At 72.9% G+C, this 56548-nt stretch carries 51 protein-coding genes and 1 riboswitch (1 of these 52 only partly in view); of the genes, 32 read left to right on the top strand and 19 right to left on the bottom strand.

Annotated features, from left to right (window positions below; all coding sequences use genetic code 11):
* Together AMK19_RS35985 and AMK19_RS14780 are read right to left on the bottom strand one after the other, a co-directional pair.
* A protein-coding gene (locus AMK19_RS35985) for a CU044_2847 family protein (RefSeq protein ID WP_073811838.1) crosses the window boundary here: on the bottom strand, positions 1–61 show its beginning. 290 nt of this gene lie to the left of the window's left edge; the window shows 61 of its 351 coding nt (coding positions 1–61); it begins with the start codon at positions 59–61; its stop codon lies beyond the left edge, outside the window.
* Positions 62–160: 99 nt separating this feature from the next.
* Positions 161–2098 (bottom strand): anthranilate synthase family protein, encoded by a 1938-nt coding sequence (locus AMK19_RS14780; protein WP_241844416.1) that lies wholly within the window; start codon positions 2096–2098, stop codon positions 161–163.
* A gap of 300 nt (positions 2099–2398) precedes the next feature.
* Between AMK19_RS14780 and AMK19_RS14775 the strand changes: the two genes are divergently transcribed.
* Both AMK19_RS14775 and AMK19_RS14770 read left to right on the top strand, forming a co-directional pair.
* Positions 2399–3730: a class II 3-deoxy-7-phosphoheptulonate synthase gene (locus tag AMK19_RS14775; protein ID WP_073811835.1), complete on the top strand. Its 1332-nt coding sequence runs from the start codon at positions 2399–2401 to the stop codon at positions 3728–3730.
* Between the two features lie 129 nt (positions 3731–3859).
* Entirely contained in the window at positions 3860–4093 is a 234-nt protein-coding gene (locus AMK19_RS14770; RefSeq protein ID WP_073811834.1) for a (2Fe-2S)-binding protein, read from the top strand.
* 28 nt (positions 4094–4121) lie between these two features.
* Here the strand turns inward: AMK19_RS14770 and bfr are convergent, their stop codons facing one another.
* Complete coding sequence (gene bfr, locus AMK19_RS14765; protein ID WP_073811833.1) at positions 4122–4601, bottom strand: bacterioferritin; 480 nt, start codon at positions 4599–4601, stop codon at positions 4122–4124.
* 287 nt (positions 4602–4888) lie between these two features.
* Here bfr and AMK19_RS14760 point away from each other — a divergent pair, with 287 nt between their 5' ends.
* Positions 4889–5515, top strand: a complete 627-nt coding sequence (locus tag AMK19_RS14760) for a sulfite oxidase-like oxidoreductase (RefSeq protein ID WP_073811832.1) — start codon at positions 4889–4891, stop codon at positions 5513–5515.
* A 34-nt stretch (positions 5516–5549) separates the two neighbouring features.
* Here AMK19_RS14760 and pknB read toward each other — a convergent pair whose 3' ends face one another.
* The 4 genes from pknB to thiO all read right to left on the bottom strand — a co-directional run bounded on the left by pknB (position 5550) and on the right by thiO (position 9511).
* A complete protein-coding gene (gene pknB / locus AMK19_RS14755; RefSeq protein WP_073811830.1) occupies positions 5550–7286 on the bottom strand; it encodes a Stk1 family PASTA domain-containing Ser/Thr kinase in 1737 nt (578 codons plus the stop codon).
* An 80-nt stretch (positions 7287–7366) separates the two neighbouring features.
* Complete coding sequence (locus AMK19_RS14750; RefSeq protein ID WP_073811829.1) at positions 7367–8158, bottom strand: thiazole synthase; 792 nt, start codon at positions 8156–8158, stop codon at positions 7367–7369.
* A 1-nt stretch (position 8159) separates the two neighbouring features.
* Entirely contained in the window at positions 8160–8369 is a 210-nt protein-coding gene (thiS, locus tag AMK19_RS14745; protein WP_073811827.1) for a sulfur carrier protein ThiS, read from the bottom strand.
* Positions 8366–9511: a glycine oxidase ThiO gene (gene thiO / locus AMK19_RS14740; RefSeq protein ID WP_073811826.1), complete on the bottom strand. Its 1146-nt coding sequence runs from the start codon at positions 9509–9511 to the stop codon at positions 8366–8368. The genes thiS and thiO overlap by 4 nt, the downstream gene beginning before the upstream one ends.
* A riboswitch (TPP riboswitch) is annotated at positions 9505–9618 on the bottom strand. Its footprint overlaps the gene before it by 7 nt.
* 112 nt (positions 9619–9730) lie before the next feature.
* Between thiO and AMK19_RS14735 the strand changes: the two genes are divergently transcribed.
* The 4 genes from AMK19_RS14735 (at position 9731) to AMK19_RS14720 (ending at position 12795) form a co-directional block, all read left to right on the top strand.
* A complete protein-coding gene (locus AMK19_RS14735) occupies positions 9731–10879 on the top strand; it encodes an NAD(P)/FAD-dependent oxidoreductase (RefSeq protein ID WP_083646909.1) in 1149 nt (382 codons plus the stop codon).
* Between the two features lie 20 nt (positions 10880–10899).
* Complete coding sequence (locus tag AMK19_RS14730) at positions 10900–11265, top strand: Rv2175c family DNA-binding protein (protein WP_073811823.1); 366 nt, start codon at positions 10900–10902, stop codon at positions 11263–11265.
* Entirely contained in the window at positions 11262–11897 is a 636-nt protein-coding gene (gene thiE / locus AMK19_RS14725) for a thiamine phosphate synthase (protein WP_073811821.1), read from the top strand. Before AMK19_RS14730 ends, thiE begins: the two co-directional genes overlap by 4 nt.
* A gap of 199 nt (positions 11898–12096) precedes the next feature.
* Complete coding sequence (locus AMK19_RS14720) at positions 12097–12795, top strand: VanZ family protein (RefSeq protein ID WP_241844415.1); 699 nt, start codon at positions 12097–12099, stop codon at positions 12793–12795.
* Here the strand turns inward: AMK19_RS14720 and AMK19_RS14715 are convergent.
* Complete coding sequence (locus AMK19_RS14715) at positions 12728–13834, bottom strand: polyprenyl synthetase family protein (protein ID WP_073811820.1); 1107 nt, start codon at positions 13832–13834, stop codon at positions 12728–12730. The two genes, AMK19_RS14720 and AMK19_RS14715, sit on opposite strands and share 68 nt — an antisense overlap.
* Positions 13835–14004: 170 nt before the next feature.
* Between AMK19_RS14715 and metF the strand changes: the two genes are divergently transcribed.
* Positions 14005–14919, top strand: a complete 915-nt coding sequence (gene metF, locus AMK19_RS14710) for a methylenetetrahydrofolate reductase [NAD(P)H] (protein ID WP_073811818.1) — start codon at positions 14005–14007, stop codon at positions 14917–14919.
* A gap of 1046 nt (positions 14920–15965) precedes the next feature.
* Positions 15966–16706, top strand: a complete 741-nt coding sequence (locus AMK19_RS35215; protein WP_073811817.1) for a hypothetical protein — start codon at positions 15966–15968, stop codon at positions 16704–16706.
* 10 nt (positions 16707–16716) lie between these two features.
* Here AMK19_RS35215 and AMK19_RS14700 read toward each other — a convergent pair whose 3' ends face one another.
* Both AMK19_RS14700 and AMK19_RS14695 read right to left on the bottom strand, forming a co-directional pair.
* Entirely contained in the window at positions 16717–18108 is a 1392-nt protein-coding gene (locus AMK19_RS14700) for a phytoene desaturase family protein (RefSeq protein ID WP_073811815.1), read from the bottom strand.
* A gap of 22 nt (positions 18109–18130) precedes the next feature.
* The gene (locus AMK19_RS14695; RefSeq protein ID WP_073811814.1) at positions 18131–18730 is read right to left on the bottom strand and encodes a DUF4126 domain-containing protein; all 600 of its coding nucleotides are present in this window, start codon (positions 18728–18730) and stop codon (positions 18131–18133) included.
* Between the two features lie 444 nt (positions 18731–19174).
* On the opposite strand from AMK19_RS14695, the gene AMK19_RS14690 reads away from it, so the two are divergent.
* From AMK19_RS14690 to AMK19_RS14680, 3 genes are all read left to right on the top strand, one after another.
* On the top strand, positions 19175–19660 hold the full coding sequence (locus tag AMK19_RS14690) for an SAV_6107 family HEPN domain-containing protein (protein ID WP_073811812.1): 486 nt from the start codon (positions 19175–19177) through the stop codon (positions 19658–19660).
* A 92-nt stretch (positions 19661–19752) separates the two neighbouring features.
* Positions 19753–20505 (top strand): methyltransferase domain-containing protein, encoded by a 753-nt coding sequence (locus AMK19_RS14685; protein WP_073811811.1) that lies wholly within the window; start codon positions 19753–19755, stop codon positions 20503–20505.
* Between the two features lie 239 nt (positions 20506–20744).
* Positions 20745–21128 carry a DUF3040 domain-containing protein gene (locus AMK19_RS14680; RefSeq protein WP_073811809.1) on the top strand — a complete coding sequence of 128 codons (384 nt, stop codon included), beginning with the start codon at positions 20745–20747 and terminating at the stop codon, positions 21126–21128.
* A gap of 127 nt (positions 21129–21255) precedes the next feature.
* Here the strand turns inward: AMK19_RS14680 and AMK19_RS14675 are convergent, their stop codons facing one another.
* From AMK19_RS14675 to AMK19_RS14660, 4 genes are all read right to left on the bottom strand, one after another.
* On the bottom strand, positions 21256–23673 hold the full coding sequence (locus AMK19_RS14675; RefSeq protein ID WP_073811807.1) for a DUF3488 and transglutaminase-like domain-containing protein: 2418 nt from the start codon (positions 23671–23673) through the stop codon (positions 21256–21258).
* Positions 23670–24989: a DUF58 domain-containing protein gene (locus tag AMK19_RS14670; protein ID WP_073811806.1), complete on the bottom strand. Its 1320-nt coding sequence runs from the start codon at positions 24987–24989 to the stop codon at positions 23670–23672. Before AMK19_RS14670 ends, AMK19_RS14675 begins: the two co-directional genes overlap by 4 nt.
* A 1-nt stretch (position 24990) precedes the next feature.
* Positions 24991–26010: an AAA family ATPase gene (locus AMK19_RS14665; protein ID WP_073811804.1), complete on the bottom strand. Its 1020-nt coding sequence runs from the start codon at positions 26008–26010 to the stop codon at positions 24991–24993.
* 161 nt (positions 26011–26171) lie between these two features.
* On the bottom strand, positions 26172–26687 hold the full coding sequence (locus tag AMK19_RS14660) for a beta-class carbonic anhydrase (protein WP_073811803.1): 516 nt from the start codon (positions 26685–26687) through the stop codon (positions 26172–26174).
* Between the two features lie 492 nt (positions 26688–27179).
* Here AMK19_RS14660 and rsmH point away from each other — a divergent pair, with 492 nt between their 5' ends.
* The 16 genes from rsmH to AMK19_RS14580 all read left to right on the top strand — a co-directional run bounded on the left by rsmH (position 27180) and on the right by AMK19_RS14580 (position 45561).
* Complete coding sequence (rsmH, locus tag AMK19_RS14655; protein ID WP_073811801.1) at positions 27180–28148, top strand: 16S rRNA (cytosine(1402)-N(4))-methyltransferase RsmH; 969 nt, start codon at positions 27180–27182, stop codon at positions 28146–28148.
* Between the two features lie 124 nt (positions 28149–28272).
* A complete protein-coding gene (locus tag AMK19_RS14650) occupies positions 28273–28725 on the top strand; it encodes an FtsB family cell division protein (RefSeq protein WP_338015788.1) in 453 nt (150 codons plus the stop codon).
* On the top strand, positions 28722–30848 hold the full coding sequence (locus AMK19_RS14645) for a peptidoglycan D,D-transpeptidase FtsI family protein (protein WP_073811798.1): 2127 nt from the start codon (positions 28722–28724) through the stop codon (positions 30846–30848). The genes AMK19_RS14650 and AMK19_RS14645 overlap by 4 nt, the downstream gene beginning before the upstream one ends.
* Positions 30849–30969: 121 nt before the next feature.
* A complete protein-coding gene (locus tag AMK19_RS14640; protein ID WP_143200219.1) occupies positions 30970–32661 on the top strand; it encodes a UDP-N-acetylmuramoyl-L-alanyl-D-glutamate--2,6-diaminopimelate ligase in 1692 nt (563 codons plus the stop codon).
* Positions 32658–34061 (top strand): UDP-N-acetylmuramoyl-tripeptide--D-alanyl-D-alanine ligase, encoded by a 1404-nt coding sequence (locus AMK19_RS14635; protein ID WP_073811797.1) that lies wholly within the window; start codon positions 32658–32660, stop codon positions 34059–34061. Before AMK19_RS14640 ends, AMK19_RS14635 begins: the two co-directional genes overlap by 4 nt.
* Positions 34058–35119 (top strand): phospho-N-acetylmuramoyl-pentapeptide-transferase, encoded by a 1062-nt coding sequence (gene mraY, locus AMK19_RS14630; protein ID WP_073811795.1) that lies wholly within the window; start codon positions 34058–34060, stop codon positions 35117–35119. Before AMK19_RS14635 ends, mraY begins: the two co-directional genes overlap by 4 nt.
* Positions 35104–36540, top strand: coding sequence for a UDP-N-acetylmuramoyl-L-alanine--D-glutamate ligase (murD, locus tag AMK19_RS14625; RefSeq protein WP_198953326.1), 1437 nt, complete (start codon positions 35104–35106; stop codon positions 36538–36540). Before mraY ends, murD begins: the two co-directional genes overlap by 16 nt.
* Positions 36541–36694: 154 nt before the next feature.
* Positions 36695–38050, top strand: coding sequence for a putative lipid II flippase FtsW (ftsW, locus tag AMK19_RS14620; RefSeq protein ID WP_073811792.1), 1356 nt, complete (start codon positions 36695–36697; stop codon positions 38048–38050).
* A gap of 6 nt (positions 38051–38056) precedes the next feature.
* Complete coding sequence (murG, locus tag AMK19_RS14615; RefSeq protein WP_073811790.1) at positions 38057–39163, top strand: undecaprenyldiphospho-muramoylpentapeptide beta-N-acetylglucosaminyltransferase; 1107 nt, start codon at positions 38057–38059, stop codon at positions 39161–39163.
* Positions 39156–39929 carry a cell division protein FtsQ/DivIB gene (locus tag AMK19_RS14610; protein ID WP_073811789.1) on the top strand — a complete coding sequence of 258 codons (774 nt, stop codon included), beginning with the start codon at positions 39156–39158 and terminating at the stop codon, positions 39927–39929. The genes murG and AMK19_RS14610 overlap by 8 nt, the downstream gene beginning before the upstream one ends.
* A 333-nt stretch (positions 39930–40262) precedes the next feature.
* Positions 40263–41477 (top strand): cell division protein FtsZ, encoded by a 1215-nt coding sequence (gene ftsZ, locus AMK19_RS14605; RefSeq protein ID WP_073811787.1) that lies wholly within the window; start codon positions 40263–40265, stop codon positions 41475–41477.
* Positions 41474–42208 (top strand): peptidoglycan editing factor PgeF, encoded by a 735-nt coding sequence (gene pgeF, locus AMK19_RS14600; protein ID WP_073811785.1) that lies wholly within the window; start codon positions 41474–41476, stop codon positions 42206–42208. The genes ftsZ and pgeF overlap by 4 nt, the downstream gene beginning before the upstream one ends.
* The gene (locus AMK19_RS14595; protein ID WP_241844414.1) at positions 42205–42993 is read left to right on the top strand and encodes a YggS family pyridoxal phosphate-dependent enzyme; all 789 of its coding nucleotides are present in this window, start codon (positions 42205–42207) and stop codon (positions 42991–42993) included. Before pgeF ends, AMK19_RS14595 begins: the two co-directional genes overlap by 4 nt.
* Positions 42994–43185: 192 nt before the next feature.
* The gene (locus AMK19_RS14590; protein WP_073811784.1) at positions 43186–43803 is read left to right on the top strand and encodes a cell division protein SepF; all 618 of its coding nucleotides are present in this window, start codon (positions 43186–43188) and stop codon (positions 43801–43803) included.
* 77 nt (positions 43804–43880) lie between these two features.
* Positions 43881–44171 (top strand): YggT family protein, encoded by a 291-nt coding sequence (locus AMK19_RS14585; protein ID WP_033216891.1) that lies wholly within the window; start codon positions 43881–43883, stop codon positions 44169–44171.
* Between the two features lie 46 nt (positions 44172–44217).
* Positions 44218–45561 carry a DivIVA domain-containing protein gene (locus tag AMK19_RS14580; RefSeq protein ID WP_073811782.1) on the top strand — a complete coding sequence of 448 codons (1344 nt, stop codon included), beginning with the start codon at positions 44218–44220 and terminating at the stop codon, positions 45559–45561.
* A 329-nt stretch (positions 45562–45890) separates the two neighbouring features.
* Here AMK19_RS14580 and ileS read toward each other — a convergent pair whose 3' ends face one another.
* The gene (ileS, locus tag AMK19_RS14575) at positions 45891–49022 is read right to left on the bottom strand and encodes an isoleucine--tRNA ligase (RefSeq protein ID WP_073811780.1); all 3132 of its coding nucleotides are present in this window, start codon (positions 49020–49022) and stop codon (positions 45891–45893) included.
* 580 nt (positions 49023–49602) lie between these two features.
* Between ileS and AMK19_RS14570 the strand changes: the two genes are divergently transcribed.
* The 4 genes from AMK19_RS14570 (at position 49603) to AMK19_RS14555 (ending at position 52368) form a co-directional block, all read left to right on the top strand.
* The gene (locus tag AMK19_RS14570; protein ID WP_241844413.1) at positions 49603–50106 is read left to right on the top strand and encodes a TraR/DksA family transcriptional regulator; all 504 of its coding nucleotides are present in this window, start codon (positions 49603–49605) and stop codon (positions 50104–50106) included.
* A 199-nt stretch (positions 50107–50305) separates the two neighbouring features.
* The gene (lspA, locus tag AMK19_RS14565; RefSeq protein ID WP_083646815.1) at positions 50306–50914 is read left to right on the top strand and encodes a signal peptidase II; all 609 of its coding nucleotides are present in this window, start codon (positions 50306–50308) and stop codon (positions 50912–50914) included.
* A gap of 51 nt (positions 50915–50965) precedes the next feature.
* Positions 50966–51904, top strand: coding sequence for an RluA family pseudouridine synthase (locus AMK19_RS14560; protein ID WP_073811777.1), 939 nt, complete (start codon positions 50966–50968; stop codon positions 51902–51904).
* The gene (locus tag AMK19_RS14555; RefSeq protein ID WP_073811775.1) at positions 51904–52368 is read left to right on the top strand and encodes a GNAT family N-acetyltransferase; all 465 of its coding nucleotides are present in this window, start codon (positions 51904–51906) and stop codon (positions 52366–52368) included. The genes AMK19_RS14560 and AMK19_RS14555 overlap by 1 nt, the downstream gene beginning before the upstream one ends.
* Positions 52369–52430: 62 nt before the next feature.
* On the opposite strand, the gene AMK19_RS14550 is transcribed toward AMK19_RS14555, so the two are convergent.
* From AMK19_RS14550 to AMK19_RS14535, 4 genes are all read right to left on the bottom strand, one after another.
* A complete protein-coding gene (locus AMK19_RS14550; RefSeq protein ID WP_073811773.1) occupies positions 52431–53261 on the bottom strand; it encodes a hypothetical protein in 831 nt (276 codons plus the stop codon).
* 6 nt (positions 53262–53267) lie between these two features.
* Positions 53268–54743 (bottom strand): hypothetical protein, encoded by a 1476-nt coding sequence (locus AMK19_RS14545; protein WP_143200218.1) that lies wholly within the window; start codon positions 54741–54743, stop codon positions 53268–53270.
* Positions 54743–55063, bottom strand: coding sequence for a hypothetical protein (locus AMK19_RS14540; protein WP_073811770.1), 321 nt, complete (start codon positions 55061–55063; stop codon positions 54743–54745). The genes AMK19_RS14545 and AMK19_RS14540 overlap by 1 nt, the downstream gene beginning before the upstream one ends.
* Positions 55064–55193: 130 nt before the next feature.
* Positions 55194–56204 (bottom strand): mechanosensitive ion channel family protein, encoded by a 1011-nt coding sequence (locus tag AMK19_RS14535; RefSeq protein ID WP_073811767.1) that lies wholly within the window; start codon positions 56202–56204, stop codon positions 55194–55196.
* Between the last annotated feature and the right edge of the window lie 344 nt (positions 56205–56548).

Raw genomic sequence — 56548 nt, 5'->3', positions numbered from 1 at the left:
GCAGGACGGTGCCGTCGTCGAGGACGATCTCCACCGTGTCGTGTTCCGTCGAATGCGCCATGTCCCCCTCCATTCCCGCTCGCGAAGCAGGATATGAATATCAGTCAACTCTGCTCCTTACTACGCGTTTTCGGGGTTCGTGACGGGTGTGACGGATGGGTCAGCCGTGCACGGCCGGGACTGCGCGCAGCAACTCCGCGACGATCTCCACGCCGTCCCGGGTGAGCACCGACTCGGGGTGGAACTGCAGCCCGGCGAAGCCCGGGCCGCGCAGGGCGTGGACGTCGTCGGTGCGGGGGTCGCGGGCCACCTCGACGGTGTCGGCGGCGAGGCGGCGGGCCGCGGTGTCGTCGCAGCGGGCGGTGAAGGTGTTGTAGAAGCCGACGGTGCGGCGGGTGCCGAACAGGTCGATGCGCTCCTGCGCGCCCTGGAACGGGACGGCCTTGCGGGTCAGCGGCAGGCCGAGCTCGGCGGCGAGCAGCTGGTGGCTGAGGCAGACCGCCAGCAGCGGCGCGGTGCGGGAGCCGTCCCGGGCCGCGGCGAGGGCGTCGGCGACGATCGGGCGCAGCAGCGCCATCTTCGGGTCGGAGAGGTCGGCGGGGTCGCCGGGGCCGGGGCCGAGGATCAGCGGGCCGGGGTGGGCGGCGGCCCGCTCGCGCAGGCCGGGCGTGTCGTGGCGCAGCACGGTGACGGAGTGGCCGAGCGAGCGCAGCAGGTGGGCGAGCATCGCGGTGAAGGTGTCCTCGGCGTCCACCACCAGCGCGTGCGCGCCCGGGCGGGGCTCGGCGGGCTGCTGCATCCGCAGCCAGAACGGGGCGAGTCCGGCCCGGCGGGCGCCGAGCGCGGCCTGCACCCGGTGGTCCTCGCCGAGCCGGGGCCGGGCGGCGGCGGCCTTCGCAGGCCGGGCCGGGCGGGCGCCGAGCGCGGAGAGCACGCCGGCGGCCTTGGCGTGGGTCTCGGCGACCTCCGAGTGCGGGTCGGAGTGCCGGACCAGGGTGGCGCCGACCCGGACGACCAGCGAGCCGTCGGCGGGGTCGATGTCGGCGGCCCGGATGCAGATCGGCGAGTCCAACTGCTGGCCGCCGCCGGCCGAGCGCCCGATCAGCGCCAGCGCGCCCGAGTAGTAGCCGCGCCCGCCGCGTTCGTACCGGTCGATGACCCGGGTGGCGTTCTGCACCGGGCTGCCGGTGACGGTGGCCGCGAACATGGTCTCCCGCAGCACGTCCCGGACGTCCAGCGAGGTGCGGCCGCGCAGCTCGTACTCGGTGTGCGCGAGGTGCGCCATCTCCTTCAGCCGCGGCCCGAGCACCTGCCCGCCGAGGTCGCCGACCGCGCACATCATCTTCAGCTCCTCGTCGACCACCATGGTGAGCTCCTCCAACTCCTTGGGGTCGCGCAGGAATTCGAGGAGTGACTCGGCGGTCGGCCCGGTGGACGGATAGCGGTAGGTGCCGGAGATCGGGTTCATCACCACGGTGCCGCCGGACTGCCGGACGTGGACCTCGGGGGACGCGCCGACCAGCACCCGGTCGCCGGTGTGCACCAGGAACGTCCAGTACGCGCCGCGCTCGTGCTCCAGCAGGCGGCGGAACAGGGTCAGCGCGGTGGCGGTGGAGAAGCCGTCCAGCTCGGCCCGGAAGTCGCGCCGGATGACGAAGTTGGCGCCCTCGCCGCGCCCGATCTCGTCCTCGATCACCCGCCGGACGATCTCCGCGTACTCCTCGTCGGCGATGTCGAACTCCCCGCCGCGCAGCTCCACCGGCGTGTCCGGCAGCGCGGCCAGCAGCGCGGCCAGCGGCAGCGCGTGCTGCTCCTCGACGGCCAGGGCGCGCAGCGGAGTGCCGTCCTGGCGGGCGGCGAAGCCGCGTTCGCGCAGCTGGGCGTAGGGGACGAGGGCCAGCAGGTCGTGCCGGGGGCCGTCGGCGGGGACGCCGTGCCGCACCGGGAGGTCGGCCAGCGTGTCGTGCTCGGAGACGGTGCCGAGCAGCAGCTCGACGGTGTCGGGGGCGAGCCGGGGCGCGCGGCGGTGCAGCAGGGCGAAAGCGGGTGCGCCGGGCGCGGTGAGCCGGGCGAGCAGGTCGGCTGCGGTGGTGGTCACGGCTGCGGTGATCCTTCCGGGAGGTGGCTGGTGCGGGCTCTGCCGCCGCCCTCCGGGAAGGTCGTGACGCTGGACACAGACGCCGACGGCCGCCCCGAAGGGCGGCCGTCGTTCGTCTACAGGGGACGCGCGATCCGTGGGCCGCCCAACGGGCAGGCCCACCACCAGGAAGAGGTGTGCGTCGCGGTCATGCAGCAGACCATAGCCCACCGCGGAGGGCGCCGGGAGGATGTCCACGAGCTGTCTCACCCACCGGGCGGCGTCACCGAGCTGCGCCGAGCACCCCGTAGCCTTGCCCTTGTGACCGTGACTAACCACTCCTGGCAGTCCCTGCCCGCGGCGCAGCAGCCTGAATGGCCGGACCAAGAGGCTCTGCGCAATACCCTTGCGGAGCTCGCCTCCTATCCGCCGCTCGTCTTCGCCGGCGAGTGCGACCAGCTGCGCGCCCGGCTCGGCGCCGTCGCGCGTGGTGAGGCGTTCCTGCTGCAGGGCGGTGACTGCGCCGAGGCCTTCGACGGCGTGTCGGCCGACCACATCCGCAACAAGCTCAAGACCCTGCTCCAGATGGCGGCGGTGCTCACCTACGCGGCCTCGGTGCCGGTGGTGAAGGTCGGCCGGATCGCCGGCCAGTACTCCAAGCCGCGCTCGAAGAACACCGAGACCCGCGACGGCGTGACCCTGCCGGTCTACCGCGGCGACTCGGTGAACGGCTTCGAGTTCACCCCCGAGTCCCGGATCCCGGACCCGGAGCGCCTGAAGCGGATGTACAACGCGTCCGCCTCGACGCTGAACCTGGTGCGCGCCTTCACCACCGGCGGCTACGCCGACCTGCGCCAGGTGCACGCCTGGAACCAGGACTTCGTGCGCAACTCCCCGGCCGGTCAGCGCTACGAGCAGCTGGCCCGGGAGATCGACCAGGCGCTGGCCTTCATGAACGCCTGCGGGGTGGCCCCGGAGGAGTTCAAGACGGTCGAGTTCTTCTCCTCGCACGAGGCGCTGATCCTGGACTACGAGACGGCGCTGACCCGCACCGACTCGCGCACCGGCGAGCTGTACGACGTCTCCGGCCACATGGTCTGGATCGGTGAGCGCACCCGTCAACTCGACCACGCGCACATCGAGTTCGCGTCGAAGATCCGCAACCCGATCGGTGTGAAGCTCGGCCCGACCACCTCGGTCGACGAGGCGCTCACGCTGATCGACAAGCTGGACCCGGACCGCGAGCCCGGCCGGCTCACCTTCATCACCCGGATGGGCGCGGGCAAGATCCGCGACCACCTGCCCACCCTGGTGGAGAAGGTCACCGCGTCCGGCGCCCAGGTGGTGTGGATCAGCGACCCGATGCACGGCAACACCTACGAGGCGTCCAGCGGCCACAAGACCCGCAAGTTCGACGACGTGCTCGACGAGGTCAAGGGCTTCTTCGAGGTGCACCGCGCGCTCGGCACCCACCCGGGCGGCATCCACGTGGAGCTGACCGGCGACGACGTCACCGAGTGCGTCGGCGGCGGCGACGAGGTGCTGGTCGACGACCTGCACCAGCGCTACGAGACCGCCTGCGACCCGCGGCTCAACCGCAGCCAGTCGCTGGACCTGGCGTTCCTGGTCGCCGAGATGTACCGCGGCCAGTAGGGCCGACCGGCCGGTGTGACGAAGGCCCCTCCGTTTTCGGTGTTCCGAAGGCGGAGGGGCCTTCTTCGTACCCGCACCACCAGGTAAGGTAAGGCTCAGTAAAGGAAGCCGAGCTGGAAGGGGCCGTGCATGTACGTGTGCATGTGCCACGCGGTCACCGAGGCCCGGGTCAAGCAGGAGATCGACGAGGGCGCCACCACCCCGCGCCAGATAGCCCGGGGCTGCAAGGCCGGCACCGACTGCGGCTCCTGCGTCCGGCGGATCCAGGCGCTGCTCGGCGAGCACGGCGCCCGCCCCTGCCCCACCGCCCGGCTGGCCCGGCGGCTGGGCCTGGCCGAACCGGCCTCTCCGCAGGCCGCCTAGGCTCCCGGCGGCTCAGGTCTCCGGCGGCTCAGGTCTCCGGCTGCTCGATCACCTGCGCGAGATAGAGCGCCTCGCCGAGCTTGTCGATCAGCTCCAGCTGGGTGTCCAGGTAGTCGATGTGGTGTTCCTCGTCGGCGAGGATGTCCTCGAAGATGTTCGCCGAGGTGACGTCGTTCTTGGCGCGCATCACCACGATCCCGCGCTTGAGGCGGTCGATCGCCTCCACCTCGATCTGCCGGTCGGCCTGGAACATCTCGGTGACGGTCTGCCCGATCCGGACGTGGAACAGCCGCTGGTAGTTCGGCAGGCCCTCCAGGAACAGGATCCGGTCGGTGAGCGTCTCGGCGTGCTTCATCTCGTCGAAGGACTCGTGCCGGGTGTATTTCGCGAGCTTGGTCCAGCCGTTGTTCTCCTGCATTTTCGCGTGCAGGAAGTACTGATTGATCGCGGTGAGCTCGGCCGTCAGCTGCTCGTTGAGGAACTCGATGACTTCGGGGTCGCCCTGCATGGCCTGCCTTCCTGGCTCGTCATTCCGGCCGGTGCCGGGTTGCCCGCATCGTGGCAGTCGGGCGGGGTCACTTCCAGTAAGTTCACGCTTACCGAACGGTCGGTGGTCGACGTTTCTCCAGGCCAGAGAATTTTCTGACCTGCACGGATGCCGGACGGATTGGACTGTTCGGGGGTATCTGGCCGGAGCGCCCGGCGGGTAATTCCCTCGTGTTGCCCCCCTCCGTCGGAATGCGTTCCGGAAGGGGCGCTCACGGTTCGCGGAACGCCGTCTGTCACCATGGAGCCATGGGTCAGCACCAATCGGAACAGCCGCCGCCTGACCCGAGGCTCCCGCCGGGCCAGCGCCGACAGCGCGGCTGGCCGGTGCTGCACTACGGGCCGGTGCCCCGGTTCAAGCCGCACAGCTGGGACTTCCAGGTGTTCGGGGCGACCGCCGACGCGGAGAGGACCAGCTGGGACTTCGCGGCCTTCCACGCACTGCCCAGGACGACCGTCCGCGGCGACTTCCACTGCGTCACCAAGTTCTCCATGCTCGACAACGAGTGGAGCGGCGTCGCCGCCCGGACGGTGCTCGACCTGGTGCCGCCCGACCCGACCGTCACCCACGTCATGGTGTGGGCCGAGTACGGCTACAGCGCCAACCTGCGGCTCGCCGACTTCGCCGACCCGTCGACGGTGTTCGCCACCCACCACGACGGGCAGCCGCTCACCGCCGAACACGGCTTCCCGGTCCGCCTGGTGGTGCCCCACCTGTACGCCTGGAAGGGCCCCAAGTGGGTGCGCGCCGTCGAGTACATGCGGGCCGACCGGCGCGGCTTCTGGGAGGAACGCGGCTACCACAACCGGGCCGACCCCTGGCAGCAGCAGCGCTACTCCTACCAGGAGCAGGAGGGCGACGGCCCGCCGCGGTAGTCGCTCGGGCCTGTCCGGTCGATCCTGCCGGGTGCTAGAACAGGCTGATGGTGACGGTCACCGTCGACCCCTGCGGGCGCGGCGTGCCCGCCGCCGGGGACTGCCCGGTGGCCTTGCCGAGCGGCAGCAGGCCGGCGATCTGCGGGGTGAACCCGGCGTCCTGCAGGGCCTTCACCGCGTCGTCCTTGGACATCCCGACGACGTCCGGCACCAGGTGCATGCCCTTGGAGACCGTCAGCGCCACCGGCGAGTTCGGGGACAGCGCCGTGCCGGGCGCCGGGTCGGCGGAGATCACCGCGCCCTTCGGCACCGTGTCGCTGAACTGCTCGGTGGTGGTGCCCGCCGTCAGCCGGGCATCGGCCAGCGCCTTGCCGGCCTCGGCCAGCGGGCGGTTCGTCAACTCCGGTACCGGCACCCGCTCCGGGCCGCGCGAGACCACCACCTTCACCGCGTCGCTCTTGCGGACCTTGGCGCCGACCCCCGGGTCGGTGGAGATCACCTGGCCGGCCTGCACCGACTCGCTGAACTGCTGGGTGTACGTGCCGTGCAGGCCCTGCTTGTCCAGGATCGTGACGGCCTGCTGCCGGCTCTGCCCCAGCACGCTCGGCACCGTCGCGTACACCGCGCTGGACAGCGTGTACGTCACGCCGCCGACCAGCAGCACCACCGCGAGCACCACCGCCGACCAGATCAGCGGCTTGGTGTTGCCGCTGCGCCGACGGGCGGTGCGGCGGCGGCGCGCGGGGAGGTCCTCGTTCACCGGGCGCACCGGCGGCAGCAGGTCCGGCGGGACGTCCAGCACGCTGGTGCGCTCCAGGCCCGGCGGGGCGCTGATCACCGCGGTCTCCTCGCCCGGATTGAACTGCGGGGTGGGCCGGCCGGACGCCGGCGGCTCCGCGTCCAACTGCCCGTCCGGCAGCGTCCGGCGCACCCGCTGCACCGCGGCCAGCAGCTCCACCGCGTCCCACGGGCGGGCCTGCGGGTCGCGGGCGGTCGCGGCGGCGACCAGCGCGTCCAGCTCCGGGCCCACCGCGGGGGCGGTCCGCGACGGCGCGGGGACGTCCTCGTGCAGGTGGCGGTACATCACCTGGGCGGCGTTCTCGCCGGTGTGCGGCTTGGCGCCGGTCAGCATCTCGTACAGCAGGATGCCCGCCGCGTAGACGTCCACCCGCTGGTCCGTGGGCGCGTCCTGGCTGATCTGCTCCGGTGCCAAGTACGAGACGGTGCCCAGCAGTTGGCCCGCCTCGGTGGTGGCGGTGGCGTTCTGGTCGGCGGCGCCCATGATCCGGACCAGGCCGAAGTCCGCGACCTTCACCAGGCCGTTGTCGGTGATCAGCACGTTCTCCGGCTTCACGTCCCGGTGCACCAGCCCCGCGCGGTGCGCCGCGCCGAGCGCCGCCAGCACCGGCTCCAGGACGTCCAGCGCGGCCCGCACCGAGAGTGCGCCGCGGTCGCGCAGCAGGTCGCGCAGGGTGCGGCCGGGGACGTACTCCATCGCCATGAACACCGCGCGCGGATCCGCGCCCTGGTCCAGCACGTTGACCACGTTGGGGTGCGCGAGCCGGGCCACCGCCTTCGCCTCGCGGATGAACCGCGCCGTGAAGTCGGCGTCGCCCGCCAGCGAAGGGTGCATCACCTTCAGCGCGACGGTCCGGTCGAGGCGGGTGTCGGTGCCGCGGTAGACCGTCGCCATACCGCCGACGGCGATCCGCTGCTCGACCCGGTAGCGCCCGTCGAGCAGCGCGCCGATCAGGGGGTCGTTCAGCGTCATGTCCACCCGAGGAGTCTAGTCAGCGCCCGGCAGGGCTGGACCACCTGCCGGGCGCGTGCCGTCGGAACGGGCGCGTGCTGTCAGAACGCCGGGCGCTCGCGGGTGTCGGCGAGGCCGGTGGTCGGGGAGGACGCCTCGGCGTAGTAGCGGCGCGGGATGCGGCCGGCCCGGTGGGCGAGGCGACCGGCCTCGACGGCGCGGCGCATCGCGTCGGCCATCAGCACCGGGTCCTGGGCGCGGGTCACGGCCGAGGCCAGCATGACGGCGGAGCAGCCGAGTTCCATCGCCAGGGCGACGTCGCTGGCGGTGCCGGCGCCCGCGTCGAGCACCACCGGGACGTTCGCGGACTCCACGATCAGCTGGAAGTTGTGCGGGTTGCGGATGCCCAGGCCGGAGCCGATCGGCGAGCCCAGCGGCATGATCGCCGCGCAGCCGACGTCCTCCAGCTTGCGGGCCAGCACCGGGTCGTCGTTGGTGTACGGCAGCACCGTGAAGCCGTCGTCGACCAGGGTCTCGGCGGCGTCCAGGAGTTCGATCGGGTCGGGCAGCAGGGTGCGCTCGTCGGCGATCACCTCCAGCTTCACCCAGTTCGTGCCGAGCGCCTCGCGGGCCAGCCGGGCGGTCAGCACGGCCTCGCCGGCGGTGTAGCAGCCGGCCGTGTTCGGCAGGATCCGGATGCCGTTGCGGGCCAGCACCTCCAGCACCGAGCCCTGGGTTGCGGTGTTGACCCGGCGCATCGCGACCGTGGTCAGCTCGGTGCCGGAGACGCGCAGCGCCTGCTCCAGCACCTCCAGGCTGGGCGCGCCGCCGGTGCCCATGATCAGGCGGGAGGTGAAGGTCGTGCCGCCGATGGTGAGCAGGTCGTCGGCCATCTCAGCCTCCCTGCACGGCGGTGAGGATCTCCACCCGGTCGCCCGCCCGCAGCGCCGTGTCGGCCCATGAACTGCGCGGCACCACGGCCTCGTTGACGGCGGCGGCGACGCCGGTGTTGGCGGCGGAGACCTCGGCGACCACCGCGTCCAGGGTGGTGGCCTCGGGCAGTGTGCGGGGTTCGCCGTTGACGGTCAGGGCGACGGTGTTCATGCGGGCACCTCGGTGCGGAAGCGGTCGGGGGTGAAGTCGGCGGCCAGCGTGGGGAGTTCGCCGGTGGCCAGGTAGTCGGCGAGCAGGTCGGCGGTGACCGGGGTGAGCAGCACGCCGTTGCGGTAGTGCCCGGTGGCGGCGGCCAGGCCGTCCAGCGAGGTCGGGCCGAGCAGCGGCGCGTTGTCGGGGGAGCCGGGCCGCAGGCCCGCGTTGGTCTCCACCAGCGGCAACTCGGTGATGCCGGGGACGAGTTCGTGCGCGTCGCGGAGCAGCTCGTAGACGCCGCCCGCGGTGACCGTGGTGTCGTGCCCCATCTCCTCGGTGGTCGCGCCGATCACCAACTCGCCGTCGGCGCGCGGCACCAGGTACAGGTGCCGGCCGCGCACCACGGCGCGCACGTTGCGGGACAGGAACGGCGCGTACAGCTCGGGGATGCGCAGCCGCAGCACCTGCCCCTTGACCGGGCGGATCGCCGGCAGCACCCCGTCCGGCAGGCCCGGCAGCAGGTGGCTGCGGGAGCCCGCCGCCAGCACCGTCCGGCCGGCCGTCAGGTGCTCGCCGGTCAACAGCCGTACGCCGGTGGCGCGTTCGCCGTCGGTCAGCAGCGCGGCGGCCTGGGTGCGGTGGAAGGCGACGCCCAGCAGCTTGCACGCCGCGACCAGCGCGGTGGCCAGTCGGCGGCCGTCCACCTGGTGGTCCTCGGCGACGTGCAGGCCGCCGCGCACCCCGGGCGCCAGCATCGGCTCCAGCCGGCGGCACTCCCGGCCGGTCAGCCACTCCGAGGCCAGGCCCAACCGGCCGTGGAAGGCGTGCAGTTCGCGCAGTTCCTCGCGGTCGTCGGAGTCCAGCGCGACGGCCAGCGTGCCGGTGCGGCGGTAGCCGGTGTCCAGGCCGGTGAGTTCGGTCAGCTCGGCGGCGAACGCGCCGTACCGCTCGTTGGACGCCATGCCCAGGCGCAGCAACGGCTCCTCGCCGTACTGGAGTTCGGTGACCGGGGCGAGCATCCCCGCGGCCACCCGGGCCGCGCCGCCGCCCGGCGACGGGTCCACCACCGCGACGCGCAGCCCGCGTTGCGCGGTGCGCCAGGCGACGCCGAGGCCGATGATGCCCCCGCCGATCACCAGCACGTCGGAATGAGCCACAACGCCTCTTCTCCCTTCGCCGGCATGACCCGGATCAGGTTCGGACGGTCGCGGGCCGCCACAGCCCGCCTCTCAGCCCGGTGCGCCGGGCTCCCGTGATAGTCAGTCCCTCCACTTTAACGCCGGGCCGACCCCCGCCCATAGGCGCATGCGGGCGGTTAGGGTGGGGCCGTGGCTGAGCTGAGGGCAACGGACCGGGTCGTCGTGGTCGGGGCGGGCATGGCGGGCGCACAGGCCGCCCTGAACCTGCGACAGGGAGGCTGGCAGGGCGCGATCACCCTGGTCGGCGAGGAACTCCACCTGCCGTACGACCGGCCGCCGCTGTCCAAGGACGTCCTGCTCGGCAAGGCCGACGCCACCGCCTTCGAACTCGACTGGACCGACCTCGGCGTCGAACTGCTCACCGGCCGCCGCGCCACCGGCCTGACCGCCGGCGTGCTGCACACCGACGGCGGCGAACTCCCGTACAGCGCCCTGGTGATCGCCACCGGCGCCGACCCGCGCACCCTCCCCGGCCTGCCCGGCGCCCGCACCCTGCGCACCGTCGACGACGCGCACGCGCTGCGCGCCGCACTCACCCCCGGCCGGCGGATCGTGCTGGTCGGCGCGGGCTGGATCGGCGCCGAGACCGCCACCGTCGCCCGCGCCCTCGGCTGCCACGTCACCGTGGTGGAGGCCGCCGCCACCCCGCTCGCCGGGGCGCTGCCCGCCGAACTCGGCGCGCTGATGGCCGAGTGGTACGCCGCCGCGGGCGTCGAACTGCGCTGCGGCGTCGGCGTCGCCGGGGCCGCCGACGGCGGGGTGCTGCTCGCCGACGGCACCCACCTGCCCGCGGACGAGGTGGTGGTCGGCATCGGCGCCCGCCCCGCCACCGGCTGGCTCGCCGACAGCCCGCTCGCCCTCGACCCCGACGGCACCGTCCCGGTCGACGACCGGCTGCGCACCGCACTGCCCGGCGTCTGGGCGGCCGGCGACTGCGTCTCCTACCCGTCCGCCCGGTTCGGCACCCGGCTGGCCGTCCAGCACTGGGACCACGCGCTGCACTCCGGCGGCACGGTCGCCGCGTCCGTGCTCGGCGCCCTGGACGCGCCCTACGACCCCGTCCCGTACTTCTGGTCCGAGCAGTTCGACCGCATGGTGCAGTACGCGGGCCGGCATGCCGGGGCCGACCACCTGCTGTGGCGCGGCTCCCCGTCCGGGCGCGACTGGTCGGTGCTGTGGCTGCGCGACGGCGTCCTCGTCGCGCTGCTCGCCGTGGACCGGCCGCGCGACCTGGCGCAGGGCCGCCGCCTGATCGAACGCGGCGCCGTGCTCGATCCCGCGCTCGCCGCCGACCCCGCCGTCCAGCTGAAGGCGGCGACCGCGTAGCGCGTGGGTAGGCTGGGGGCGTGAGCACTATTGATCCCAAGATCGACGCCCTGGTCCCTGCGTGGCTGTACCTGCCCGACATCTCCGAGCGGTGGGGCGTGGTGATCACCGAGGTCCGGGACATGGTGAAGAACCGCACCCTGCTGGCCGTCCGCCGCGGCCAGAACAACTCCCTCCAGGTGCCCGCCGACTTCATCGAGGACGACGGTCCGGTCAAGCACCTGATCGGCACCCTCACGGTGCTGCGCGACTGCGGCTTCTCCGACCAGGAGATCCTCGAGTGGATGTTCACCGAGGACCCGTCGCTGCCCGGCAGCCCGATCCAGGCGCTGCGCGAGAACCGCGGCACCGAGGTCAAGCGCCGCGCCCAGGCCCTCGCACTGTGACGGCCCGCCGGCAACTCGCCGACGCGAAGCTCTACCTCTGCACCGACGCCCGGCGCGAACAGGGCGACCTGGCCGACTTCCTGGACGCCGTGCTGGCCGGCGGCGTCGACATCGTCCAGCTCCGCGACAAGAACCTGGAGGCCCGCCAGGAACTCGAATTCCTGGAGGTCTTCGCAGACGCGGCGAAGCGGCACGGCAAGCTGCTGGCCGTCAACGACCGCGCCGACGTCGCGTACGGCGCCCGCCCCGACGTGCTGCACCTCGGGCAGGACGACCTGCCGGTGCGGGTGGCCCGGGCGATCCTCGGCGAGGACGTGCTGATCGGACGCTCCTGCCACGCCGAGAGCGAGGTGGACGCGGCGATCGCCGAACCCGGCGTCGACTACTTCTGCACCGGCCCGGTCTGGCCCACCCCCACCAAGCCCGGCCGCCACGCCCCCGGCCTCGACCTGGTCCGCCACGCGGCCGACCGGAACCCGGACCGGCCGTGGTTCGCCATCGGCGGCATCGACCGGGGCAACCTCGACCAGGTGCTGGACGCCGGCGCCACCCGCATCGTGGTCGTCCGGGCGCTCACCGCGGCCGAGGACCCGGGCGCGGCCGCAGCCGAACTGGCGGCGCGCCTGCGCTAGCCCTGGCGGGCAGCCCGCGCGCGGCCCGGTCGGTGGCGCGGTGTTCGGAACCGGTGGGGGCCTCGGGGCCGGTGGCCCGGGCACGGCTGTGGCGCGCGGGCAGGCCGTCCGCGGCGGCTCTGCCCGGTCGGCTGTGGGGAAGGCCGGCCGCGCGTGGTGTCCGGGAACCGTGGAGGGCCTTGCCGTCCTCCGTGGAGTCGTGAACCCCGTACCCCGTGCCCGCCGGATCGCGCTGTTCGGTCCGGCGCTGCTTCTCGCGGCGGCCGTCGCGTTCGTCGCGCAGCGGCCGCTGCACCACCGTGCCGGGTGGCAGCCCTGGCTGGTCACCATCAACGCGGCGGTGTTCTGGTCGCTGGCCGCGCTGCCGCTGTCCGCGGCGGTGGTGTGGGCGCTGGCGCGGCGCCGGGGCGGCACGGCCGACGGATGGCGGCGTTCGGTCGCCGAGGTCGCGATGGTGCACGGGACCTTGCCCTGGGTGTGGATGATCATGCTGCCCGGGCCCGGGGCGGGCGTCGCGCCCCGGCGGGTGAGCCTGCTGCCGCTGCGGGACATCCACGCGATCCTCACCCACGGCACACCGGTCACCGCGACGGTGCAGATCGTCGGCAACCTGCTGGTGTTCGCCGCGCTCGGCCGCTTCGCGCCGATACGGTTCCGCGCACTCGCCTCGGTGCCGCGGATGCTGGCACTCGGCGCGGCCTGCTCGGTGCTGGTGGAGACCGCCCAGTACGTGCTGTGGCTGGACCGGGTCTCCTCGGTGGACGACGTCCTGCTGAACGCCGCCGGCGCCGGGCTGGCCGCGTGGTCCTCCCGACGCCGTTGGTCTGCTTCTAGTACTTCCGCACGGTCGCCGCGTCCGCCAGCGCCAGCAGCACCTCGCGGGCCGGGCCGTCGCTGATCGGGGCGGTGCGCAGGGCAGCCAGCGCCTCGTCGAGCAGCTGGTCGATGCGGGCCTCGACGAGCGCCGGGGCGCCGCTGGCGGAGATCAGCTCGCGCAGCTCGACCACCTCGTCGGCGGTGAGGTCCGGCGCGCCGAGCCGGGCGTCCAGCTGCTTGGCGTCGATCTCCGACAGGCCGCGCATCGCGTGCGCGACCAGCAGGGTGCGCTTGCCCTCGCGCAGGTCGTCGCCGGCCGGCTTTCCGGTGACCGCCGGGTCGCCGAAGACGCCGAGCAGGTCGTCCCGGAGCTGGAACGCCTCGCCCAGCGGCAGGCCGAAGTTGCCGAGCGCCTCGACCAGGTCCGGGCCCGCGCCGGCCAGCAGCGCGCCGACCTGGAGGGGGCGCTCGATGGTGTACTTCGCCGACTTGTAGTGCAGGACGGTGCGCGCGCGGTCGAGTGCGCCGGCGTCGGTGGAGTCGCCCGAGACCGGCTCCAGGACGTCCAGGTACTGGCCGAGCATGACCTCGGTGCGCATCAGGTCGAAGGCGGGCTTGCCGGCGGACACCGCGGCGGCGGGCAGCCCCGAGCGCTGGAACAGCTCGTCGCACCAGATCAGCAGCAGGTCGCCGAGCAGCACCGCCGCGGACGCGCCGTACTGCTCGCGGTCGCCGCGCCAGCCGTTGGCCCGGTGCATGCCCTCGAAGCGGCGGTGCACGGACGGCACGCCGCGGCGGGTGTCGCTGCGGTCCATCAGGTCGTCGTGCACCAGGGCGCTGGCCTGCAGCAGCTCCAGGGCGGCCGCGGCCCGCTCGATGCCGGGTTCGTCGGCGTCGCCGCCGGCCGCGCGCCAGCCCCAGTAGCAGAACGCCGGACGCAGCCGCTTGCCGCCGTCGAGCAGGAATTCGCGCAGCGCGTCGGCGACCGGGCCGAGCTGGTCGGAGATCCCGGAGAGCAGGGCGGTCTGTTCGGCCATGAACGCACTCAGCGCGGCATTGACGCGGTCGCGCACGTCTTCCGCGTCGATGGGGTTGCGGGGAAGACGGGTGGAGGAGGGCACCTGGAACTCCGGTTAGATGGGCTGACAGTCAGATTAACGCCCCGGCTCGGGTGCGCCCGCCCACCGCCGCCGGGCCGGACTGCGAACGGCATGGCCGGAAATCTCGACAACTGTCTCAGCCCCTGGACTCGGTTTGTCCGGGCCGCGCCGCCGAAGGCTAACCTGCCTGCATGGCACTCGGCATTCCCTCCACCAGAAGCGACCGCGCCCAGACCGTGCGCGACCTGCTGGCGGCAGGCGACCGCTCCTTCTCCTTCGAGTTCATGCCGCCCCGCAACGAGGAGGGCGAACGCAAACTCTGGGACGCGATCCGCCGCGTCGAGGCGCTCGACCCCAACTTCGTCTGCATGACCTACGGCGCCGGCGGCTCCTCCCGCGGCCGCACCGTCAACCTGGTCGGCCGGATCGCGACCGAGACCACCCTCACCCCCGTCGCGCACCTCACCGCGGTGGACCACTCGGTGGCCGAACTGCGCAACATCATCGGCCAGTACGCCGACGAGGGCGTCCGCAACGTGCTCGCCGTCCGCGGCGACCCGCCCGGCGACCCGATGGGCGAGTGGGTCCGCCACCCGGAAGGCGTCAGCTACGCCTCCGAGCTGGTCGAACTCATCAAGGGCATCGGCGACTTCTGCGTCGGCGTGGCCGCGTTCCCGCAGATGCACCCGCGCTCCGCCGACTGGGACGAGGACATCAAGCACTTCGTCGCCAAGTGCCGGGCCGGCGCGGACTACGCGATCACCCAGATGTTCTTCGAGGTCGAGGACTACCTGCGGCTGCGCGACCGGGTCGCGGCGGCCGGCTGCGAGACGCCGATCATCCCGGAGATCATGCCGGTCACCAACATCCGGCAGCTGGTGCGCTTCCCGCAGCTCTCGGGCTCCGACTTCCCGCCGGAGTTCCGGCGCCGCCTGGAGGCCGCCGCCGAGAACCCGGCCGAGGTCCGCGCCGTCGGCCTGGAGCACGCCACCGCCATGGCCGAGAGGCTCCTCGCGGAGGGCGCGCCGGGCCTGCACTTCATCACGCTCAACCACAGCACCTCGACGCTGGAGATCTACCAGAACCTGGGCCTGCACACCCGCTGACCGCCCTCCGGGCGGGGGCCGGGCGGGAGGCAAGGGCTGCTGGTGTCCGCCGGGCCTGTGTGTCGCCCTGCGGGCGGGGCTTCGCCGGCGTGGGGCGGTTCGGCCCTGCGGGCCGGGGCTTCGGGCGGGAGGAACGCCCGCTGGCGGTCGGGGTGTTGGGGCTGTGTGTCGCCCTGCGGGCGGGGCTTCGCCGGCGTGGGGCGGTTCGGCCCTGCGGGCCGGGGCTTCGGGCGGCGGGAAAGTCCGTCGGCGGTCGGGGTGTTGGGGCTGTGTCGCCCTCCGGGCTGGGCCTCGGTGGCGGGGGCGGGCCGGGCCCTGCGGGCCGGAGTTCGGGCGGGAGGAAAGTCCGCTGGTGGCCGCTGGGGCTGTGTGTCGCCCTGGGGGCGGGGCTTCGGCGGCAGGGGCAGGCCGGGTCCGGGTGGGAGGAGCGCCCGCTGGCGGCCGGGGTGTTGGGGCTGTGTCGTTCTGCGGGCGGGGTTTCGGTGGCGGGGGCGGGCCGGGCCCTGCGGGCCGGGGTCTCGGGCGGCAGGAAAGCCTGCCGGTGGCCGGGGCGCTGAGTCGCGTCGCCCTCCGGGCTGGGCTTCGGTGGCGGGTGGGCCGGGCCCTGCGGGCCGGGGTTTCGGGCGGCAGGAGAGTCTGCTGGCGGCCGAGGTGCTGGGCCGTGTCGCCCTGCGGGCCGGGGTTTCGGGCGGCGGGAAAGTCTGCTGGCGGCCGAGGTGCTGGGCCGTGTCGCCCTGCGGGCCGGGGTTTCGGGCGGCAGGAAAGTCCGCTGGCGGCCGAGGTGCTGGGCCGTGTCGCCCTGCGGGCCGGGGTTTCGGGCGGCAGGAAAGTCCGCCGGTGGCCGAGGCGCCGGGCTGTGTCGCCGTGCGGGTCGGGGTTCGGTGGCGGGGGAGAAGTTCGGCTGTCGGTCGGGGTGTTGGGGCCGGTGTGGCGTGCTGCGGGGTAGGTGTGCAGGTTGGGCGTGTGCGGGATGCGGTGGTGTTTGCCCGGAGGCTGTACAGTCGCCCGCAACCGCGCGGTGATGGTGGCGTCTGGAGGTTGCGGGGATGGGCATCGGACACCTGTTCCTCTATGGCGCGTTGGCGCTGGTCGCGGTCTGGCTGGCGGCCGAACTACTGCTGCAGAACCGGGCCGCGCTGCACTGGCGGGCACTCGCGCTGGTGGGGTTCCTCGGCGTCGTCGTGGGGATGACCCAGTCCTCCGTACCGGTGATAGTCGTGGGCGCCGGAGCCTTCGCGGCGGGCCAGGCGATGGTCACCCTCTCGGTCAAGCGCGGCCGCCCCGTGGGCTGGTCGCTGCGCCGCGCCGACGGCACCCTGCCCGGACCCCTGGCGAAGGTGCCGCTGCTGGCCGCGGCCACCGGTGGCGCGGCCGGCGTGGCGGTGACTGTCGAGACCGCGCCGAAGGTCGGTGAGGTCGGCCCGGTCGAGGACCAGCCGGTGGACGAACAGCCGTACGCGTACGAGGAGTTCCAGGAGATCGACGCGGGCGTCTACGCGGACGAGCCGGTCGCCCACCAGCCGCAGCAGGAGCAGTACCAGCAACAGCCGTACCAGCAGCCCGACTACGGCTACCAGCAGCAGCCGTACCAGGACCCGTACACGCAGCAGCAGCAACAGCAGCAGCCGCAACTGATCGGCTACGACCAGTACGGCCAGCCGGTCTACCAGTTCCCGCAGCAGCAGCAGCAACAGCAGTACCAGCAGCAGTACCAGCCGGAGCAGCAGCCGTACATCCCGCAGCAGCCCGGCGAGCAGCAGCACAACTGGTACTACCAGCAGCAGTAATGAGGCGGCGTCACGCCGGGCCGATCAGCCCGGCCGTGATCGAGGCGGACATCCCGACCCGGGCCAGCCCGCCGCCCGGGTGGGCGTGCGCGCCGATCAGGTACAGTCCCGGCTCGCCCGGCCGGTTGGCCTGCCCGAGCTGCCCGCCGGCCAGTCCGGGCACCGGGACGGAGGCCGTCAGCCGGGTCTCCCGCCAGCGCAGCCGTTCCCGCAGGTCGATGCCCGCGGCGGCCAGGTCGTTCATCAACTGCTCGGCATAGGCGTCCTGTTGGGCGTCCGTCAGGGCGATCCCGGCCGGGACGGTGACGGTCAGCACCGCCGCCTCGCAGTCCGGGCCGGGGACCAGCGACGGGTCGTCCGGGCGCAGCAGTTGGACGGTCGGGCGGTCGGGCAGGACGCGGTCGGTGAACACCGCGCGCGCCTCGGCGGCGACGTCCGCGCCGTGCAGCACGGTGCGGTGCGCGGTGCCGACCGGGCGGGCGCCGTCCAGGGCGAGCAGCACGGTGAAGCGGCCGGGCGCGGGCTCGGCCGGTTCGGAGACCCCCAGGCCGGGGACGGCCGACAGCACCGCGTCGGCGGTCAGCACCCCGTCGTCGGTGCGGACGCCGGTCACCCGCCCGTCCGCCCGCTCCAACGCCCGCACAGGCGTGTCGAATCGGAACTCCACGCCGCGGGCCTCGCAGCGCGCGAACACCGCGTCCGCGAGCGCCCGCATGCCGCCGTCCACGTACCAGACGCCGAACGACTGCTCCATGTACGGCAGCACGGTCGCCGAGGCGGGCGCGGACAGCGGATTCAGCCCGTACCGCAACGCGTACTCGGCCAGCAGCGCCGTCGGGCCGGGCGCGCCGTCCAACTCCCGGGCGGCGACCTCGGCCAGTGTGTGGCGCCCGCGCGGCAGCAGCCGCGACAGGCCGCGACGCGGCGGCACCGGGTACGGGTCGGCCGGGTCGACGGCCGGGCGGGGCTCCTCCAGCAGCGGACGGCGGGTGGCCTCCCAGACCGTGCGGCCCCGGTTGACCATGTCGTTCCACCGCTCGCCGGCGCCCGCGCCGAACGCCGCGTCCAGGGCCTGGCCGACACCGCCGCGCGAGGCGTTCGGCAGCGCCAACTCGGTGCCGTCCGCGAACAGATGGCGACTCTCCGGGTCCACCGGCCGCAACCCGACGAGCTGCTCCAGCGGCTCCCGGCCGGTCTTCAGCGCGAGGTCCCGGTACACCGCCGGCAACGCGAGCAGCCCCGGCCCGGTGTCGAACCCGAACCCGTCCCGCCGGTACGCCCCCACCTGCCCGCCGTACGTCCCGGCGGCCTCCAGGACCGTCACCCGATGTCCGAGGGTGCCGAGCCTGGACGCGGCGGCGAGACCGCCCATACCTGCGCCGACGACGATGATGCGAGCCATGGCAGAAGATCTTATGCGGCCTTCACGCCGCCGCCTCCAGGCGCTGCAGCCTGCGCTCCTTGCGGCGCAGCCAGAACCGGCGGATGCGGGACACCGCGAACCACACCAGCAGCCCCCCGAGCAGCAGCAGGACCGCGGCCGTCGAGGCGGCGAGCCAGGGGTGGAAGACGGCGAGGGTGACCAGGCCCGCGACGGAGAGGTCCTCGGCGAGACTGACGAGGATGTTGGAGGCGGGCTCGGGGGAGGTGTTGACGGCCATCCGCAGGCCTGCCTTGACGCCGTGGCTGAGTAGTGCCGTGGTGCCGCCGACCGCGCCCGCGGCGACCTCGCCGAGCGAGCCGGGGTCGTGGGCGGCGAGCAGGGCGCCGACGGTGGCGCCGGCGACCGGGCGGACGAAGGTGTGGATCACGTCCCAGACGCTGTCCACGTAGGGGATCTTGTCCAGGACCGCCTCGCACAGGAACAGCACCGTCGCGGCGATCAGGACGTCCGTGCGCTCCAGCACCGGCGGGACCGACTCCGCGCCGCCGAAGCGGCCGAACAGGCCCAGCAGCAGCACCACCGCGTAGGCGTTGATCCCGCTCGCCCAGCCGCTGGTGAAGATCAGCGGAATGGCTTCCACCGCACGCCCCCTCCGCCCGCCCGGCCCTCGGACGGGGTTCGGCCACGGTACCCGCCCCCGCCGACCGCCGGGGGCGTCTGAGTATCCGTACTCAGATCGCCGGTTGAGTACTCGCGCGGGTTCCCGCTGTGACGGCGTGACGGCACAGTAGTGGGCAACGGGAAGGCCGCCGCCGGGCGGAGCCTCCCGGAGCGCCCGGGGCAGGCCACGGCCGACGGGGGACAGCTGGCCCGCACCACAGGCCCTGGGCGCGACCAACGGCCGAGGACGGGGCCGGGCACCGCCGACACGGGGCGGCGGAGCCCGGCCCCGTTCCCGGGGGAACGGCCATGGGGACGACCGGACGGTCACGAACGGTCCGGAGTTGTCAGACCCCCCGTTCACGATGGATGCATGCGCGGGCCGACCGGCCCGGGCAAGGTCCGGAGTGAACGGGGGAGACCCATGACCATCAGTCGTCCTGAGCCTGTCGCCCGCCCTGCCGTCGATCAACCCACCCTTCCCGCTGCGCGCGGAGCAGACGTCCACCCGGTGCTGCGGCGGGTTCCCGCCTCACCTGCCGCGTTGGAGCTGCTCCGCCACGCCCACCGCACCCTGGTGTTCGCCCGCAGCAGGCAGGATCCGCTTGAGCGCTACGCCACCGCCCACCTCGCCGCGCTGCGCGCCACCGCCGCCGTGCTCGCCGTCAGAGGCCGCCCCGAACGCAACCCGCGCCGCCGTCACGCGATCCGTCCCGCCTGGGAGCTGCTCTCCGAGGTCGCTCCCGAACTCACCGAGTGGGCCGCCTACTTCGCGGCCGGCGCCCGCCGTCGCGCCGCCGCCGAGGCGGGCATCGCCGGCGCCGCCGGGGAGCGCGACGCGGACGACCTGATCCGCAACACCGCCCTCTACCTGCGCATCGTGGAACGGATGCTGGCCCTGCATCCCTGAGCACGGCACCGCGCCGGACGGGGCCCGCCCCGTCCGGCCGGATAGGGTAAGGGCGTTCCCGCCGTGGAAGACCTGCCTAGAGGGGTGCCGCCTTGTATCCGACTCGTCCCCGCAGTGCGCTGCGTACCGCCGTGGTGTGGGAGGTGCTGCGGTCGGCGCTGGAACGGCGCTCCGCCGAGCTCGGACGGCCGGTCCTGGAGGTCGTCGACACCGGCGGCGGCACCGGCAACTTCGCGGTGCCGGTCGCCAAGCTGGGCCACCGCGTCACCGTCGTCGACCCCAGCCCCGACGCGCTGTTCGCGCTGGAGCGGCGGGCCGCCGAGGCCGGGGTCACCGACCTGGTGCGCGCCGTCCAGGGCGACACCCAGACGCTGCCCGAGCTGGTCCCGGCCGGCTCGGTCGACGCGGTGCTCTGCCACGGCGTCCTGGAGGTCGTGGACGACCCGGCCGAGGCGCTCGGCCACCTGGTCGGCGCGCTCGGCAAGGGCGGCCTGGTCAGCCTGCTCGCCGCGAACCGCAACGGCGCCGTGCTGGCCCGCGCGGTGGCCGGCCAGTTCACCGACGCCCGCACCGCGCTGGACGCCCCCGACGGCCGCTGGGGCGCGGGCGACCCGATGCCCCGCCGCTTCACCGGCGACCAGCTCGACACCCTGGCCACCGACGCCGGCCTGCGGGTCACCTCCGTGCACGGCATCCGGGTCTTCGCCGACCTGGTCCCCGGCGTCCTGGTCGACACCGAGCCCGGTGCGCTCGACGCCCTGCTCAAGCTGGAACTGGCCGCCGCCGAGCAGCCCGCCTTCCACGCCGTCGCCACCCAGCTCCACCTGCTCGCCGAAGCGGTCTGACCGGCCACCGGCCCGGCGAGGGGCACCAAGTGGGGGGTCCGCTCGTTGCAGAGGTGCGGGTCCCACACGTGGTGGCCCGTGCCACGCCTGATTGACCACGCCGAACAGGGCCTGTGGACCGTATGATCTGGGTAAAGCCGGTAAGCATGACGGCCAGACCGGTGGGGCATATGGACCACACAGGCCCGAGCCAGGGGTGGCGGACCGGTCGCCCCGCGACCGACGAGTAGGAGGACTCCGTGCCGCTCTCGGAGCACGAGCAGCGACTGCTCGAGCAAATGGAGCGAGCGCTGTACGCCGAAGATCCCAAGTTCGCGTCAGCGCTTGAGGGAACCGGCCTGCGCACCCATACCCGTCGGCGGGTCTACCTGGCCGCGGCGGGGTTCGTCGCAGGTGTCGCGCTGCTCATGGGCGGCCTGGTCGCGCAGGTCATCTGGGTCAGCGTGGTCGGGTTCCTGGTGATGCTGGGTTGTGCGGTCCTCGCGGTCACCGCGTGGCGACGAGGCCCAGGCCCGGCCGGACACGGTCCACGGCAGGCGTCAGCGCCTCGCCGGAAGACCGGTGTCGTGGACCGAATGGAACAGCGCTGGCAGCGGCGCCGCGATGAGCAGAGCGGGCTGTAGACGGGCGCACCGGACACTATGAGATCCGCCCGAGGAGGGTTCCCTCCTCGGGCGGATCTTTCCGTGTGCGGCCCTCCGCCTCGCGCGGGTCCCCGCGCCCCGGTCGGGGCGCGGGGCGCGAAGGCTGCTAGTCCTTCGGGGTCCGGCGGAAGGGCCTGGTGACTGCCTCGCGGAGCTTGGCGGAGCGGTCGGCCGTGCGTTCCCGGAGGGCCGTGACGCGGTCCTGGGTGCGCCACCAGAAGCGGACGGTGGAGGCGGGGAGGAGCAGGGCGCGCAGGCGGCGGCCGCGGGTGGCCTGGATGAGCAGGCCCTCGCGGGCGGTGCGGACGTCGGTGCCGAGCTGGGCGGGCGGGTCGGACTCGCGGGCGTACATGACGCGTTCGGTGGCGAGCGCGACCCGGCCGGCGGCCTCGGCGGCGGCGGGGGCGAGGTGGGCGTCCTCGGCGAGCCGGCGGGCGGCGTTCCGGGGGGTGCGTGCCTCGTCCGGGGGCAGGCCCAGGTCCCAGGCGGAGTCGACGAGTTCGGCCCAGGCGGCGAGCACCTGTTCGTCGGTGAGCCGGGGTCCTGCCGCGTCGGGTCCGTGCCGGCCGGCGCCGAGGCGGCGCCGGCGCAGGCGGTTGCGCAGCAGCATGGGGGTGGCCAGCAGGGCGAGCAGCAGGACGAGTCCGGCGGCGACGAGCATCGCGGGCCAGGTCTGCCACCACGGGGTGACGGTGCTCCGGTGCTGGATGATCGCGGCCTCGTCGGCGCAGTCCTCGGGGCGGTGCTTCGGCGAAGTGCCGCAGGCGCTGGAGGAGGACGGCCCGGCGGTGGGCTGATCGGCGGAGGACGAGGCGCTCGGCTGGGTGCTGGGCTGGGCCGACTTCGCGGCCTGCGGGACGGTGTACAGCGGGACGGCACCCCGGTTGGGGGTGGGCTCGAAGCGCATCCAGCCGAGGCCGGAGAAGTACAGCTCGGGCCACGCGTGGTAGTTGGAGCTCCGCACGATGCGGTTGGAGGAGTCGCCGGTGCCGGGGGTGAAGCCGATGGCGACCCGGGACGGGATGCCCAGCGAGCGGGACATCGCGGCCATGGTGGCGGCGAAGTGCACGCAGAAGCCCTCCTTGTCCTGGAGGAACTTGGCGATGGCGTCCGGCCCGGTGCGCGGTTCGATCTTGGTGTTGTAGGTGAAGTCGCCCTTGGTGAAGTACTGCTGGAGGGCGACGGCCTGGTCGTACGGGTTGGTGGCGCCCTGGGTGATCTTCCGGGCGGTGTCGCCGACGACGGCGGGCAGGTTGTTCGGCAGGGCCAGGTAGCGCCTGGCGATGTCCTCGGGCGCGGGGTCGGCCGCCCGCAGCTGCGCGGCGTCGGCGTTGACGGTGAACGAGCCGACGGCGTACGAGAGTCCGTTGGTCTTCTCGCCGTTGACGGCGTTGACGGTGCGGTTGGTCCGGTCGAAGCGCCAGTTCGCGGTGGAGGGCATCTCGACCCAGGAGACCGGGTACGGCATCGGCAGCCAGGTGGTGCCGAGCTTCTCGGAGAGCTTGATGTTGGTCTGGACCGAGTTGCCGCCGGCGGCCATGCCCTCGGGGAGGGGCAGCGTGGTGGGCAGCGGCTCGGAGGACTGCGGGCCGACCTTCCACTCCGAGCCGTCGAACTCGCTGAGCGCGGCGACCCGCAGGTAGAGCTGGTCGGCGTCGGTGGCGTTGGTGGAGAAGCGCAGCAGTTCGGTGTCGTCGTTGGCGCGCAGGTTGGCGGTGAGCGCGACGACCAGGTTGAGCGAGCGTTCGTCGCCCGCGCCGGAGCCCGTCCCGCTGCCGCCGCTGCCGCCGAAGCCGCCGAACAGGCCGGAGCCGGTCGAGGGCAGCAGGGTGGACAGCACGGCGGGCAGCAGGACGGCGGTGGCCAGCGCGATCAGGCCGACCCGGCGGCCGCCGTTGGACAGCGCGACGGCGGAGCGGCCGGTGCCGTGGAAGACCCGACCCCAGCGGGTCAGGCGGTCCTGGCCCTCGGTGTACAGCAGGCCCAGGTAGCCGGCCGCGGCGAACAGGAACCACAGCCACATGCCGCCCGGCGAGCCGGCCAGGCCGCAGCCCACCGAGTACAGGGCGAGCAGCGGCAGGCCCGCGGCGGCGGCCCGGCGGTAGGTGACCGCGAGGGCGTCGACCAGGACGGCGACCAGCGAGACCGAGCCGACCACGATCAGCCCCAGGCCGTCGGTGGTGGGCGCCGGGATCGCGTACACCTGGATGTCGTTGCCGCCCTCGGCCAGCAGCGAGGAGACCGCGTCCAGCGCGCCCGGGCCGGGCAGCACGCCGAGGTACATCGAGGACTGCACGGTGGTCAGCATCAGCACGTACAGCACCACGAGCAGCTGGAGCGGCAGCACCAGCGGGCGGGGCAGCGGCAGGGCGCGCAGGCCCGCGCCGGCGGCGGCCGCGGCGGCGATCATCAGCAGGCCGTGCGGGGACAGCGCGAAGGAGTCCTTGAACAGCGGGGACAGGGACAGCGCCGCCAGGGCGGTCGCCAGGGCCGCGCAGAGCGTCAACTTGGCCCGGGTGGTCACGCGCCGACCTCGTCTCGGTAGGGAACGGAGTTCTGGGTGCGGTCGGCGGCCCGCCACAGGGCGGGCAGCGAGTCGCCGGCCCGCACCGGGAGGACGGTCCAGCCGGCCTCGCGCAGCCGGCCGACCGCGGAGTCGGCCTGGTCGTCGGCGGCGTCCGGGAAGAGGTGCCGCAGGCCCGCCCAGGTGCCGGTGTCCAGCAGCAGGGCGACCGCGCCGCCGGTCCGGCGGCGCAGCCTGGTGAGGCGTTCGAGCTGCTCGTCGTCGAGGTCGCCGACGATCGCCACCAGCAGGCCCTCGCCGCCCAGGCGCAGCACCTCCTCGGCGCGGGCCAGGCCGCCGCCGTCGGAGTGCTCGACCACGGCGAGGGCGTCCAGCAGGACGCCGACGGTCTCGGCGTTGGTGGTGTTGGTGCTGCCGTGCTGCGGGTGCGCGCGGCCGGTGTCGGTGAGCAGCCGGGTCTGGTAGCCGCGCTGCACCAGGTCGACGGAGATCGAGGCGGCGGCGGACACCGCCCACTCGAACGAGGACGCCGGGCCGGAGCCGCGGTGCGCCGTCTCCCGGGTGTCCAGCAGCACGGTGGCGCGGGCCCGGAGCGGCTGCTCCTCGCGGCGGACCATCAGCTCGCCGTAGCGGGCGGTGGACTTCCAGTGCACCCGGCGCAGGTCGTCGCCGTGCCGGTACTCGCGCGGGATCACGTCGTCGTCGCCGGCCAGCGCCAGCGCGTGCGCGTTGGACTCGCCCTGCCCGGCGGACTCGCCGGGCAGCCGCACCGGCGGCAGGCTCTGGACCTGCGGCACGACGGTGAGCACGTCGGCGGCGCTGAACGAGCGGGTCAGCTCGCACATCCCGAACGGGTCGGACAGCCGCAGCTGCAGCGGGCCGAGCGGGTAGCGGCCGCGCAGGTCGGAGCGGACCCGGTAGGAGACCTCGCGGAAGCCGCGCGGCTCGACCCGGTCCAGCACGAAGCGCGGACGCGGCCCCAGCACGTACGGGACCTTGTCCTCCAGCAGCAGCAGGCCGGTGGGCACCCGGGAGACGTTGTCCAGCCGCAGGTGCACCCGGGCCTCCTGGCCGGCCGCGGCGCGCTGCGGGCTGAGCCGGCGGCCGGAGGCGACCCGGTAGCGGGTGCGGACCAGCAGCAGCGCGGAGGCCAGCGGCAGCACCGCCAGCAGCACGCCGACCTGGACCAGCGAGCTCTGGCCGAACAGGTACGCGCAGAGCGCGGCGGTCAGGCCGGCGGCCAGGAAGGAACGCCCCCGGGTGGTGAGCCCCTGCAGGGCGGCGCGCAGCCCGGAGGGCCGGGCGGGGCCCGCCACCTCAGCGGCCCTGCGGACGCGGGAGGGGCAGTCGGGACACCAGGTCGAGCACCACGTTCTCCACCGTGCGGCGGCTCAGCTGGGTCTCCGAGGTGGGCAGCAGGCGGTGCGCCAGCACCGGCACGGCCAGCGCCTGGATGTCGTCCGGCAGTACGTAGTCGCGGCCGTCCAGGGCGGCGTGCGCGCGGGCCGCGCGGACCAGGTGCAGGGTGGCCCGGGGCGAGGCGCCGAGCCGCAGTTCGGGGGTGCTGCGGGTGGCGGAGACCAGGTCGACGGCGTACCGGCGGACCGGGTCGGAGACGTACACGGCCTTGACCACGTCGATCAGCTTGAGCAGGTCGGCGGCGTGCGCGACCGGCCGCAGGTCGTTCAGCGGGTTGGCCGCCGAGTGCAGGTCGAGCATCGCGTACTCGGCCTCGGGGCTCGGGTAGCCGATCGAGATGCGGGCCATGAAGCGGTCGCGCTGGGCCTCCGGCAGGGCGTAGGTGCCCTCCATCTCGACCGGGTTCTGGGTGGCGATCACCATGAACGGCGACGGCAGTTCGTAGGAGGTGCCGTCGATGGTGACCTGGCGCTCCTCCATCGACTCCAGCAGCGCCGACTGGGTCTTCGGGGAGGCCCGGTTGATCTCGTCGCCGACCACGATCTGCGCGAAGATCGCGCCGGGCCGGAACTCGAAGTCGCGCTGGTGCTGGTCGAAGACGTTGGTGCCGGTGACGTCCGAGGGCAGCAGGTCGGGGGTGAACTGGATCCGGCGGACCGTGCAGTCCACCGAGCGGGCCAGCGCCTTGGCGAGCATGGTCTTGCCGACGCCCGGCACGTCCTCCAGCAGCAGGTGGCCCTCGGCGAGGAGCACCGTCAGGGCGATCCGGACGGCCTCCGGCTTGCCCTCGATCACGCTCTCCACGGACGCCCGGACCCGGTCGACCACCGCCGTCAGCTCCGCCAGACCGGCCGGCTCCCGGCGGTCGTAGCGGTCCGCGGCCGGCTGCTCCGAGCCCTGTCCGTTGATGGTCGTCACCCGTACGCTCCCATGTGCAACAGTCGCCGGGCGGCTGGTTCGAGCCCGGCCCACCCCGAATACTTGGCGCATTCTTCCCTGTCCTCCGGCCAGAAGTCACCCGGCCGGGCGACACACGAAGGCTTGTCCCGGTTTGGGACGAGGGCGCGGGCCCGGCGGTTTCAGCGGATTTCGCGCAGCAGACCGGTGTGCACGTCGAAGACGAAACCGCGTACGTCGTCGCGGTGCGGCAGGAACGGGGAGGTGCGTACCCGCTGCATGGACTGGCGGACGTCGCCGTCCAGATCGGTGAAGGCCTCCACCGCCCACTGCGGGCGCTGGCCGACCTCGCGCTCCAGTTCGTGCCGGAAGTCCTCGGTCAGGCCGAGCAGTCCGCAGCCGGTGTGGTGGATCAGCACCACGGTGCGGGTGCCCAGGGCGCGCTGGCTGATGGTCAGGGAGCGGATGGTGTCGTCGGTGACGACGCCGCCCGCGTTGCGGACGATGTGCGCGTCGCCGAGTTCCAGGCCGAGTGCGGCGAACAGGTCGAGCCGGGCGTCCATGCAGGCCACCACGGCGACCTTGCGCACCGGGCGGGCGTCCATGCCGCCGTCCCGGAAGGTCTCGGCGTAGGAGCGGTTGGCCGCCACGAAGCGGTCGGTCTCGGACGGCCGGTCGGAGCCGGGAACAGGTGCCATGGCGACGACGGTAGTGGCGTCGGGCCGGCCGCGGGGCCCACCTGCGCAAGCCTTTACCCGCCGGGCCCCGGCCCCGTTCGGACGGCTTCGACCCGGTTCGACCGGCGCGCCCCGAGCGCTCCGCGCCCCGCCCGGCCGGGGGCCCGCACCCCCGGCCCGACCTGCGCGGACGGATACCGCCGGGCGGGTGGTGCGCTGTCGCGGAGCGTTGACTGACGAGGCGTGGACGATAGTCTGGCGGCGCAGTGGAGCACGGCGGAAGGCCCCCGGCAACCGGGAGCCGGGCCGCACTCCGCACCGGGCCGGCCGGCCCGTACGCAGCCTGCGGCCTCCTCCCGCTCCGTGCCCACCTGGCGCACCTTCCCCGGTGCCGGGCGGTCGCTCCTTCCCCCGAGCGAGCGGGCGGGGACCACGGGCGGCGTGCGGAGCGGGCGGCCGGGTAGGCGAGAATGGCGGGGCCACACCTGCACCTGAGGAAGGGCCCCGCCCGCTATGAGTACCGACAGCCCGGCCCCCCGGCACATCCCGGTGATGCTGGAGCGCTGCCTGGACGCCCTCGCCCCGGCGATCTCCGCACCCGGCGCAGTGGTGGTGGACGCCACCCTGGGCCTCGGCGGCCACAGCGAGGCGCTGCTGGCCCGCTTCCCCGACGTCCGGCTGGTCGCCGTCGACCGCGACCCGCAGGCGCTGAAGCTCTCCGGTGAGCGGCTGGCCCCGTTCGGCGACCGCGCCACCCTGGTGCACGCGGTGTACGACGAGATCCCGCAGGTCCTGGCCGACCTGGGCATCCCCGCCGTGCAGGGCGTGCTGTTCGACCTCGGGGTGTCCTCGATGCAGCTGGACGAGGCCGACCGCGGCTTCGCCTACGCCCAGGACGCGCCGCTGGACATGCGGATGGACCAGACCCGCGGCATCTCCGCCGCCGAGGTCCTGAACACCTACAGCCACGGCGACCTGGCGCGGATCCTCAAGGTGTACGGCGAGGAGCGGTTCGCCGGGAAGATCGCCTCCGCGGTGCTGCGCGAACGCGAGAAGGAACCGTTCACCAACAGCGCTCGTCTGGTGGAGTTGGTGCGGAGTGCCATCCCGGCCGCCACCCGGCGGACCGGCGGCAACCCGGCCAAGCGGACCTTCCAGGCGCTGCGGATCGAGGTCAACGGCGAACTGGAGGTGCTGGACCGGGCCATCCCCGGCGCACTGGACGCCCTCGCGGTGGGCGGTCGGATCGTCGTGATGTCCTACCAGTCGCTGGAGGACCGCCTGGTCAAGCAGTACCTCCAGGCCGGGGCCACCTCCACCGCCCCGCCGGGCCTGCCGGTGATCCCCGAGGAGCTCCAGCCCCGGCTGAAACTGCTCACCCGAGGAGCCGAACTGGCCACCGAGGAGGAGATCGAGGAGAACCGGCGCGCCGCGCCCGTACGGCTGCGCGTGGCGGAGAGGATCAGGGAGACCCGGAGGTAGCCAACCGCCGGGAGCAGGAACGAAGGGGAGTGGAGCGGTGCCGGTGGCCGGCGAGCGGACCCGGGGGCGCGTCCCCGGGCAGGGGGGCAGGGCGCGGATCACCGTCCGGCCCGGGGCGCGCTCGATGCGGGGGCGCACCCCGTTCGCGGTGCTGGTGGTCACCCTGCTGTCGGCCGGGCTGCTCGGCCTGCTGATGCTCAACACCGCCCTCAACGAAGGGGCGTTCACGCTGTCCCGGCTGAAGAAGCAGACCACCGAGGCCACCGACCAGCAGCAGACCCTGCAGCAGGAGATCGCCGCCCAGTCCGCGCCCGACGCGCTGGAGCAGCGCGCCCGCGAACTCGGCATGGTCCCCGGCGGCGACCCGGCCTTCCTCGGCACCGACGGCGGCGTCACCGGCAAGCCCAAGGCCGCCGAGGACAACCCGCCGGTGCCGCGCAGCAGCGCCGAGCCCTGGCAGCGCCCCGCCGGCGCGTCCGGCTCGCCCTCGCCGTCGGCCTCGGCGAACCCCGGCGACCCCGGCATCGACCTGGCCCCCGCGCCGCCCGCGTCCGCCCCGCCCGGGGGCCGGCGGTGACCCGCCCGCCCGGCGACCCCCATCGTCCCCGCCGCACCCCGCCGTCCGGCGGCCGACCCGCCGCACCGCGCCGCCGGGTCGGCGAGCCGCGCCGCTCCGGCGACGGCACCCCGCCGCGTCCGGCCCGCCCGCGACCGTCCGCCGGGGACCGCCGTTCCGCCGTCCGGCCCCGGCCGCGCCCCGACGTCCGCCGGTCCGGTCCGGCCCGCCGCCCGGCGTCCGCGCCGCGGACCATCAAACTGGGCGACCCCAAGCGCCGACTGCGGCTGGTGACGGCCTGTCTCGGCCTGGTGTTCGTGATCTTCGCGGGCCGGCTGGTGCAGCTCCAACTGCTGGACTCCGACGCCCTCGCGGCCGGCGCCGGCGCCAACAAGTACGTGCGGGTGACGCTGCCCGCCGAGCGCGGCTCGATCACCGCCGCCGACGGCACCGTCCTCGCCACCAGCGTGGACGCGTACGACATCACCGCCGACCCGACCATGTTCACCCCCGGGGCGACCCACCTGCCGGACGCGCCCGAGCAGGCCGCGGCGCTGCTCGCGCCGATCCTCGGCCAGCCGCAGGAGAAGCTGGCGGCCGCGCTGCACCTGAACGCGAAGAACCCGAAGAGCCAGTACGCGCTGCTGACGGCCCGCCAGGCCCCGCAGGCCAAGGCGCAGATCGCCGACCTGAAGTCCTCGCTGAACAAGCAGACCGACACCAAGGCCTGCCGCATCCAGCGCGACCTGATCGGCAAGCCCGCCGAGAAGGGCGGCCGGGAGTTCCTCGACACCGCCTGCGCGAACCCGCTGGCCGGCGTGTTCTGGGAGCAGTCGACCCGGCGCAGCTACCCGGCGAACGGCCTGGCCGCCAACCTGGTCGGCTTCGTCAACTCCGAGGGCACCGGCACCGGCGGCCTGGAACTCCAGTACCAGCAGCAACTGGCCGGCGAGAACGGCTACTCCACCTACGCCTCGGCCGGCGGCCGCCGGGTCGCCACCGCCGGCGGCAACCGGCAGGACGCGGTGCCCGGCACCGACCTGCGGCTGACGATCGACCCGGACATCCAGTGGGCCGCGCAGCGCGCCATCACCGACCAGGTGTCCAACGCCGGGGCGGAGAAGGGCTACGTGGTCGTCCAGGACACGAAGACCGGTCAGGTGCTGGCGATGGCCACCTCCCCGGGCTTCAACCCGAACGACCTGTCCTCGGCCCGCGCCGACCAGCTCGGCAACCCGGCCCTGCAGGACGCCTACGAGCCCGGCTCCACGGCGAAGCTGATGACCATGGCGGCGGTGCTGGACACCGGCGCGGCGAACTGGGACACCCACGTCACGGTGCCCAACACGCTGCAGCGCTCCGACCGGGTCTTCCACGACGACATCGACCACGAGACCTGGTACCTGACGCTGGCCGGCGTGCTCGCCAAGTCGTCCAACATCGGCACCATCGAGGCCGCCGAACACCTGGGCCCCACCCAGGCCGAGGCCAACAAGGTGCTCGCCGGGTACCTCGACCGGTTCGGCATCGGCAAGCCCACCGGCCTCGGCTTCCCCGGCGAGACCCGCGGCATCCTGGCCAAGCCCGAGGACTGGAACGGCTCGCAGCAGTACACCATCCCGTTCGGCCAGGGCCTGTCGGTGAACGCCCTGCAGGCCACCTCGGTGTTCTCCACCATCGCCAACGGCGGCGTGCGGGTCGCCCCCAGCCTGCTGGCCGGCACCACCGGCCCGGACGGGCGGTTCACGCCCGCGCCGGCCGGCGCGCAGAGCCGGGTGGTGACGGAATCGACCGCGAAGACGCTGACCGAGATGCTGGAGTCCGTCGTCACCGACGAGCAGGGCACCGGCAACAAGGCGCAGATCCCGGGCTACCGGGTGGCCGGCAAGACCGGCACCGCCGACCGGGTGGACCCGAAGACCGGCAAGTACTCCGGGTACACCGCCTCCTTCATCGGCTTCGCGCCCGCCGACCAGCCCCGGGTGACGGTCTCCTGCGTCATCCAGGCCCCGGTCAACGGGCACTTCGGCGGGCAGCTGTGCGGGCCCGTGTTCAAGCAGGTGATGGAGTTCACCCTGAAGACCCTCCAGGTCCCGCCGAGCGGCAGCGAGGCGCCGAACCTGCCCGTCGACTGGAAGCCCTGAGATGAGCGACACCCCCGACACTTCGCGGCGCGCCGCGGCCGACGGACGCGATGTGAGCAGCGTCACGGCCGACGGGACCCGGTTTGGCCCCGGGGGGCATGGGGCCGATAGCCTTCCGGCCGTGCCGAAATCCGATCAAATCTCCGCGAGTCCCCCCCGTCCGAGCCGCACCGCGGCGCTGCCCCTCGCCGAGGCGGCCCGGCTGCTCGGGCTGCCGCCCCTCGACGGCCCGGCCGTCACCGGCATCACCCACGACTCCCGGGCGGTGCGCCCCGGCGACGTGTACGTGGCCTTCCCCGGCGCCAACCACCACGGCGCGGCGTTCGCCGCCGGCGCGGTGGCCTCCGGCGCCGTCGCGGTGCTCACCGACGCCGACGGCGCGGAGATCGCCGCCGCGGCGGGCGTGCCGCTGCTGGTGGTGGACAGCCCCCGCGCGGTGATGGGCGAGCTTGCCGCGGCGGTCTACGGGTCCGCCGCCGAGCGGATGCTGATGATCGGCCTGACCGGCACCAACGGCAAGACCACCACCTCCTACCTGGTCGAGGGCGGCCTGTGCGGAGCCGGCCGGCTGCCCGGCGTGATCGGCACCGTCGAGATGCGGGTCGGCACGGAGCGGATCAAGTCCGAGCGCACCACCCCCGAGGCCACCGACCTGCACGCGGTGCTCGCCGTGATGCACGAGTCCGGCGCCGACTCGGTGGTCATGGAGGTCTCCAGCCACGCGCTGGTGTACGGCCGCACCGACGGCGTGGCCTACGACGTCGCGCTGTTCAACAACCTGACGCCGGAACACCTCGACTTCCACCCCGACATGGAGGACTACTACCGGGCCAAGGCCCGGCTGTTCGAGCCCGGCAAGGCCCGGCTCGGCGTCGCCAACCGCGACGACTCCTACGGCCGCCGGCTGGCCGGCGAGGCCCGGATCCCGATGGTGACCTTCTCCGCCGCGGGCGACCCGGCCGCCGACTGGCGCGCCGTCGACGTCCAGCTCGGCCCGGCGGGCTCCACCTTCACCGTGCTCGGCCCGGACGGCGCCCGCGCCGCGGCCTCGGTGCCGCTGCCCGGCCCGTTCAACGTCGCCAACGCGCTCGGCGCGATCACCGCCCTGGTCACCGCCGGCATCGACCTGGACGCCGCGGTCACCGGAGTGGCGCAGGTCCCCGGCGTGCCCGGCCGACTGGAGAAGGTCGACGCCGGACAGGCGTTCGTCGCCGTCGTCGACTACGCGCACAAGCCGGACGCGCTCAGCGCCGTGCTCGCCTCACTGCGCGAGGTCACCAAGGGCCGGCTGCACGTCGTCGTCGGCTGCGGCGGCGACCGCGACCCGTACAAGCGCGGGCCGATGGGCGCGATCGCCGCGCGGCTCGCCGACACCGCCGTCCTCACCAGCGACAACCCGCGCTCCGAGGACGCGCTGGCGATCCTCGCCACCATGCTCGTCGGCGCCACCGAGGTGCCCGAGGACGAGCGCGGCGAGGTGCTCGCCGTCCCCGACCGCGCCGAGGCGATCGCGCTGGCCGTCGCCCGGGCGCACGCGGGGGACACCGTGCTGGTGGCCGGCAAGGGCCACGAACTCGGGCAGTACGTGAAGGGCGAGGTCCGCCCGTTCGACGACCGCGAGGTATTGCGGGGCGCGATGGAGCAACTGGCCGCCGCCGAGCCGAAGGACGCGCCGCCCGCGGCGGAGCCGCTGGTTGTCGGGGCGAGAGCGACGAACGACAAGCGACGAAGGAGTGCCGGAGTGAGGAGCGTCGACGCCGGGTCAGGAGCGTCCGGAGGCGAGCGGGCGAACAAGGGGGAGGTGGACCGGTGATCGCTCTGACCCTGGCCGAGGCCGCGAAGGCGGTCGACGGCACCCTGGACGCGGCCGACCCGGACGCGCTGATCACCGGCGCGGTGGTCACCGACAACCGGCAGATCGAGGCCGGCGGCCTGTTCGTGTGCGTGCTCGGCGAACGCGTCGACGGCCATGACTTCGCCGCCAAGGCGGTCGCCGACGGCGCCGTCGCGGTGCTCGCCACCCGCCCGGTCGGCGTGCCCGCGATCCTGGTCGACGACGTGGTCGTCGCCCTCGGCCGGCTCGCCCGCGCCGTCGTCGCCCGTGCGACCGATGTGCGGATCGTCGGCCTCACCGGCTCGGCCGGCAAGACCTCCACCAAGGACCTGATCGGCCAACTGCTGGCCAAGCACGGCGAAACGGTCTTCCCGGCCGGCTCGCACAACAACGAGATCGGCCACCCGCTGACCGCCCTCCAGGTCGCCCCCACCACCCGTCACCTGGTGATGGAGATGGGCGCCCGGCACAAGGGCGACATCGAGTACCTGACCGGCATCACCCCGCCCACCGTCGGCCTGGTGCTGAACATCGGCACCGCCCACCTCGGCGAGTTCGGCTCCAAGGAGGGCATCGCCGCCGCCAAGGGCGAGATGGTCGAGGCGCTCTCCGCCGACGGCGTCGCCGTGCTGAACGCCGACGACCCGCTGGTGCGCGCCATGAGCAGCCGCACCAAGGCCCGGGTGGTGTTGTTCGGGGAGTCCTCGGACGCCCACGTCCGAGCCACGGATGTTCGCCTGGACGCCACCGGACGGCCACAGTTCACGCTCAGCACCCCGGCCGGTTCCGCACCCGTGCAGCTGCGCCTGTACGGTGAGCACCACGTCTCGAACGCCCTCGCCGCCGCCGCGGTGGCGGTGGAGCTCGGGATGCCCGTCGACCGCGTCGCCGAGGCACTCGGCGAAGCCGGTGCGCTGTCCCGTTGGCGCATGGAGGTGGTCGACCGGGCCGATGGCCTGACAGTCGTCAACGACGCCTACAACGCGAACCCGGAGTCCATGCGGGCCGCGCTGCGGGCTCTGGCGACGATGGCGGGCAGGGGCCCGGAGCGCCGCCGTACCTGGGCGGTGCTCGGCGAGATGCGGGAGCTCGGCGAGGACAGCCTCGACGAGCACGACACCATCGGGCGGCTCGCCGTCCGGCTCGACATCACCAAGCTGGTGGCGGTCGGCGGACGCGAGGCGGCCCGGATGGAACTGGGCGCGAGGAACGAAGGTTCGTGGGGTGAGGAGTCGGTGCTGGTGTCCGACGCGGACGCGGCGATCGAGCTGCTGCGCAGTCAGGTGCGGCCTGGGGATGTGGTCCTGGTGAAGGCATCCCGTTCGGTCGGCCTCGAAAAGGTCGCCGAGGCGCTGCTCGCGGACGGTGCCGCGAAGTGAAGCAGATCCTCTTCTCCGGCCTGATCGGTCTGGTGCTGACCCTGCTCGGCACCCCCGCCCTGATCAAGGTGCTCGCCCGGCACGGCTACGGCCAGTACATCCGCGACGACGGCCCCAAGGCGCACCACAGCAAGAAGGGCACGCCCACCATGGGCGGCATCGCCTTCATCCTTGCCACCCTGATCGCCTACTTCGCCACCAAGGCGATAACGGGCGAGTCGCCCACCGCCTCCGGCCTGCTGGTGCTGTTCCTGACCACCGGTCTGGGCCTGGTCGGCTTCCTGGACGACTACATCAAGGTGGTCAAGCGCCGCTCGCTGGGCCTGCGTGCCAAGGCGAAGCTGCTCGGCCAGTCCTTCGTCGCGCTCGCCTTCGCCGTCCTGGCGCTCCAGTTCCAGGACAGCCGCGGCCTGACCCCGGCCTCCAAGAGCCTGTCCTTCGTGCAGGACTTCAAGTGGTCGATCGGCCCGGTGCTGTTCGTCCTCTTCGCCTACTTCATGATCGCCGCGATGTCGAACGGCGTGAACCTGACGGACGGTCTGGACGGCCTCGCCACCGGCGCCTCGGTGATGGTCTTCGGCGCCTACACCTTCATCGGCCTGTGGGAGCACACCCAGAACTGCGCCTACGCGATCAAGGCCACCGCGTCCTGCTACGACGTCCGTGACCCGCTGGACCTCGCCGTGGTCGCCGCCGCCCTGATGGGCTCCTGCTTCGGCTTCCTGTGGTGGAACACCTCGCCCGCCAAGATCTTCATGGGCGACACCGGCTCGCTCGCCCTCGGCGGCGCGCTGGCGGGCCTCGCCATCGTCTCCCGCACCGAGCTGCTCCTCGCCGTCCTCGGCGGCCTGTTCGTGATCATCACCCTTTCGGTGATCATCCAGGTCGGCTCGTTCCGGATGACCGGCAAGCGCGTTTTCAAGATGGCGCCACTCCAGCACCACTTCGAACTCAAGGGCTGGAGCGAAGTCCTGATCGTGGTCCGGTTCTGGATCATCCAAGGCCTGTGCGTCGCCGTCGGACTCGGACTCTTCTACGCGGGATGGGTGACCGGATGAACAACCCGGAGTGGGCCGGCCTGCCGGTCGTCGTCGCGGGACTCGGCCTCTCCGGGATCAGCGCCGCCCGGGTCCTGCACGGACTCGGCGCGGCCGTCACCGTCGTGGACGGCGGCACCGGCCCCGCGCTGGAGGCCAAGGCCGCCGCCCTCACCGAGCAGGGCGTCACCGTCCGCCTGGGCGACGGCGCGAGCCTGCCCGAGGGCACCCGGCTGATCGTCACCTCGCCCGGCTGGGCCCCCGACAGCCCGCTGTTCGCCGCCGCCGAGCAGGCCGGCGTCCCGGTCTGGGGCGACGTCGAACTCGCCTGGCGGCTGCGTGCCCCGCACCCCGCCACCGGCGAGCCGGCCCCCTGGCTGGCCGTCACCGGCACCAACGGCAAGACCACCACCGTCCAGATGCTGGCGTCCATCCTGACCGCCGCCGGCAAGCGCACCGCCGCCGTCGGCAACGTCGGCGTCTCCGTCCTGGACGCGGTCCTCGCCGAGGAGCCCTACGACGTCCTCGCCGTCGAGCTCTCCAGCTACCAGCTGCACTGGGCGCCCTCGCTGCGCGTGCACTCCGGTGCCGTGCTCAACCTGGCCCCCGACCACCTCGACTGGCACGGCTCGATGGACGCCTACGCCGCCGACAAGGGCCGGATCTTCGAAGGCAACCAGGTCGCCTGCGTCTACAACCTGGCCGACCCCGCCACCGAGGCGCTGGTCCGCGAGGCCGACGTCGAAGAGGGCTGCCGGGCCATCGGCTTCGGCCTCGACGCCCCCACCGTCTCCAACCTCGGCGTCGTGGACGGCCTGCTCGTCGACCGCGCCTTCGTCCCCGACCGGGACCGCGCCGCCGCCGAGATCGGCGCCGTCGCCGACATCTCCTCGCCGGCCCCGCACAACATCGCCAACGCCCTCGCCGCGGCGGCCCTCGCGCGGGCCTACGGCGTGGACGCCAAGGCCGTCCGCGACGGGCTGCGGGCCTTCACGCCCGACGCCCACCGGATCGCGCACGTCGCCGAGATCGACGGCGTGACCTACGTCGACGACTCCAAGGCCACCAACACCCACGCGACCGCGGCCTCGCTGGCCGCGTTCCGGCCCGTGGTGTGGATCGCCGGCGGCCTCGCCAAGGGCGCGACCTTCGACGAACTCGTCGCCGACGCGGCCCCGCGGCTGCGCGCGGCCGTCCTGATCGGCCAGGACCGACAGCTGATCCGCGAGGCGCTCGCGCGACACGCCCCGGAAGTCCCGGTGTTCGAACCCGCGCCGGGGAAGACTGGCGCGGAGGCGATGACCGAGATCGTCCGCGTGGCGGCTTCCGCCGCACAGAAGGGCGACACCGTCCTGCTGGCACCGGCCTGCGCGTCGATGGACATGTTCACCAACTACGGCGAGCGCGGGGACATGTTCGCCGCAGCCGTTCGAGCGCTGTAGGGAAACCCAGGGGCGCGAGGAACTGCGCGAAGCGGAAGGCGCCCAACCGCAAGATCGCGATGCGGGACAATGACCTGCACGTGATTGCGACCTTGCTGACGTGCGCTCGGTTGCTCGCGCAGTTCCCCGCGCCCCGAATGACGAGGAGACGGACGTGCCGCCCAGCGAGAAGCCGCGTCTGCGACTGGTCTCGGCGACCACGACCACCTTCAAGTCCGAGGGTCCGGTCGCGCGGCTGCGCGCAGCGCGTGAGCGGTTCGGGTACTTGATGGCCCGTCCGCTGACCCCGTATTACCTGATCCTCGGTTCGGCGCTGCTGCTGGTGGTGCTCGGGCTGGTGATGGTGTTCTCCGCCTCGCAGAGCGTGGTGGTGGACTACGGGCTGCCGATGACGTTCTTCTTCCGCAAGCAGCTGATCGCGCTGCTGTTGGGCGGGGCGATCGCCGTCGTGCTCACCCGGGCGCCGGTCAAGGTGGTGCGGAAGGCCGCGTACCCGCTGCTGTTCGGGGTGGTGGCCGCGCTGGTGCTGGTCGCCGTCCCCGGCATCGGGGTGCGGATCAACGGCAACCGGAACTGGATCAGCCTGGGGTTCTTCCAGATCCAGCCGTCCGAGTTCGCCAAGCTCGCGCTGCTGCTGTGGGCCGCCGACCTGCTGGCCCGCAAGCAGCGCACCCACATGCTCAACCAGTGGAAGCACCTGCTGGTGCCGCTGGTGCCCGGCACCGTCGTGCTGATGATGCTGATCATGCTGGGCGGCGACATGGGCACCACGATGGTGCTGGTCGCGATGCTCTTCGGCCTGCTGTGGATGGTCGGCGCGCCGCTGCGGCTGTTCGCCGCCACCCTGGGCATCGCGGTGGTCGCGTGCACCGCGCTGATCATCACGGTGCCGCACCGCCTCGGCCGGCTGGCGTGCGTCGGCGTCACCAAGCCGGACCCGAACCTCGACTGCTTCCAGGCCCTGCACGGACTGTACGCGCTGGCCGCGGGCGGACCGTTCGGATCCGGACTCGGTGCGGGCGTCGAGAAATGGGGGCAACTCCCCGAGGCGCACACCGACTTCATCTTCGCCGCCACCGGCGAGGAACTCGGCCTGGTGGGGACGCTGTCGGTGCTCGCACTCTTCGCGGCACTAGGCTACGCGGGTATCCGTGTGGCTCTCGGCACCACGGACCCGTTCGTCCGGTACGCGGCGGGCGCCGCCACCACGTGGATCATGGCTCAGGCCGTGGTCAACCTGGGGTCGGCGCTGGGACTCCTGCCCATCGCGGGCGTCCCGCTGCCGTTGTTCTCGTACGGTGGGTCCGCGATGCTGTCGGCCATGTGCGCCATCGGGCTGCTGCTGTGCTTCGCGCGCAGCACCCCGGAGGCGAAGGCAGCGCTGGCTGCCCGGCCCCGCCGATGGCGTAAAGGGGCCAACTCCCGGTTCGGGTCCGTCCTGGGCCGGGTGCTGCCAGGTAGGAGAACCACAGCGCGCAAGGCCCCCGGGTCGTCGCGCAGGGAGCGGTGAATTTCGGTGCATGTCGTACTCGCCGGCGGCGGGACCGCCGGTCACATCGAGCCGGCCATGGCGCTCGCGGACGCGCTGCGCAGGCATGATCCGTCCGTCGGGATCACCGCCCTCGGCACCGAGCGCGGCCTGGAGACCCGGCTGGTCCCGGAGCGCGGCTACGAGCTGGCCCTGATCCCGGCCGTGCCGCTGCCCCGCAAGCCCACCCCCGAACTGATCACCGTCCCGGGCCGGCTGCGCGGCACCGTGCGGGCCGCCCAGGAGATCATCGAGCGGGTCAACGCCGATGCGGTGGTCGGCTTCGGCGGCTACGTCGCGATGCCCGCCTACCTGGCGGCCAAGCGGGCCGGTGTGCCGATCGTGGTGCACGAGGCCAACGCCCGCCCCGGCCTGGCCAACAAGATCGGCGCCCGCTACAGCGACTTCGTGGCGGTCTCCACCCCGGACTCCAAGCTGCGCGACTCCCGCTACATCGGCATCCCGCTGCGCCGGACCATCGCCACCCTGGACCGCGGCACCGTCCGCCCGGAGGCCCGGCACCACTTCGGCCTGGACCAGCGACTGCCCACCCTGCTGGTGTCCGGCGGCTCGCAGGGCGCCCGCCGGCTGAACGAGACGGTGCAGACGATCGCGCCCCGGCTCCAGCAGTACGGCGTGCAGATCCTGCACGCGGTCGGCCCGAAGAACGAGCTGCCGACCATCGACGACATCCCGGGCATGCCGCCGTACCGCGCGGTGCCGTACCTGGACCGGATGGACCTGGCGTACGCGGCCGCCGACATGATGCTCTGCCGGGCCGGCGCGATGACCGTCGCCGAGCTGGCCGCGGTGGGCCTGCCGGCCGCGTTCGTGCCGCTGCCGATCGGCAACGGCGAGCAGCGTCTGAACGCCCAGCCGATGGTGAAGGCCGGCGGCGGTCTGCTGGTGGACGACGCCGAGCTGACCCCGGACTGGGTGCTGAAGAACGTGCTGCCGGTGCTCACCGACCCGGCGAAGCTGTGGGAGATGTCGCGCTCCGCCGCCGAGTTCGGCCGCCGGGACGCCGACGACCTGCTGGTGCAGATGGTGTACGAGGCGATCGAGGCTGCCCGCGGCGGCCGCCGTCGTGGCTGACGAGGATTACGAGGAGGAGCTAGGGGAGGACGGCGACGAGACCCGTCCGCCCCGGCTCCGACTGTCCCGCCGGGGCGTGCTGGTGCTGGCGGTGCTGGGCGCCCTGGTGCTCGGCGCGCTCGGCTGGACGGTGTTCTTCTCCTCCGCCCTGGACGTCCGCAAGGTCGCGGTCCAGGGCCTGGATTCCGGGAAGTTGAGCCAGGACGAGGTCGAGCGGGCGCTCGGCTCCACCGCCCGCGGCCCGCTGGCCCGGGTGGACCTGGACCGGGCCCAGCAACTCGTGGGCAAGGTGCCCAGGGTGGCCCGGGTCGAGGTCTGGCGCGGCTGGCCGCACACCCTGCGGGTGAAGGTGACCGAGCGTCAGCCGGTGGCCGCGATCCGTGCCGACGACGGCCGTTTCGTCCAGGTCGACGCCGAGGGCGTGGAGTTCGCGACGGACGCGCAGCCCCCGTCCGGCGTCCCCGTGGTCGGGCTCCAACTCGGCGAGCCCGCGAACGACGCGCTCTCCGTCATCGACCGTCCCACCCTGGTCCGTTCGGCCATCACCGTGGCCGCCGGCCTCCCCCCGGACGTGGCCAAGCAGGCCGGTTCGCTCACGGTCTACTCCTACGACGACATCCGGCTCCAACTCGCCTCCGGCGCAACAGTCCGCTGGGGCAGCGCCGAGGAGACCCCGCGCAAGGCCCGGGTGTTGACGGCCCTGCTCGGCCGGAAGGCATCGAATTACGACGTGAGTGCGCCGGATGCCCCGGCGGTGTCCGGCTGATCCGGTAAGTTCTGTGCGCAGGGGAGGTATTGACGGAGCCGAGGCTCCGGTCCGACCCTTGATGGTCACCCCGGTTTCACCGGGGGATCGATGATCACATAGGCTCAAAAGAAAAAGGGAAGCTCGGCGTGTTCGTTGAAACACGCGCTGGTTGCGACCTACTGTCCTGTGTCAACGAGCTGTGCTCGACAATGAACTGACACCGGCACAGCGATAACCCTCAACCTCAAGTTTAGGGTTCGGGTTGGAACCACGCGCTTCCCACCCATCGACATCCGTCGGCCTTCGTATCCAGGGGCGCCGACCCGGAAATTCGAGGCGAGAGGCCCCGACGTGGCAGCACCCCAGAATTACCTCGCGGTCATCAAGGTCGTCGGCATCGGTGGCGGCGGAGTCAACGCCATCAACCGGATGATCGAGGTCGGGCTCAAGGGCGTCGAGTTCATCGCGATCAACACCGACGCGCAGGCGCTCCTGATGAGCGACGCCGATGTGAAGCTCGACGTCGGCCGGGAGCTCACCCGCGGCCTCGGCGCCGGCGCGAACCCGGAGGTCGGCCGGAAGGCCGCGGAGGACCACCGCGAGGAGATCGAGGAGGTCCTCAAGGGGGCCGACATGGTCTTCGTGACGGCCGGCGAGGGCGGCGGCACCGGCACCGGCGGCGCGCCCGTGGTGGCCAACATCGCCCGCTCGCTCGGCGCGCTCACCATCGGCGTGGTCACCCGCCCGTTCACCTTCGAGGGCCGTCGCCGCGCCAACCAGGCCGAGGACGGCATCGCCTCGCTGCGCGAGCAGGTCGACACCCTGATCGTCATCCCCAACGACCGACTGCTGTCGATCTCCGACCGCCAGGTCTCGGTGCTGGACGCGTTCCGCTCCGCCGACCAGGTGCTGCTCTCCGGCGTGCAGGGCATCACCGACCTGATCACCACCCCGGGTCTGATCAACCTGGACTTCGCCGACGTCAAGTCCGTGATGTCGGACGCCGGTTCGGCGCTGATGGGAATCGGCTCGGCGCGCGGCGAGGACCGCGCCAAGGCCGCCGCCGTGATGGCGATCTCCTCGCCGCTGCTGGAGGCCTCGATCGACGGCGCCCGCGGTGTGCTGCTGTCCATCTCGGGCGGCTCCGACCTCGGCCTGTTCGAGATCAACGAGGCGGCCCAGCTGGTCAGCGAGGCGGCCCACCCCGAGGCGAACATCATCTTCGGCGCGGTGATCGACGATGCGCTCGGCGACGAGGTCCGGGTCACCGTGATCGCGGCCGGGTTCGACGGCGGGCAGCCGCCGGCCATCGTCCGCGAGCCGGTGGTGAAGTCGGCCTCCAGCTCCTCGTCGAGCAGCAGCTCGTCCGCGCCGGAGCGTCCGGCGACCCGTCCGTCCTACGGTTCGATCGGCTCGGTCACCCGCTCCGAGGAGCCGACCCGTCCGTCCGAGGCCCCGGTGTCGGTGACCACCGCCCCGCCGGTGCCGCCGCAGGTGCAGCCGGTGCGCCAGCCGTACGTCGAGAGCCCCGCCGAGGAGCTCGACGTGCCGGACTTCCTGAAGTGATTCAAGCGGCCTTTCGCAACGGTGCTCACTTTGCCTCCACCACCCGGTGGGGCGGGGTGAGCACCGCGCCGTACGGGGAGCTCAACCTCGGTGGTGCGGTGGGCGACTCGCCCGAAGCTGTGAAGCAGAACCGTTTCCTCGCGGCCCGCGAACTGGGCCTGGACCCGGCCGACGTGGTCTGGATGAACCAGGTGCACGGCGCGGACGTCGCGGTGGTGACGGAGCGCCAACCCGACGGGTACGCGCCGACGGTGGACGCCGTGGTCACCGACCGCCCGCTGGCCCTCGCGGTGCTCACCGCCGACTGCACCCCGGTGCTGCTGGCGGACCCGGAGGCCGGTGTGGTCGGCGCGGCGCACGCCGGGCGCCCGGGCCTGGCCGCCGGGGTCGTCCCCGCGGTGGTCGCCGCGATGCGCGAACTCGGGGCCCGCCCCGAGCGAATCCTGGCCGCCACCGGCCCCGCCGTGTGCGGCCGTTGCTACGAAGTGCCGGAGGCGATGCGCGCCGAGGTGGCCGCGCTCGTCCCGGCCGCCCGGTCGGAAACCTCCTGGGGCACGCCGGCCCTGGACGTACCGGCCGGCGTCGCCGCCCAACTCGCCGAGGCGGGCGTGCACTCGGTGGTGCGGTCTACCGTCTGCACCCTGGAATCCCCGGACCACTACTCCTACCGTCGGGAGCAGCGGACCGGCCGACTCGCGAGCTACGTCTGGCTGGGGTCCCCACTCTCATGACGAACGACATCTTCGCTCCGTTCCCCGGCCGCGCCGACTTCGCGGCCGCCCTGACGGACGCCCAGCGCGCCCGCTTCGAGCAACTCGGGGCCAACCTCGACGTGGTGGAGCGCCGGATCGCGGACGCCTGCGCCGCGGCCGGCCGCCCGCGCGAGGAGGTCACCCTGATCGTGGTGACCAAGACCTACCCCGCCGAGGACACCGCACTCCTCGCCGGACTCGGCGTCACCGACGTCGCGGAGAACCGCGACCAGGACGCCGCGCCGAAGGCCGAACTCTGCGTCAACCTCCCGTTGACCTGGCACTTCGTCGGCCAGCTGCAGACCAACAAGGCCCGCTCGGTGGTCCGTTACGCCGACCTGGTGCATTCGGTGGACCGCGCGCGCCTGGTCGACTCGCTGGCCGCCGCCGTCCGCAACGCCGAACGCCCGCCGCTGGGCTGCCTGGTGCAGGTCGCGCTCGACAAGGAGGCCGGCGAGGGCGAGCACCGCGCGGGCGTCGCGCCCGCCGAGGTGCTCGAACTGGCCGAAAAGATCGCCGACACGCCCGGGCTGCACATGAGGGGTGTGATGACGGTCGCACCGCTCGCGGGACCCCTGGCGGGCGACCCCGCGCGCGCCTTCGCGCGCCTCGCGGAAATCGCAAGCGCCGTACGCGCGATGCATCCGACTGCCACGATGGTTTCGGCAGGGATGAGCGGAGATTTGGAGCAGGCGATCGCCGCAGGAGCGACACATGTACGCGTCGGTACGGCGGTACTCGGAGTGCGGTCACCGCTCGGGTAACGTCACCGAGTAAGTAGATCAGACTGCAGGACAAAATAGGACAGAACCTAGCAGATGATCAGTCTGCTGGTAAACCGTGGATCGCATCCGAGCGCACACCTCCGCGGTCTGACGGACCGTCGGCCTGACAGGCCGTGACCATCACGGCGTCCGCAGGTGAACGGTGGGCGCATGAGCGGAGGAGACAGCAGCATGGCCGGCGCGATGCGCAAAATGGCGGTCTATCTCGGCCTGGTCGAGGACGAGACCTACGACAGCCAGGGGTACGACCCCGACGACGACTACGACACGGACCCGGAGCCGATCCGCACCGGTCGCACCGAGGACATCCGGTCCTCGAACCCCGCCGCCGCGGCCCCCGCGCAGCCGGCGCCCGTGGCCCAGATCGCTCCCCAGCCGGTGCCCGCCGCGGTCCCGATCCGACAGGAGCAGCCGCGCATGGCTCCCGTGTCGTCCATCACATCCGAGCGCCACCGCAATCTGGAGAAGAGCACCCCGGTGATCATGCCCAAGGTCGTCAGCGAACGAGAGCCCTACCGCATCACCACGCTGCACCCCAGGACCTACAACGAGGCCCGTACGATCGGGGAGCAGTTCCGCGGCGGCACGCCCGTGATCATGAATTTGACGGAGATGGACGACACGGATGCCAAGCGGCTCGTAGACTTCGCGGCTGGACTGGTCTTCGGTCTGCACGGCAGTATCGAGCGCGTAACACAGAAGGTGTTCCTCCTGTCGCCTGCTAACGTCGATGTCACGGCGGAGGACAAGGCTCGGATCGCCGAGGGTGGGTTCTTCAACCAGAGCTGACCCGGCCACGACTTTCTGTGTGGATCAGTTTGACAGTGCGTCACTGACGGACTGCCGGTCAGGGAGAGGGAGAAGTGATGGGGATCTTCGGTTCGGTGCTCTATTGGGTGCTGACCGTGTTCCTGCTGATCCTGCTCTTCAGGCTGGTGATGGACTGGGTCTTCCAGTTCGCTCGATCGTGGCGTCCTGGGAAGGCCATGGTCGTGGTGCTGGAGGCCACGTACACTGTCACGGATCCGCCACTCAAGCTTCTTCGGCGATTTATCCCGCCGTTGCGTCTCGGGGGCGTGGCGCTCGACCTGTCCTTCTTCGTACTGATGATCATTGTGTATGTCCTGATCTCGCTCGTGCAGCGCCTGTCGTTCTGAACGATGCGACAGGATGCCGGTCCGACGATCACGTTGAGGTGAAGAGATGCCATTGACCCCCGAGGACGTTCGGAACAAGCAGTTCACGACCGTCCGGCTGCGCGAAGGCTATGACGAGGACGAGGTCGATGCCTTCCTCGACGAGGTCGAAGCCGAGCTGACCCGCCTGCTGCGCGAGAACGAGGACCTGCGCGCCAAGCTGGCTGCCGCCACGCGTGCCGCGGCGCAGAACCAGGCGAACATGCGCAAGGAGCAGCAGGCTCCGCAGGACGGCGGACGACCCGGCGCTCCGGTGCCCGCCGCCATATCCGGTCCGCCGGTGCCCGGCCAGCAGCAGGGCCCCGGTCCGCAGCAGCTCGGTGGTCCGCAGCAGCTTGGCGGCCCCCAGCAGCTCGGCGGTCCGCAGCAGCTCGGCGGCCCCCAGCAGGGGATGGGCAACCAGCCGCTCGGCCTGCCGTCCGGCGCGCCGCAGCTGCCTGCCGGTCAGGGCGGCCCGATGGGCGGTCCGATGGGCAACCCCATGCAGCAGCAGCAGATGGGCCAGACCATGGGCGGCCAGCAGCAGCTGGTCCAGCCGATGGGCGGTCAGATGCTGCAGCCGATGGGCAACCCGATGCAGCAGCAGATGGGCCAGCCGATGGGCGGCCAGCAGCTCCAGCCGATGGGCGGCCAGCAGCTGCAGCCGATGGGCGCCCCGATGGGCAACCCGATGCAGCAGCAGCAGGGTCCCGGTGGCGACAGCGCCGCCCGAGTCCTGGCGCTCGCTCAGCAGACCGCCGACCAGGCGATCTCCGAGGCGCGTTCCGAGGCCAACAAGATCGTCGGCGAGGCCCGCAGCCGCGCCGAGGGTCTGGAGCGCGACGCCCGCGCCAAGGCGGACGCGCTGGAGCGGGACGCGCAGGAGAAGCACCGCGTCGCGATGGGCTCCCTGGAGTCCGCCCGCGCCACGCTGGAGCGCAAGGTCGAGGACCTGCGCGCCTTCGAGCGCGAGTACCGGACGCGCCTGAAGTCCTACCTGGAGACCCAGCTGCGTCAGCTGGAGTCGCAGGCGGACGACTCGCTCGCCCCGCCGCGGATCCCCGCCACCGCGTCGCTGCCGCCGGCCGCGTCGTCGATGGCGCCCGCCGGTGCCGGCGCGATGTCCTCCTCGGCGCCGTCGTTCGGCTCCGCCCCGTCCTTCGGCGGCAACCAGTCCTTCGGTGGCAGCTCCTTCGGCAGCTCGGCCGGGGCCCCGTCCTTCGGCGGCGCCTCCGCGAGCTCCAACGGGGCGATGGCGCCGGCGGGCATGACCCAGCCGATGGCGGCCGTGCGGCCGCAGCCTCCGCAGCCGATGCAGCAGGCTCCCGCTCCGATGCGCGGGTTCCTGATCGACGAGGACGGCGACAACTAGGCGGTCCCGCAACGCGAAAGGGCGCCCTTGGCCATGACGGCTGGGGGCGCCCTTCGCGTTGGGCTTTCGACTGGGGGGCGGGGAAGCTTGCGCGGGCGGGTGGGTGCGAGGCCGGGGGCGCGAGCGGGTGGGTGCGAAGCAGGGGGCGCGAGCGGGTGGGTGCGAAGCCGGGGGCGCGGGGAACTGTGTGACAAGCGCAGGGCCGGTCCGCAAGGTCGCGATCACGTGCAAGTCATTGCCCGCGTCGCGACCTTGCGGGTGGGTGCCTTCCGCTTCGCGCAGTTCCCCGCGCCCCTGACGGGGCGCGGTTGCGCCATGCTCCTCAGAACCTAGGCCTTGCGGAGGGTGAACTCCAGGGCGAGGCTCTCGTCGGAGAAGCGGGGGGCGTCGGGGTCGGTGATGGTGAGGCCGAGGGATTCGGCCAGGACCTCGGCGGCGACCAGGGACTGGTGCTCGGTCAGGGCGGCGAGGGTGTCCTCGTCGGTGGTGGCGAGCTGGAGGTGGATGCGGTCGGCGACGTCGAGGCCGGAGTTCTTGCGGGCCTCCTGGATCTGCCGGATCGCGTCGCGGACCACGCCGAGGCGCTTGAGCTCGGGGGTGATCGCCAGGTCGAGGGCGACGGTCGCGCCGGACTCGTTGGCGACGGCCCAACCCTCGCGGGGGGTTTCGGTGATGACGACCTCGTCGGGGGAGAGGGCCACCGTCTCGCCGTTGAGTTCGACGGAGGTCTCGCCGGTGGCGCGGAGCTCTGCGGCGAGCCGTGCGGCGTCCGCCGCGGCGACGGCCTTGGCGACGTCCTGGACGCCCTTGCCGAAACGCTTGCCGAGGGCACGGAAGTTGGCCTTGGCGGAGGTGTCGACCAGCGAACCCCCCACTGCGGCGAGGGATTCGAGCACCGAGACGTTGAGTTCTTCGGCGATCTGGGCGCGCAGGTCGGTGGGGAGTTCTTCCCAGCCCTGGGCGGCGATCAGCGCGCGGGACAGCGGCTGACGGGTCTTGACGCCGCTCTCGGCGCGGGTGGCGCGGCCGAGTTCGACCAGGCGGCGGACCAGCGCCATGTGCTTGGAGAGCTCGGTGTCGATGAGCGTCTCGTCGGCGACCGGCCAGCTGGAGAGGTGGACGGAGACCGGGGCGTCCGGGGTGACCGGGACGACGAGGTCCTGCCAGACCCGCTCGGCGATGAACGGGGTGAGCGGGGCCATCAGCCGGGTGACGGTCTCCAGCGCCTCGTGCAGGGTGGCGAGCGCGGCGGCGTCGCCCTGCCAGAAGCGGCGGCGGCCGCGGCGGACGTACCAGTTGGAGAGGTCGTCGACGAAGCCGGACAGCAGCTTGCCGGCCCGCTGGGTGTCGTACGCCTCGTAGGCGGCGTCGACCTCGCGGACCAGGGTGTGCAGTTCGGACAGCACCCAGCGGTCCAGCTGCGGGCGCTCGGCGGCGGCCGGGTCGTTCGCGGACGGGGCCCAGCCGGCGGTGCGGGCGTACAGGGCCTGGAAGGCGACGGTGTTCCAGTAGGTGAGGAGGGTCTTGCGGACCACTTCCTGGATGGTGCCGTGGCCGACCCGGCGGGCCGACCAGGGGGAGCCGCCGGCGGCCATGAACCAGCGGACGGCGTCGGCGCCGTGCTGGTCCATCAGCGGGATCGGCTGCAGGATGTTGCCCAGGTGCTTGGACATCTTGCGGCCGTCCTCGGCCAGGATGTGGCCCAGGCAGACGACGTTCTCGTAGCTGTTCTTGTCGAACACCAGGGTGCCGACGGCCATCAGCGTGTAGAACCAGCCGCGGGTCTGGTCGATCGCCTCGGAGATGAACTGCGCCGGGTAGCGCTGCTCGAACAGCTCCTTGTTGCGGTACGGGTAGCCGTACTGCGCGAACGGCATGGAGCCCGAGTCGTACCAGGCGTCGATCACCTCGGGCACCCGGACCGCGGTGTGCGAGCACTGCGGGCAGGGGAAGGTGACCTCGTCGATGAACGGGCGGTGCGGGTCCAGGCCGGACTGGTCGGTGCCGGTCAGCTCGGAGAGCTGGGCGAGCGAGCCGACGCAGGTCAGGTGGTCGTCCTCGCAGCGCCAGATCGGCAGCGGGGTGCCCCAGTAGCGGTTGCGGGAGAGCGCCCAGTCGATGTTGTTGTTCAGCCAGTCGCCGAAGCGGCCGTGCTTGACGGTCTCCGGGAACCAGTTGGTGGCCTCGTTCTCACGGATCATCGCGTCCTTGACGGCGGTGGTCCGGATGTACCAGGACGGCTGCGCGTAGTAGAGCAGCGCGGTGTGGCAGCGCCAGCAGTGCGGGTAGCTGTGCTCGTACGGGAGGTGACGGAACAGCAGGTCGCGGGCCTTCAGGTCGGCGACGAGGGCCTCGTCGGCCTTCTTGAAGAACACCCCGCCGACCAGCGGCACGTCGGGGGAGAAGGTGCCGTCGGTCTCCACCGGGTTGACCACGGGCAGGCCGTAGCGGCGGCAGGTCGCGAGGTCGTCGGCGCCGAAGGCGGGCGACTGGTGGACGATGCCGGTGCCGTCCTCGGTGGTGACGTACTCGGCGGTCAGGACGTAGTGGGCGTCCGGGATCTCCACCAGCTCGAAGGGGCGCTGGTAGTTCCAGTGCTCCATCTCGGCGCCGGTGAAGGACTCGCCGGTGGTCTCCCAGCCTTCGCCGAGGGCCTTGGCGACCAGCGGCTCGGCGACCACCAGGCGCTCGTTGCCGTCGGTGGCGACCACGTAAGTCACCTCGGGGTGGACGGCGGCGGCGGTGTTGGAGACCAGGGTCCACGGGGTGGTGGTCCACACCAGCAGGGCGGCGGTGCCGGCCAGCGGGCCGGAGGTGAGCGGGAAGCGCACGAACACCGACGGGTCGACCACGGTCTCGTAGCCCTGGGCCAGCTCGTGGTCGGACAGGCCGGTGCCGCAGCGCGGGCACCACGGGGCGACGCGGTGGTCCTGGACCAGCAGGCCCTTGTCGAAGATCTGCTGGAGCGACCACCAGACCGACTCGATGTAGGACGGGTCCATGGTGCGGTAGGCCTGGTCGAGGTCGACCCAGTAGCCCATCCGCTCGGTCAGCTCGGCGAACGCGTCGGTGTGCCGGGTGACGGAGTCGCGGCACTTGGCGTTGAACTCGGCGATGCCGTACTTCTCGATGTCCGGCTTGCCGGAGAAGCCCAGCTCCTTCTCCACCGCGAGCTCCACCGGCAGGCCGTGGCAGTCCCAGCCGGCCTTGCGGGCCACGTGGTAGCCCTTCATGGTGCGGTAGCGCGGGAAGACGTCCTTGAAGACGCGGGCCTCGATGTGGTGCGCGCCCGGCATGCCGTTGGCGGTCGGCGGGCCCTCGTAGAACACCCACTCGGGGCGGCCCTCGGACTGTTCCAGGCTGCGCTGGAAGATCTTCTGGTCCTGCCAGAAGGAGAGGATCTGGTGTTCGAGCGCGGGCAGGTCGACCTGCGCGGGAACGACGTTGTAGGTGGGCGACATGGGGTGCGTCAACCTCCGGCGGATGCGTGGACTGGCTCCGACGGAGGGACGAGACGGCTTGCCGTCCCGCGGTACCACCCTCCTTGACCGCGCGCTGCGGCCCTCTCGTTGGGTTTGCTGCCGGGTCTAGTAGGCCCTGGCCGGGCCGTTCTTCCGGCGGCTCCGGGGTGATCTTCCCGCCGTGCACACCCCCGGGCTCGCACCGTCCCCGGGTCGCTCATGGCTGCGTACTGCGGTACTCGTCCCATCTGCGCCTTGCACGGCCCAGTGTATCGGCCCCCGCAAGCCGTTTCGCGCACCCGTGAGCCGGGTCCGGAGTGGTTAGCCGGGGGCGTTCTGGGCACAACTTGTGAGCGTCGGGATCGTCGGAGGCTGCGCGGGTGGGATCGAAGAAACGCTTCGGTATGTCCCGTTGTGGGGCGATTCGATGAGGTTTATCGTTCCGGGACCGGCAAGATCGTCGGGAACCGACGCTTCTGATCATTCGTGAATGAGGTCGAAAGCCATGGCTGAGAAGGCGACAGGAACCGTGACCGCGAGGTCGCGCAAGGCCGTGGCGAGCGACCCAGGGGAGGGGACCGTGAGTACTGCGCGGCGAAAGACCGGCACCACCGGACACACCGCGGCCAGCAGCCGCACCCACGTGCCGGCAAGCTCCGGCGCGCGCGGCGGCGCCGAGTCGGTCGACCCGGCCGAGCTGCCGGTCCGGGCCGGGGAGGAGCCGTGGACGGCCGCCGAGGTCGCCGAGCTCCACGACGAACTGGCCGCCGACCTGCTCCGGCTGCGGTCCGAGATCGAGGCCTCCGAAGCCGCCATTGCCGGCCTGATGCGGGACTCCAACGACGGCGCGGGCGACGACCAGGTCGACGCCGGCACCAAGAACATCAACCGGGAGAGCGAGCTGTCGCTCGCCAACAACGCGCGCGACAGCCTCGCCCAGACCGAGCGCGCGCTGGCCCGCCTCGAAGGCGCCGGGTTCGGCCTGTGCGAGTCCTGCGGCCAGCCCGTCGGAAAGGCCCGTCTGCAGGCGTTTCCGCGGGCCACGCTCTGCGTGAGCTGCAAGGCGAAGCAGGAACGCCGCTGAGGTCGGTCCACGCCCCGGCCGCCCCGCATCGTGCGCATTGTCGTACGGGGCGGCCAACGGGCCTACGGGTGTCGTACTCTCGTCCCCGTAACGACGACCGGCTTTTCCCACGGCAGCGGAGCGGATCATCAGCACGCCAGGTTCCCATCAGACCCAGGACGACGCCGTCCCCACCCCCTCCACCGAGGCGGGTGACCGGATGAGCCCTGCCGCGCCCGAGGAACGCCGGGCCGGAGGCGGCGCCACCGCGGCCGACGGGGCCCGCGCGGTGGTGCGGCGTCGGATCAGCGTGCTGCTGGCCGTCGCGCTGCTCGCCTACCTGATCGACCTCGGCTCGAAGATGCTGGTCGTCGCCAACCTGGAGGGCCACACCGCGCCGATCCAGGTGATCGGCGACTGGATGACCCTCCAGGTGATCCGCAACGGCGGCGCCGCGTTCGGCATCGGTCAGGCGCTGACGGTGCTGTTCACCGGCATCGCCGCCGGCGTGATCGTGGTGATCTGGCGGATCGCCCGCCGCCTGTACAGCCTGCCCTGGGCGATCGCCCTCGGCCTGCTGCTCGGCGGGGCCTTCGGCAACCTCACCGACCGGCTGTTCCGCTCCCCGTCCGCGTTCCGCGGCCACGTGGTCGACTTCATCTCGGTGCAGCACTTCGCGGTCTTCAACCTCGCCGACTCGGCGATCGTCTGCGGCGGCATCCTGGTCGTCCTGCTCTCCTTCCGCGGCATCAACCCGGACGGCACCACGCACGCGCCGGAGGGCAAGGAGCCCGCGGCGGACGGCGAGGACGGGCAGTCCAAGGCCTGACGGGCCTCCTGGCGGGAAGCGGGCCGGTCCGGGTCGGGCATACTCGGGTGGGTGAGTATCGCAGCGCAGACCCGTAGCCTCCCCGTACCCGACGGCCTGGAGGGCGAGCGGCTGGACGCCGCCTTGGCCCGGATGTTCGGGTTCTCCCGGACGAAGGCCGCCGAGCTCGCCGCCGAGGGCAAGGTCACCCTGGACGGCGCGGTCGCCGGGAAGTCGGACCGGGTCACCGCCGGGTCCTGGCTGGAGGTCGAGATCCCCGCCCCCGCCGCGCCGGTGCAGATCGTCGCCGAAGCCGTCGAGGGCATGCGGATCATCCACGACGACGACCACGTCGTCGTCATCGACAAGCCCGTCGGCGTGGCCGCGCACCCCAGCCCCGGCTGGACCGGCCCGACCGTGATCGGCGGCCTGGCCGCCGCCGGCTACCGGATCTCCACCTCCGGCGCCGCCGAGCGCCAGGGCGTCGTGCACCGGCTGGACGTCGGCACCTCCGGGATCATGGTGGTCGCCAAGTCCGAGCGCGCCTACACCGACCTGAAGCGGCAGTTCCACGACCGCGTCACGGAGAAGAAGTACAACGCGCTGGTCCAGGGCCACCCCGACCCGCTGTCCGGCACCGTGGACGCGCCGATCGGCCGCCACCCCAGCAGCGACTGGAAGTGGGCGGTGACCCGCGACGGCAAGCCGTCCATCACCCACTACGACCTGATCGAGGCCTACCGCGCCGCGTCCCTGCTGGACATCAAGCTGGAGACCGGCCGCACCCACCAGATCCGGGTCCACATGTCCGCGCTGCGGCACCCCTGCGTCGGCGACCTCACCTACGGTGCGGACCCGACGCTGGCCAAGCGGCTCGGCCTGACCCGGCAGTGGCTGCACGCCGTCTCGCTGGGGTTCGAACACCCCGAGGACGGGCGCTGGGTCGAGTTCACCTCCACCTACCCCGACGACCTGCAGCACGCGCTGGACGTCATCGCGGCGGAGAGCTGATGGCCGACGTCGTCATCCGGGTCGCCGAGAGCGAGGACGACCTCGCGGCGGTGCGGGCGGTGCGGTACGAGGTGTTCGTCGAGGAGCAGGAGATCCCCGTCGAGCTGGAGTACGACGAGTACGACGCCACCTCGGTGCACCTGCTGGCGCTCGGCGCGGACGGCGCTCCGCTCGGCACGGCGCGGCTGATCTCCGGCGCGGAGGCGCTCGGCATCACCGGGGGCGTCGCCGACCGGGTCCTGCTCGGCCGGCTGGCCGTGGTCCGGGCCGCGCGCGGCACCGGGCTGGGCGTCCGACTGGTGCGGGCCGTCGAGGAACTGGGCCGGGAACGCGGCGCGAAGGAGCTCGAACTCCACGCGCAGGTCCGGGCGATGGGCTTCTACGAGCGGCTCGGGTACGCCGGGGAGGGCCCCGAGTACGACGACGCGGGGATTCCGCACCGGACGATGACGCGGGTGCTGTAGGGATTGCGCGAACGAGGGGCTGTGGTCGGTGACGATCGCGGCCCCTCGTCGGGTGTGCGGGGTCAGTTGCCGTCGTAGGAGACGACGACGCCGCCGAGGTCCGCCGCGACCCGGTCGGCGAGACCGTAGTCGCAGAGGTTGACCGACCAGTTCGCGCCGGTGGCGAGGTAGGCGGGGATGGCGGGGTGGGAGATGGCCTCGCGCAGGTAGTGGTCGCGGTCGGCGTCGCTGGGGTGGAGCCGCAGGACCGCGCAGTTCGGGCTGTGGCCGACCCGGCTTCCGGTGCGGCAGGTGAGGGAGCCGCCGGGATCGGCGTCGTGGTCCTCGCAGCCGACGGCGGAGTCGAGGGCGGCGGCGAGGCTCTCGACGCTGTCGAAGCGGGGCGAGGACGGGATCGCGGGCAGCGGGTAGTCGGGGATCTTCAGCTCGTCGCCGGGGAGTACCACGCCGCCGAGGGCCTGCGCGATGCGGGGCGCGTACTCGGGGTCGATGGCGGCGACGTGCCAGTTCCCGGCGGCGACGAAGGTCTGGTGGTGGACGGTGCGGCCGGTCGCGATGGCGTTGCCGATCTCGTCGCGGCTGAAACGCTCCAGGTCGAACACCGCGACCTCGTACTGGAAGGTGCGGCCGTCCAGGGTCGCTGTGCACTCGGTGGTCGACGCGCCCTCGGGTGCGGTGTGCAGGGTGACGAGGCAGGGGATGCCCGCCCTGCCGAGGGCGGCGACGACCGCGTCGGAGTCGGCGAACTGCGGGGAGGTCGGCACGTTCGAGGGCATGGGCACGCGGGGCGGGGGGCCGTCGGTGCCGCAGGAAGCCAGGAACGCGGTGGCCAGGAACGCGGCGGACAGCGCGGTGGCGGCGGCGAGCGCCGGGGCGGAGCGGATGTGGCGCATGGTCGTTCAGCCCGCCGGCGGGGTGGGGGCGGGGCCCGGGCGCGGCACCGGGGGAGCCGCGGCGGGCGGCGGCGGGGCGGCCGGGGACGGGAGGGTCGGGGACGGGAGGGTCGGGGACGGGAGGGTCGGGGACGGGAGGGTCGGGGACGGGAGGGTTGGCGGGCGCGGCCGGTCGGGCGGCAGGGGCGCGGTGCCGTGGGCGGTGGTGCTCACGCCCGCGGCGGCGTAGACCGGGTTCAGGGCGAGCTCCGTGTCGTTCGGGGTACGGGACGCGAGGTTGGCGAGGGCCTTACGGCGCTCCGCCTCGGGGAGGTTGTTCCAGGCGTCCGCGTCGCGCAGGGACTGCTGGAGCGAGTCCCAGCTGTCCGACCGGTCCTTGATGGCCGCGCCCCGGTGCGAACCGTCGTCGCCGTAACGGGAGTTGGAGTCGCGGACCTGCGGGGTGTCGGCGGCGTACAGCAGGAAGAGCTGCTTGTCGGTGATGGCGCCGTGGTGGTCCTGCCGAAGGCGCTTCAGGTGATGGGCGCTCAGCCGGACGTCCTCGGCCGGGTTCTCCTCGATGTACTTGGCGAGCTGGGCGTCGCTGAGCGCGGCGAGGCCCGGGAAGGCGGCCGGGTCGCGGTCGATCGCGGCGCGGGCGGTCGCCGGCTTGATGTGAGTGATGCCGAGGGACTTGTCCGGCTTGAGGCTCTCCGCGGCGGCCCAGTCGGCCCGGCGGCCGATGGCGGTCAACGGGCCGTCCAGGCCGGGCTCCAGGGTCTGGTACCACTGCTGCTCCTGCCACATGACGGAGAGCAGCAGGTCGGTGCTGACGCCGGTCTCGGCGGACGCGCGGCGGGCCGCCTCGATCAGCTCCGGGGGGACGTTGATCGGGTGCGGGCCGTTGCCGTCGCGCTGGGCGCCCTGCAGGCGGAGGGCGACGCCGAGGGCGCTGTTGCCGTCGTGGTCGAGGGCTTCGCGGACCGTCGCGGCGCTGTCGATCTCGGACAGCCGGGCCAGGGTGCGGAGTTCGTCGGTCGCGGCGGTGTCGGCCTCGGTGGCGTTGCGCAGGGCCGTGATGATCAGGCCTTCGGCGTGCTGGATACGCTCGTCGAGGGCGGCGGCCTTCGACGGGTCGAGCGGGCCCGGGTCGCGGTGGACGCTGCCGTCCTGGGCGACGTTCAGTCGGTGGTCGCGGGCGAAGTCGAGCGCGCCGTGCAGGGCGTGCTGGGCGTCCGCCATGGCAGTGGCGAGACGGTCGTAGACCTTGGCGAGGTCGCGCATCGACAGCGCGGCGGAGTCGTAGGACTCCGCGTGCCGGGCGAAAAGGGCCCGGGCCGAATCCCCGGTGGGGCTGGTCCAGGAGCCGGCGAGGGTGCGGTTCACCTCGTCGCGGGCGACCGAGGCGAGGTGCTCGCAGTGCCTGGCGGTGGTGAGGGCGTCGTCGCAGGCCTGCTGCCAGAGGCCCGGCTGGGCGTGGTCGAGGTCGTCGAGGGTCAGCATCAGGCGCCCCGGAGCCACTGGGCGTCATCCGAGAGAGCGACGGCCGTCGCGGCGTCCGTGTTGACGTAGGTGTGCGCGGAGGCGCGGAGCGCGTCGGCCGCGGCTTCGACCTCGTCCGCCTCGCGGTGCAGGCGGTCGCGCCAGGACGTGACGCAGTGGGTGCTGGCGTGGGCCGCCTGCCAGCCGTGATGAGCGCCGCCGGCGGTACGGGCGTCGTCCAGCATGAAGCCGCGGCGGCTGTCCGAGGCGGACTCCCGCATCAGGACGGCTGCGCGGTGGACGCCGTCCGGGTCGATGGCGATATCGGCTTGCCAGGTCATGCCTCCATGGTGACGCCTTGTGGGGGGTGTGTGACCGTGGGTGTGTGACCGTGGGTGCGTGACTGTGGGTGCGGGTGGTGGGAGGTGGGGTGGTGAGGGGCGGGATGGTGAGGGGTGAGGGGTGGGGCGGTCAGGTGGTGCGGATGCGGGGGAGGGACTCGGGGTGGTGGGTTCCGAGGTGGGCGAGGAGGTGTTCGCGGGTGGCGAGTTTCAGGGTGGCGGCGGCGTCCGGGTCGCGGGCGGTCATCATGGCGCGGACCACGATGGTGGACGGGGTGGTGTCGGTGACGGTCAGGGACCACTCCTGGCCGTCCCACAGGTCGGTGGTGGCGAGGAAGCGTTCGAGTTCGGCGCGGAGGGCGTCGATCGGGGTCCGGTGGTCGAGGTGGAGCAGGACCCAGGCGAGCAGGCCCGGATCGCGGCGGGTCCAGTTCTCGAACGGCTTGGAGACGAAGTACGACACCGGGACCACCAGGCGGCGGTAGTCCCACAGACGCAGCACCAGGTAGGAGAGCGTGATCTCCTCGACCGTGCCCTGCTGGCCCTCCAGGACGACGGTGTCGCCGATCCGGACGGTGTCGCTGAAGGCGATCTGCAGGCCGGCGAAGAAGTTTCCGAGGGCGGACTGGGCGGCGATGCCCGCGACGATGCCGATCAGGCCTGCGGAGGCGAGGAGGCTGGCACCGACGGTGCGCATGGCGTCGTAGGTCAGGAGGAGAGTGCCGACCGTCACCACCCAGATGACGGCTGATCCGACGCGGCGGACCAGACCGAGCTGGGTTTCGACGCGCTGGATGCGGGAGGCGTCCTCGGTGACGGTCTGGTAGCGGGCGAAGACTGCTTCGAGGGCGGCGGTGAGGACTCGGACGGTGAGCCAGCCGAGAGATGCGATCAGGGCGAGCAGGACGGTGTGGCGGACGACGCCGTCCTGACTGGGGAAGACGCGGCGGAGGAAAGGGGACGCGAGCAGGATCGCGGTCAGCAGGGACAGTTGGAGGGGGATGCGGCAGCGGCGGAGGGACTCCCAGACGGGGGAGTTGGGGTGGCGGGCGGCGAGGCGCTGGAGGATCTGGTCGACCAGCCAGCCGGCGAGGAGGGTGGCGAGGACGGCGGTGAGGAGGCTGGCGAGAGGCCAGAGCACGGGGGCACCTCGGGGATTGCGGAGGGTGGGGGATTTGCACCATAGCGTGTGGGTTGGGGTGGGTTTGTCTTTTGGGGTGCGCGTGTGTGGGGGCTGGGGTTTCTGTGCCCGCCCGCCCGCCCGTGACCCGGCAGCCGGGGGAGGCGCGTTGCCCGCGAGCGGAGGGGGTGCGTGGCCCACGCGCCGGGAGGGGGCGAGCGTTGCTGGCGCGTGGAGGGGGGTGGGTGGTTCGGCGGTGAAGGGGGCGGAGTTGCCCGCGCGTGGAGGGGGTGGGCGGCTCGGCGGTGATGGGGGCTGGGGTGGGTGGCCTGGCAGTCAGGGGCGGGGGGTGCGTGCGGGCGGAG

The organism is Kitasatospora sp. CB01950 (assembly GCF_001905465.1).
GTDB lineage: Bacteria > Actinomycetota > Actinomycetes > Streptomycetales > Streptomycetaceae > Kitasatospora.
Note: the sequence above shows the minus strand (reverse complement) of the source record. Positions and strands in the feature narration are given on the sequence as shown.

Excerpts from the sequence above, each read along its gene's own strand:
- AMK19_RS14770 (WP_073811834.1), top strand. The coding sequence starts at position 3,860 with ATGTACGTGTGCATGTGCCACGCGGTCACCGAGGCCCGGGTCAAGCAG.
- bfr (WP_073811833.1), bottom strand. The coding sequence starts at position 4,601 with ATGCAGGGCGACCCCGAAGTCATCGAGTTCCTCAACGAGCAGCTGACG.
- AMK19_RS14760 (WP_073811832.1), top strand. The coding sequence starts at position 4,889 with ATGGGTCAGCACCAATCGGAACAGCCGCCGCCTGACCCGAGGCTCCCG.
- pknB (WP_073811830.1), bottom strand. The coding sequence starts at position 7,286 with ATGACGCTGAACGACCCCCTGATCGGCGCGCTGCTCGACGGGCGCTAC.
- AMK19_RS14750 (WP_073811829.1), bottom strand. The coding sequence starts at position 8,158 with ATGGCCGACGACCTGCTCACCATCGGCGGCACGACCTTCACCTCCCGC.
- thiS (WP_073811827.1), bottom strand. The coding sequence starts at position 8,369 with ATGAACACCGTCGCCCTGACCGTCAACGGCGAACCCCGCACACTGCCC.
- AMK19_RS14735 (WP_083646909.1), top strand. The coding sequence starts at position 9,731 with ATGGCGGGCGCACAGGCCGCCCTGAACCTGCGACAGGGAGGCTGGCAG.
- metF (WP_073811818.1), top strand. The coding sequence starts at position 14,005 with ATGGCACTCGGCATTCCCTCCACCAGAAGCGACCGCGCCCAGACCGTG.
- AMK19_RS35215 (WP_073811817.1), top strand. The coding sequence starts at position 15,966 with ATGGGCATCGGACACCTGTTCCTCTATGGCGCGTTGGCGCTGGTCGCG.
- AMK19_RS14700 (WP_073811815.1), bottom strand. The coding sequence starts at position 18,108 with ATGGCTCGCATCATCGTCGTCGGCGCAGGTATGGGCGGTCTCGCCGCC.
- AMK19_RS14690 (WP_073811812.1), top strand. The coding sequence starts at position 19,175 with ATGACCATCAGTCGTCCTGAGCCTGTCGCCCGCCCTGCCGTCGATCAA.
- AMK19_RS14660 (WP_073811803.1), bottom strand. The coding sequence starts at position 26,687 with ATGGCACCTGTTCCCGGCTCCGACCGGCCGTCCGAGACCGACCGCTTC.
- rsmH (WP_073811801.1), top strand. The coding sequence starts at position 27,180 with ATGAGTACCGACAGCCCGGCCCCCCGGCACATCCCGGTGATGCTGGAG.
- AMK19_RS14650 (WP_338015788.1), top strand. The coding sequence starts at position 28,273 with ATGCGGGGGCGCACCCCGTTCGCGGTGCTGGTGGTCACCCTGCTGTCG.
- murD (WP_198953326.1), top strand. The coding sequence starts at position 35,104 with ATGGGTGACCGGATGAACAACCCGGAGTGGGCCGGCCTGCCGGTCGTC.
- AMK19_RS14595 (WP_241844414.1), top strand. The coding sequence starts at position 42,205 with ATGACGAACGACATCTTCGCTCCGTTCCCCGGCCGCGCCGACTTCGCG.
- AMK19_RS14590 (WP_073811784.1), top strand. The coding sequence starts at position 43,186 with ATGGCCGGCGCGATGCGCAAAATGGCGGTCTATCTCGGCCTGGTCGAG.
- AMK19_RS14585 (WP_033216891.1), top strand. The coding sequence starts at position 43,881 with ATGGGGATCTTCGGTTCGGTGCTCTATTGGGTGCTGACCGTGTTCCTG.
- AMK19_RS14580 (WP_073811782.1), top strand. The coding sequence starts at position 44,218 with ATGCCATTGACCCCCGAGGACGTTCGGAACAAGCAGTTCACGACCGTC.
- ileS (WP_073811780.1), bottom strand. The coding sequence starts at position 49,022 with ATGTCGCCCACCTACAACGTCGTTCCCGCGCAGGTCGACCTGCCCGCG.
- lspA (WP_083646815.1), top strand. The coding sequence starts at position 50,306 with ATGAGCCCTGCCGCGCCCGAGGAACGCCGGGCCGGAGGCGGCGCCACC.
- AMK19_RS14555 (WP_073811775.1), top strand. The coding sequence starts at position 51,904 with ATGGCCGACGTCGTCATCCGGGTCGCCGAGAGCGAGGACGACCTCGCG.
- AMK19_RS14550 (WP_073811773.1), bottom strand. The coding sequence starts at position 53,261 with ATGCGCCACATCCGCTCCGCCCCGGCGCTCGCCGCCGCCACCGCGCTG.
- AMK19_RS14545 (WP_143200218.1), bottom strand. The coding sequence starts at position 54,743 with ATGCTGACCCTCGACGACCTCGACCACGCCCAGCCGGGCCTCTGGCAG.
- AMK19_RS14540 (WP_073811770.1), bottom strand. The coding sequence starts at position 55,063 with ATGACCTGGCAAGCCGATATCGCCATCGACCCGGACGGCGTCCACCGC.